A 56,810-nucleotide genomic window follows, 5' to 3' on the forward strand; every position below is an offset into this window, starting at 1 on the left:
GCCTCCGCCGCCGTGCGCAGTACCTCGCGGAGCATGTCGGCGGTGAGCCGGCCGGTGAAGGTGTTGCGCTGGCTGACGTGGAAGCAGCCGAAGAGGTCCAGGCCGTCGAGCGCGACCCGGGTGCCGTGGGCGAAGGCCGGGCGAGGGCGGGGCACGGTCCAGCCCGCCTCCGCGAACGCGGGCAGCGCGGCCTGCCAGCCGAAAGCGCCGAGCACGACCACGGCCCGCAGGGTCGGCCGGAGCAGCCTGAGCTCCTGGACCAGCCAGGGCCGGCAGGTGTCGCGCTCACCCGGCGTCGGCTTGTTGGCGGGCGGCGCGCAGTGCACGGGCGCCGTGATCCGCACGCCGTACAGCTCAAGCCCGTCGTCGGCGCTGACGGATGTGGGCTGCGAGGCGAGCCCCACGTCGTACAGCGCCTGGTACAGCACGTCTCCCGAACGGTCCCCGGTGAACATCCGGCCGGTGCGGTTCCCGCCGTGCGCGGCCGGGGCCAACCCGATGATCGCCAACCGCGCGTCGGCCGGCCCGAACCCGGGCACCGGCCGCCCCCAGTACGTCCAGTCGGCGAACGCGGCCCGCTTCGTACGGGCCACCTCCTCACGCCATTCGACCAGCCGGGGGCATGCCCGGCAGTCCGCGACGCGCCGGTCGAGCCGGGCGAGGGCACTGCTGTCGTCCATACGGCCACGGTATGCCGTGCGGACGGTCCGCTGTGGAGAGGCCGGGCGGGGCGGGACCCGCGACACGGCCGGCGCCCGGTGCGCCACCGCCACCGGCGCCGAGGCACCAGCCGTCCAGGTCCGGCTCCGCTGGCGAGCCGGGACACGGGAGCGGCGAGGGCCTACCGCGGCCACCGCGAAAACGCTTCCGGGTCCGTGGGCCCGGGGCGTTAAGGTCGGTGCATGGCTACCGATGACGCGGACGAGAACGTGGACCGTGGGACCGCCGAGGGAACCGGCGAGCCGGGCGCGACCGCCCCCGCCGCCGACCGATCACTCGATCCCAAGATCGCCGCCGCGGTGGCCGCCGCCGAGGCCGCCGGGCCCGCCGACGGCGAGACCGTCCGCATCGACAGCTGGATCTGGGCCGTCCGCCTGATCAAGACCCGCTCCCTCGGCGCCGCCGCCTGCCGGGGCGGGCATGTGCAGGTGAACGGCGAGCGGGTGAAGCCCGCCTACTCCGTGCGCGTCGGCGACGAGGTGCGGATGCGACACGAGGGCCGCGAACGGATCGTGATCGTCAAGCGCCTGATCCGCAAGCGGGTGGGCGCTCCCGTGGCCGCCCAGTGCTACATCGACAACTCCCCTCCGCCTCCGCCCCGCGAGGCCATCGCCCCCGCCGGTCTCCGCGACCGCGGCACCGGCCGCCCCACCAAGCGGGACCGCCGCGAGCTGGAACGCCTCCGCGGTGTCGCCGGCCCGAGCATCCCCGCGGGCTTCCCCGGCTTGACCGAACTGGGCGGGTCCGGCGCATCCGGCGGGCCCGGCGGCCGTGGCGGGCCGGGCAGCCGTGGCGGGTCCGGCGGACGCGGCGGACGCGGCGGCTCCGGTTCTTCCGGCGGACGCGGTGGCTCCGATGGACGCGGCAGCTCGGGAGGCTCCGGCGGCTCGGGAGGCTCCGGCAGCGCGGGAGGGCGACCGCACGGACGCTGAGCTGCCGAGACCGGGCCCGCGCCAGGCCGTCAGCTGCCGCGTCAACCGGAGCCCCTCACCCGGCCGACCGCACCACTGTCACCGTCGGCCCAGCAGCCGCAGCAGCTTCCCGTTGTGCGCTCGGCGGGTCCAGGCGATCAGGGCGAGGGGGGCGATCAGGATCAGCGGGGTCGCCGCGTTCTGGCCGTCGAATGCGGTGACCTGGACGATGAACGCCCCCACCATGAGCGCACTGAGGGCGATCGCCGCCACGGATTGCAGCACCGGGACCAACAGCGCTATCGCCCCGGCGAGTTCGAGCGCGCCGATGATGTACATGGCCCCGCTGCCCCAGCCGATTCTGTCGAAGGACTCGACGGCCGTGGGGTGCGCCATGAGCTTGGGCAGGGCGCTCGCGATGGCGTAGAACAGCGCGAGCAGCACCTGCACCACGCGCAGGGCGACCCGGGCTCCGCGCGCCCGGCCGGTGAGCGCGCCGGCGGAGACCGCGGCGGGCGTCGTCGTGGAGCTGACGGGGACGGTGGTCTCGGACATGACGGTCTCCTGGTGAAGCGGTCCCGATTACTGTCACCGAGGCAGACCGCCCGGCGGTCCGGAACTCATCGGCCGACACCTCACCGGCCGAGAACGCTCGCCCTCCCGCCCCCAGGATGAACGAACCGGTCGCGGGAGCCGGGGTGACTACGCCGAGGGCACCGCCCGGACCCACATCCCGTCCGGAGTCAGATACGTGTCCACCTCCAGTCCCGCCTCCGCCAGCGCCGACTCGAACTGCTCCTTCGTCAGGGGTCTGGAGAGGAACGTCTGCGTCCAGACCGCGTCCGGGAAGACATACTCCGCGCGGACCGAGTCCACCCCCTCCCCGGCCGGCTCCACCGAGGCGATCCGCACGGTGAAGCCACTCGGGTCGACCCGCTCCCTGGGCACGTCGGTGTGATAGTCCGCGCCCTCGCGCTGGATCAGCACACAGCCGCCGTCCGCCACATGCCGGGCGCAGGTCCTCAGGATGCCCCTGCGCACCTCCTCGTCACCGGCGTGCACCAGGAACGACGCGAGCATCACCACGTCGAACGTCTCGCCCAGGTCGAGGTCCTCGATGGAGCTGCGTATCGTGCGCGCTCCGCGGACCCGGGCCAGCATGTCGGCCGACTCGTCCACCGCCGTCACCGTGAAGCCGCGCTCCAGCAGCGGATGGGTCACCCGGCCCACCCCGCTGCCGAGTTCCAGGATGTGCGCCCCGGCCGGCACCGCCGCGGCGATGACGTCCGGCTCCTCGCCCACCGGCAGTCGCGCGTACAACTCGACCGCGCAGCCGTCCGGGGTGATCGCACCCGGTCCCGTGCCCTCGTAGCCCTCACGCATCTCGATCCTCATGCCCGGACAACGGCCCGCCCCCGCACACCCGTTCCCACCCTCCCCCAGTTCACTCGTTCGAGCTATTCAGCCCGGAACGGGAACCATCCGTGCCCGATGTACCAGTGGCCACCGGCCCGCAGATGGTCCCCGACCGCCCGCTCCACGGACGTCCGGCGGGGCAGCATGGCCACAGGCAGGTCCGGGTCCCCGAAGACGAACTGGACGGGTTCGGTGTCGGCCGGCTCGCTCTCCTCGCGGGCGATGCGGAACCGCTCCTGGAAGCGCAGGATGTTGGAGCCGGCGGGCAGGTACCGCAGCAACTGCGGGTCCAGCAGCCAGGAGTGGCACAGCACCGCCACCGGCCGCTCCTCGGGAAAGCACCGGGCGAAGAACTCCCGGGCCAGCACCAGGGAGCGGTCGCAGGCGGATGGGGACAGCGGGCCGTGGAAGTCGGGGATGTGCAGGTTCAGGCAGGGCGTTCCGGGCGCCGCGTCCAGTCCGGCCGGCGCCGTCGTCACCCACGCGTCGCGGTCCCCGAGCCGTGCGCGCTCGAACTGGAGCCGCCCGAGCTGGTACAGCTCGCCGCGGAAGTGCCGGACCAGCCAGCGCCACGACTGCACCCCGGCCCTGCCGTGCCGTCTGCGGTGCACGGCGAGGTGACGGCCCAGGTCGGCCAGGGTGCGCCGGGAGACCTCGGCCGGGACGCCGCGGGCCCGGTGGTGCGCCTGGGTACGCGGGAGCGCGGCGAGGAGGACGTGCACGGCGAAGGTGTCCCTCAGATCGGCCGGAGCCGAGGCGAGCAGATCGGGCAGCGCGGGCGTACGGCCCGTGTCCTCCGGCTCGCGGAAGATCTCCTCGACGCATTCCGCCAGGAGCCGGAGCGCGCCGGGATCACCGGTCAGCCCGCGCCACTGGGCGACGAGTTCGTTGACGTCCTCGTGCGGCACGGCCAGGTCGAGGAGCAGTGCGGGCAGGTCGTCGGCGTCCGGCAGCACGGGCGGTCCCCCTTCGGCATTCGGCGGACGGCCTCGTCACATCCCCTCATCAAGGGGTCCCGCCGCCTCGTCGCGAGTGTTGATGCACGTCGTCGTCGAAGAGTACGTTGCAGACAGGAGTGGTGATCCGATGCGTACGGGCAGTGAACCGGCGACCGCGCGCAGTGCCCTGCGGGCGCGGTTCTGGCTGAGCCTGTGGGGACTGTGCTGGGCGGTCTTCGGCACGGCGGCGTTCGCGCTGGTCGGCCGCCCGGGCTGGGCGGCGGCCTGCGGGGTGCTGTGGCTGCTGATCGTCGTCGACATGACCGTGATCCTTCGGCACATCCGGCAGGGCCCGCACTACCAGCCGGGCCGGGACGTACCGCCGTACCGGCCGTCGGACGGACCGCCGTATCCGGAGCCACGGAGGCACCGCCACCCGTTGCGAGGGCCATCGAGACACCACCACCCGTAACCGGCCGACACCGGCCACGGCCTCCCGTGACCGCTCGACACCAGTCCCCCCGCTCGGTGCCGGGGCAGTGAAGGGGATGGCCGGCAGCCACCGCGACCGCCCGCCCGGTCGCCCGCCGTCGCGCCGTCACTCCTCGAAGCGTGCCGCCTTCAGGTACTGCGGGTTGGGGTCCAGCGCCGCTGCCAGCCGGAAGTGGCGCTTGGCCTGGTCGGGGCGGCCCTGGCGCTCGTAGGTGCGGGCCAGTGCGAAGTGCGCGTACGCGTTGTCCGGCTCGCGCTCCAGCACGATGGTGAACTCAAGCTCGGCGGGACGCAGTTGCGCCGCGGCGAAGAAGGCGCGGGCGCGCAGCAGCCGGGCGGCGGTGTTCTCGGGGTGCGCGGCGATGACTCCGTCGAGCAGCTTCACCGCGCCCCGCGGGTCCCGCGCGTTGAGCAGTTGCTCGGCGGCACGGAAATCGATGACATGCGTTTCCGGAGTACGTCCGGTGGAACCGCTGGTCTCGGGCACGGCAGAGTCCTTCCCTCACTCCCGCCCTTCAACGCCCCGAGCCGGACCGCTATTCCGTACCGGCATGCCGTACCGGCCGTTCCACACCTTCTATCCCGTACTGTCCGCGCCGCCCGCGTCCTTCGGGGCCGCGCCGGCCTGCCGTGCCCGGCGTGCGAGGTCGTCCCAGACCTCGGCGACGCGCTTCGTCAGCGCGTCCAGGGGTACGTCGTTGTCGATCACGATGTCCGCGATCTCCCGGCGCTGCTCACGGGTCGCCTGCGCGGCCATGCGCGCGCGTGCGTCCTCCTCGGTCATCCCGCGCAGCCGTACCAGCCGGTCGAGCTGGGTCGCGGGGCTCGCGTCCACGACGATCACCACGTCGTAGAGCGGGGCGAGGCCGTTCTCGGTGAGCAGGGGCACGTCGTGGACCACCACGGCGTCCTCGGCCGCGGCTCTCTCCAGCTCGCGGGAACGGGCGCCCACCAAGGGGTGCACGATCGAGTTGAGGAGGGCGAGCTTCTCGGGGTCGGCGAAGACGATCGAACCGAGCCGGGGCCGGTCGAGGCCGCCGTCGGCGGCGAGGACGCCCGCTCCGAAGGCGTCGACCACGGCCGCCAGACCGGGCGTGCCGGGCGCCACGACCTCGCGCGCGATGCGGTCCGCGTCGATCAGCACGGCCCCGTGCCGCACGAGCAGCCGCGACACCTCGCTCTTGCCGGCGCCGATCCCGCCGGTCAGGCCCACTGTCAGCATGAGCGGAAGCTTAGGCCCTGTCCGTGCCGGCGGAACCGGCGGAGGTCAGTTGTCGCCCTCGCGCTCCGCCAGGAAGCGCTCGAACTCGCGCCCGATCTCGTCGGCCGACGGGATCTCCACGGGCTCGGCGAGCATGTTGCCCCTGGTCTCGGCACCCGCCGCGGCGTCGTACTGGTGCTCAAGGCCCTGGACGAGCGCGGTCAGTTCCTCGTCGCCCTCCTGGATCTGCCGGTCGATCTCGGTCTGCGTGCGGTGCGCGTCGGTGCGCAGCGCGTGCGCGACGCCGGGCAGGACCAGGCCGGTGGCGGCCGTGATGGCCTCCAGGACGGTCAGAGCGGCGTCGGGGTACGGCGAACGGGCGATGTAGTGCGGGACGTGCGCGGCGACGCCCAGGACGTCGTGCCCGGCCTCCATGAGGCGGTGTTCGAGCAGCGACTCGGCGCTGCCGGGCACCTGCGCCTCCTCGAAGGGGCTGCGGTGGCCGGGGACGAGGTCGGTGCGGTTGCCGTGCGGGGTCAGGCCCACGGGGCGGGTGTGCGGGACGCCCATGGGGATGCCGTGGAAGTTCACGGACAGGCGGACGCCGAGCCGCTCCACTATCTGCTGCACGGCCGCCGCGAACCGCTCCCACTCCACGTCGGGCTCGGGGCCGGACAGCAGCAGGAACGGGGCGCCGGTGGCGTCCTGGACGAGGCGCACCTCGATGGCCGGGGTCTCGTAGTCGGTCCAGCGGTCCCGCTTGAAGGTCAGCAGAGGCCGGCGGGCGCGGTAGTCCACGAGCCGGTCGTGGTCGAACCGGGCCACGACCTGGTGGGGCAGTGAGTCGAGCAGCCGGTCGACGATCTGGTCGCCGGTCTCGCCCGCGTCGATGTATCCGTCGAAGTGGTAGAGCATGACAAGGCCGGCCGACTCCTGGGCGAGCGCCATGTCCACCACGGCGAGGCCCTTCGGCTCCCATGCGTACAAACCCTGCGGATCAAGCACTGTGACCGCTCCTCCTCGTGTTCCCCATGGACAACGCGCCCCGGAACAGCGGAATTCCCGCGACACGCCGCTGATCAGCGATCTCTTGCGGGACACCTTGACGACCCGTCACCTGGTCCCTACCTTCACGGCAGCCGAGTTCAGCATCCCGGTCGTCGTTCACGTATGAGGAACGGCACGACAGGAAGGCACCCCATGCGCATACGCACGCCGCTCCCCTGCCTGTTCGCCGCAGCCCTCACCGCCGGCGGACTGCTCCTGACCGCCGCCGGCCCGGCCTCGGCCGTCACCACGATCGAGGTGACGACCGCGGCCCAGCTGAAGAGCGCGCTCGGCGCCGCCGGGCCCGGCGACACGATCCACCTGGCGGACGGCACGTACACGGGGAACTTCAAGGCGACGACACCGGCCACGGCGTCCGCCCGCATCACCCTCACCGGCTCCCCCGGGGCCGTGCTCACCGCCGGCGGCGGCTACGGCCTGCATCTGAACGGCGCCTCCTACTGGACGGTCCAGGGCGTGACCGTGACCGGCGGCCAGAAGGGCATCATGATCGACGCGGCCAGGGGGGTCGTGGTCGACGGCGTCACGGTCCACGGCCTGGACATGGAGGGCGTGCACTTCCGCACCTCCAGCACGGACGGCGTGATCAGGAACTCCAGGATCTACGACACCGGGAACGACGGCCGCGGCATGGGCGAGGGCGTCTACGTCGGGACCGCGAACACGCTGTCCGACAAGAGCGACCGCATCCAGATCCTGGGCAACACGATCGGTCCCGGCGTGGGCGGCGAGAACGTCGACATCAAGGAGGGCACGACCGGCGCCCGGATCATCGGCAACACCTTCGACGGCGGCGGCCTGACCGGCGCCAACTACGACGACTCCTGGGTCGACGTGAAGGGCAACGACGTCCTCGTCCAGGACAACACCGGCACCGCGACCAGCAACGACGGCTACCAGACCCACTCCCAGCAGCCCGGCTGGGGCTGCGGCACGATCTTCAAGGGCAACAAGTCAAACTTGACGACCGCCACCGGGACCACCCGGCTGGCGGTCAACGTCACCAACTTCGGCGCCGGCTGCACCACGACGGTCCACAGCAGCAACACGGTGACGGGCGGCAAGGGCCTGACCAACATCGCGGTGACCCCGTGAACGCCTGAGGGGCCGCACCTCGAAAGGTACGGCCCCTCAGCCGACTATCGGCTAAGCCCAGCGGCTAGCGTTCAGCTCTGCCCACCGGCCAGCTTCTCGCGCAGCGCGGCCAGCGCCTCGTCCGAGGCCAGCGCGCCGGAGGTGTCCGCGCCCTCGGAGGAGTACGAACCACCGGTCGCGGCCGGAGCCGCAGCCTCGCCACCCTCGGCCGCGGCAGCGGCGTCGGCCTCGCGGGACTTGATGACCTGCTGCTGGTGCTGCTCGAAGCGGGACTGCGCCTCGGCGTACTGGCGCTCCCACTCCTCGCGCTGCTTCTCGTAGCCCGGCAGCCAGTCGTTGGTCTCCGGGTCGAAGCCCTCGGGGTAGATGTAGTTGCCCTGGTCGTCGTAGGACGCGGCCATGCCGTACAGGGTCGGGTCGAACTCGACCGCCGTCGGGTCGGCACCGAAGGACTCGTTGGCCTGCTTCAGCGAGAGGCTGATCCGACGACGCTCCAGGTCGATGTCGATGACCTTGACGAAGATCTCGTCGTTGACCTGGACGACCTGCTCCGGGATCTCCACGTGGCGCTCGGCCAGCTCGGAGATGTGGACCAGACCCTCGATGCCCTCGTCCACGCGGACGAACGCACCGAACGGCACCAGCTTCGTGACCTTGCCGGGCACGACCTGGCCGATCTGGTGGGTGCGGGCGAACTGCTGCCACGGGTCTTCCTGGGTCGCCTTCAGCGACAGGGAGACGCGCTCGCGGTCCATGTCGACGTCGAGGACCTCGACGGTGACCTCCTGGCCGACCTCGACGACCTCGGACGGGTGGTCGATGTGCTTCCAGGACAGCTCGGAGACGTGGACCAGACCGTCGACGCCACCCAGGTCCACGAAGGCACCGAAGTTGACGATCGAGGAGACCACACCGGAGCGGACCTGACCCTTCTGGAGGGTCGTGAGGAACGTCTGGCGGACCTCGGACTGGGTCTGCTCCAGCCAGGCACGGCGGGACAGGACCACGTTGTTGCGGTTCTTGTCCAGCTCGATGATCTTGGCCTCGAGCTCCTTGCCGACGTACGGCTGGAGGTCGCGGACACGGCGCATCTCGACCAGGGAGGCCGGCAGGAAGCCACGGAGGCCGATGTCGAGGATGAGACCACCCTTGACGACCTCGATGACGGTACCGGTGACGATGCCGTCCTCTTCCTTGATCTTCTCGATGGTGCCCCAGGCACGCTCGTACTGGGCGCGCTTCTTCGAGAGGATCAGGCGGCCTTCCTTGTCCTCCTTCTGGAGGACCAGGGCCTCGATCTCGTCGCCGACGGCGACGACCTCGTTCGGGTCGACGTCGTGCTTGATCGAGAGCTCGCGGCTCGGGATGACACCTTCGGTCTTGTAACCGATGTCGAGCAGGACCTCGTCCCGGTCGACCTTCACGATGACGCCGTCGACGATGTCGCCGTCGTTGAAGTACTTGATCGTCTCGTCGATCGCTGCGAGGAAGGCTTCCTCGTTACCGATGTCGTTGACCGCTACCTGCGGGGTGGTGGCGGTGGTCTCGGTGCTGCTCGTCATGTGGGAAAGGGCTCCGGTACGGACATTGAAGTCGTAGGTACTGCTTACGCCGGGAGCCCGTTTCGCTCTGAAGAAGCCGGACAGCCAAGGAAGCGCCACATTGAACACCGGGTGCCCGGTGGCGCCTCGACAACCGAGGGGACATACAACAGATGCGAGCGCAGCCTGCTACGTCTGAGGTGCGCAGGCCCGCAGCGCAACTTGTAGCATACGGGGGCAGCCGGACATGGTCAATGCGCGAAGGCGCACACCCGGGGCAGATCGCCGCATTTCCGGCAGAAGAAACGTCCCAACAGGCCAGTACGGGCCTGGGGACCCCTTCCGCACGGACCCCCGGCGGACTGGACGGAAGAGTACGACGAGGGAGCCGATCATCCAAGAGCCGGAAGTGCACGAGCCAGAGGGGTCCGACGGGTTCGAGCCGGAAGCCACACGGCGTGACGCGGACGTCACCGAGAGCGCCCGGGCCAACCGGGGCTGGTGGGACCGCAACGCCGACGAGTACCAGATCGAGCACGGCACGTTCCTCGGCGACGACCGCTTCGTGTGGGGCCCGGAGGGCCTGGACGAGGTCGAGGCCGAGCTGCTCGGCCCGTCGGAGGAGCTGAAGGGCAAGGCGGTCCTGGAGATCGGCGCGGGCGCGGCGCAGTGCGCGCGCTGGCTGGCCGCCCAGGGCGCGCGTCCGGTGGCCCTGGACCTCTCGCACCGCCAGTTGCAGCACGCGCTGCGGATCGGCGGATCGTTTCCGCTGGTCTGCGCCGACGCCGGCGCGCTGCCCTTCGCGGACGGCTCCTTCGACCTGGCGTGCTCCGCGTACGGGGCGCTGCCGTTCGTGGCCGATCCGCGGCTGGTGCTGCGCGAGGTGCACCGGGTGCTGCGGCCGGGCGGGCGGTTCGTGTTCTCGGTGACGCATCCGATCCGCTGGGCGTTCCCGGACGAGCCGGGCCCGGAGGGTCTGTCGGTGTCCTCGTCCTATTTCGACCGCACGCCGTACGTGGAGCAGGACGAGCGGGGCCGCGCGGTCTACGTGGAGCACCACCGGACGCTCGGCGACCGGGTGCGGGACATCGCGGCCTCCGGGTTCCGGCTGGTGGACCTGGTGGAGCCGGAGTGGCCGGCCTGGAACACCTCGGAGTGGGGCGGCTGGTCGCCGCTGCGCGGGAACCTGATCCCGGGCACGGCGATCTTCGTGTGCGAGCGGGACTGATCGTCCCGGGCGGCCCGAGCGCCGCCCGGGACCGGCTGTCGCACGCGCGCGTGTCGACCGTTTCGGGCCCCGTACGACACTAGGGGCGTGATCCGTTACGACGCCCTGGACGCCCTTCCCGTGCGTGGCGCCCTTCCTGCCCTGGCCGAGGCCCTGGACGCCCGCGGCACCGCCGTCCTCGTGGCGCCGCCCGGCACCGGCAAGACGACGCTGGTGCCGCTGGTGCTGGCGGGGCTGGTCGGGGGCGGTCCCGCGCGGCGGGTCGTGGTGGCCGAGCCGCGGCGGATCGCGGCGCGGGCGGCGGCCCGGCGCATGGCGTGGCTGCTGGGCGAGAAACCGGGCGGCAGCGTCGGCTTCACGGTGCGCGGCGAGCGGACCGTGGGGCGGCACACGCGCGTGGAGGTCGTGACGACCGGTGTCCTGCTCCAGCGGCTCCAGCGTGACCAGGAGCTGACCGGGGTGGACGTCGTCGTCCTCGACGAGTGCCACGAGCGGCATCTGGACGCGGACACGGTGGCCGCGTTCCTGTGGGACGTGCGGCAGGCGCTGCGGCCGGAACTGCGGCTGGTGGCCGCGTCGGCGACCACGGACGCCGAGGGGTGGGCGCGGCTGCTCGGCGGAGCGCCGGTGGTCGAGGCGGCGGGCGCGGCGCATCCGGTGGAGGTCGTGTGGGCTCCCCCGGCGCGTCCGGTCCGGCCGCCGCACGGGATGCGGGTGGATCCGGCGCTGCTGGCCCATGTGGCGTCGGTGGTACGGCGGGCCCTGGCCGAGCGGGCCGGGGACGTGCTGTGTTTCCTGCCGGGCGTGGGCGAGATCGCGCGGGTGGCGGGCCTGCTGGGGGATCTGGGTGACGTGGACGTGCTCCAGGTGCACGGCCGGGCGCCGGCCGCCGTGCAGGACGCGGTGCTGGTGCCCGGGGGGCGGCGCCGGGTGGTGCTGGCGACGTCCGTGGCCGAGTCGTCGCTGACCGTGCCGGGGGTGCGGGTGGTGGTGGACTCCGGGCTGGCGCGGGAGCCCCGGGTGGATCACGCGCGCGGGCTGAGCGGGCTGACGACCGTACGGGCGTCGCGGGCGGCCGGGCGGCAGCGGGCGGGGCGGGCCGGGCGTGAGGCGCCGGGTGCGGTGTACCGGTGCTGGGCGGAGGCCGAGGACGGCCGTCTGCCGGCCTTCCCGGCGCCGGAGATCAAGGTGGCCGACCTGACCGCGTTCGCCCTTCAGGCGGCCTGCTGGGGCGATCCGGACGCCTCTGGGCTGGCGTTGCTGGATCCGCCGCCGGGCGGGGCGATGGCGGCGGCACGGGAGGTGCTGGCGGCCGTGGGGGCGGTGGACTCCGCCGGGCGGGCCACGGAGGTCGGCGTGCGGATGGCTCGGCTGGGGGTGCACCCCCGGCTGGGGCGGGCGTTGCTCGACACCGCCGGTCACGGGGCGGAGGTTGTCGCCCTGCTTTCCGAGGAGGTGCCCCGGGACTACGGGGATGATCTCGCCGGTGCGTTGCGCCGTGTCCGGCGTGGGGGTGACGCCTACGCCGCGCGGTGGGCCGCGGAGGTACGGCGGCTGCGGGGCGTCTCGGAGGAGTTCGCGCACCCGCCCGCCCTTCACGGTCGGCACGGAGGCGCCGTCCAGGCCGGACCGGGCACCGGCGACGACAAGCTCGCCGGGCTGGTCACCGCCCTGGCCTTTCCCGAGCGTGTCGCCAAGCTCGACGGCGGGTCGTACCTCATGGCCTCCGGGACGCGCGCGGAACCGGCCGAGGGGTCGGCGCTGCGCGGTGCTCCCTGGATCGTCGTGGCCGTCGCCGACCGGCCCTCCGGTACGGGCCACGCGCGCGTGCTGCTCGGGGCGGCCGTGGACGAGGACGTGGCGCGGGCCGCCGCCGGCGCGCTCCTGGCGGAAGGGGACGAGGTGCACTGGGCCGACGGGGACGTCGTGGCCCGGCATGCCGAACGGCTGGGGGCGATCGAGCTGGCCGTACGGCCCCTGAAGGACGCCGATCCGGCTCTCGTACGCGGCGCCCTCCTCGACGGGCTCCGGCACGACGGGCTCGGGCTGCTCCGCTGGTCGCCGGAGGCGGAAGTACTGCGGCAGCGGCTGGCGTTCCTGCGGGCGCACCTGGGTGAGCCGTGGCCGGACGTGTCCGACGCGGCGCTCCACGCGCGCGTGGACGAATGGCTGGAACCCGAGCTGAGCCGGGCCCGGCGGCGGGCCGATCTCGCGCGGATCGATGCCGGACAGGCGCTCGCGCGGCTGCTGCCCTGGGCGGGCGGGGAGGCCGCCCGGCTGGACGAACTCGCGCCCGAGCGGATCGCCGTACCGAGCGGGTCCAGGGTCCGCATCGACTACCGGGATCCCGGGCGGCCGGTCCTCGCCGTCAAGCTCCAGGAGATGTTCGGGCTGCGGGAGACACCGGCCGTCGCGGGTGTGCCGCTGCTCGTGCACCTGCTCTCGCCCGCCGGCCGGCCCGCCGCGGTCACCGCCGACCTCGCCTCCTTCTGGGCGGACGGTTACCGGGCCGTCCGGGCTGAGCTGCGCGGCCGGTACCCCAAGCACCCGTGGCCGGAGGACCCGGCGACCGCCGAGCCCACCCGGCACACCAACGCGCGGCTCAGGCGCTGACCGGTTCGGGCTCCTGCGTCCGCGGGCCGGCGGGGTCCTGCGGGCGGCGGGCGCGGGCCTCCAGCCAGAGGGAGAGGGCGAGGAAGGACAGGCCGAGGCCGAGGGAGCCCCAGGGGACGTACGAGGTGAGGGCCAGGACGAGGGTGCGGTTGTGGCGGACGAGGGCGACCGTGTGGTCGATGTAGTCCTCGCGCATCTTCACGTGCCCGGCGAACGCGGTGACCTTGGCGCGACCGCCGAGCAGGGTGCCGCCGCGCAGTTCCTCCTGGTGGATCTCCTCGCCGTAGACGGGTGCGCCGGTGACGGGTTCGACCCAGAACCTGCGGACCGTGGTGTACCAGCGGGTGGTGCCGGTCCGGGCGACCGATTCCGGGGTGATGCCCCGGACGGGCATGGTCTTCGGCATGGGGACCTTGGTCCAGGGGACGGTCTGCTCGAAGTAGTAGACCGTCAGGCCGCGGAAGGTCCGGGTGTCCCGGTAGTGGATGGGGTTGGTGGTGCGGGTCTGCGCGTCGAAGTACTCGTAGTCCCGTTTCTGGGTCAGGAAGGGCCACTTGAACTCGATGCCCTCGCGTTTCACCGGGTCGCCGTCGACCATCTCGCCGGTGGCGTGCACGGGGTCCTGGCTGTGGGCGTCGAAGATGTACCGTTCGGGCACCTTGGAGACCATGGTGCCGTCGGGGCCCTGGACGTAGGAGAGGCTGTCCCAGACGACGACGGGCCGTCCCGCCGTCCTCCCGATCTTCTTCGCGGCCTCCACATCGCCCTTGAGGGTCTGCACGATGGTGACCTTGGGGACCTTCTTCGCGCGCAGGGTGCCGTAGTCGAGGAGGGTGGCGTTCCGGGCCTCCAGGACCATGTCCTGGTACTGGTTCGCGGGGATCCGGGCCAGGCGGGGGAAGGCGTACCACCGCACCAGGGGGGCCAGCGCCGCGCAGAACACGGCGCAGGCGAGCAGGACCAGGCTTGCCTTGCGGCGCATTGCGGCCTCCCTTCCGGACGGGCGCGGCTACGGGTGCGCGGGCACCGTCGTCAGCAGCGGCTCGGGGGACGTCCGGCCCGACGGTGAGCCCAGCGCGCTGACCGTGAGGACCAGGGCGAGCGCGAGGGCGAGACCGGTCGCGGCGGCGATCAGGGCGCGCATGCGGGGCCTCCCGGCGGACTGTCGGTGTCCTGACGGGTCCCCACCGGATCCTGATGGGGCGTCAGGTCCGGCACCGTAGCAACGGGCGGACGAGATGAGAACAGCGGTGCACGCACGAAGAAGGGCGCCCGCCCGCCGGAGCGGGTCGGGCGCCCTGTGCGCCGTTGTGCGTCAGGAGGCGGACTCGCTCGGGTCCGGGCTCGCCGGGGAGTCGGCGGCGACGACCTTCAGTTCCACCGTGAGCGTGGCGCCGCCCGTGGTGGTGATGCGGAGCAGGAACGTGCCGGTGGTGCCGTCGGCGTACAGCTTCGGCAGCGTGAGCAGGCCCTTGTCGTCCGTCTGAAGGCCGGTGAGGGTGCGGACGGCCTTGCCGTCGGCGTCCTTGAAGTAGGGGCCCTTGTCGTTCTCCGTGGCGTCGTCCGCCGACTTGACCAGTGTGGCGGTGGCCGCGACCTTGTCCGCGACGGCGCCCTTGTACGTCGCCTTCACCTGGACCTGGTCGGCGAACTCGCCGCCCGGCGTGCAGCTCAGCGGGGTGTCGCCGGTGCGGACCAGTGTGTCGGCGGCGCGCGCGGTGACGGTCGCCGCGAAATCGACGCCCTTGACCGTGCGGCCCACGACGGCGGCGGTGACCTTGAAGTCGCCGGTCTTCTCGCCGGCCTGGAGCGCCGGGGCGAGCGCGATGCCCTTGGCGTCGGTGGCGACCGTGGCCACGGTCTCGCCGCCGGCGAAGGTGGCGTCGGTGTCACCGGTGATGGTGAACCGGATCCTGATCTTGGCGACGGACTTGCCGACCTTGGTCTCGGCGCGGACGCTGACCGGCTCGGCGAAGGCGTCACCGGCCATGGCGCTGAGCTTTCCGGTGCCCACGCCCACCAGGTGGTCCACCAGGTCGGTGGGCGTCTGCGGGTCGGTTGGCGGTGCCGGTGGCGTCGGTGGAGCGGGCGGGGTCGGCGGCGCGGGCGGGGTCGGCGGCGCGGGGTCGGGGCTCTCGCTCCCGCCGTGGTCGCTTCCGCCGTCGCCGCCGGGCTTGTGGGGCTTCGGGTCCGGCTTGGCCGGCGGGTCCGAGGGCTTCGGGGAGTGTGTACCGCCGGAGTCGTCGTCGCTGCGGTGCTCGGGGACGCCGCCGGTGCCGTCGGGGACGGAGTGGCTGCCCTTGCGGTAGTACTCCAGCCAGTTCAGGACCACGTTGAGGTAGTCCTGCGAGTTGTTGTAGCTGAGGATCGCGCTGTGCAGGCCGCCCTCGGTGGACATGTCCCAGTCGTTGCGGCACAGGTAGTGGCCTGCGGCGAGGGCGGCGTCGTAGACGTTGTTCGGGTCCTTCTTGCCGTCCCCGTTGCCGTCACGGCCCGCCCAGGCCCAGGTCGACGGGATGAACTGCATGGGGCCGACGGCCTGGTCGTAGGTGCTGTTGCCGTCGTACGCGCCGCCGTCGGTGTCCGGGATGAGCGCGAAGCCGTTGCCGTCGAGCTGCGGGCCCAGGATGCGGCCCACGGTGGTGCCGTCGGCGTCGACCTGGCCGCCGCGGGCGTGCCCCGACTCCACCTTGCCGATGGCGGCGAGCAGTTGCCAGGGCAGGTTGCAGCCGGGCTTGGAGGAGCGCAGTTCCGCCTCGGCCTTCTTGTAGGCGTCGAGGACCGTCGCCGGGATGCCGGCCTCGGCTGCCCCGTGGAAGACGGGGGGGCCGGCACTCGGCGAGGGGCTGGGGTTGGGGCTCTTCAGGGGCGGCAGGTCCGTGTAGTACGGCGAGTTGCCGGTCGCGTTGGCGGTGGCGTTGCCGTCGGCGGCCCCGTCCGTGGCGGGGGCGCTGGCGCCGGCCGCCGCCGGTCTGCCGTCGTCCTCGTTGGTCACTCCCGGTGCCTGGGACGCGGACAGAGCCGCGACCGCCGCCGCGGCCACGGCGGTGGTCGCCGCTCCCTTGCGCAGCCGCCTGCCGAAATGCGCCGCCATTGAGTGAACCCCTCCCATGGACGCCCGCGCGTCCGTCTCCTTCTGTCTGCCTCGCTCTGGTGTGACGGTTGACCCGGTGCTGTGGTTGCGCCTGTTCCGCCCTTCCCTCCGTGCGACGGGTGTACGGCCGTGCGCCCGCACGGCGACGCAGGTGACCCTACGACAACTTGCTTGGAAGCTGCACCGGTTCACACCCGGATTTCACCGTTTGGCCAACTGTCGCTGCCCATGCCTGCCCCGGGTGGCGGTCACGCATACTGGGCCGGCCTGATCACCGGCGCCGCGTTCCGCGCCCGCCGACCGCTCCGGGAGGCCCTGTTGCCGTTCACACTCAGCCATGCGGCGGCCGTGCTGCCCGCGATCCGCCGGGACGGGAGCGGCCGGGGCCCACTGGTGCCGACGGTGCTCGTCGCGGGTTCCTTCGCGCCCGACATGCCCTACTACGCGGCCGGTGTCCTGCCGGGCGGGATGGAGTTCGGCTCGGTCACGCACGCGTTCGCCGGCGTCGTCACGGTCGACGTGCTCATCACCTGGGCCCTGGCGGGGCTGTGGCTGCTGGTCCGGGAGCCGTTGCTCGCGCTGCTGCCACGGGCGCGGCAGGGCCGGCCGGCCGCCCTGCTGCGCTGCGGTGCGCCCCGCGCGCGGGTGCGAAGCGCGTCGGTGGGGCGGTGGTACGCCTCCGCGGTGCTCGGCGCGCTCACCCATGTGGTGGGGGACGCGTTCACGCATCACGACCGGTGGGGCACGCGGCTGGTTCCGGCCATCGGGCGGGACCGTCCGGCCGGCGTACCGCTGTTCACCTGGCTTCAGTACGGCTCGTCGGCGGCGGGTGCCGTGGTGATCGCCGTGTTCGTGGTACGCGCGCTGCGGCGGGCGCCGGACGGGGTGCCGACGGGGGTGCCGGTGCTGTCCGTGCGGGACCGGTGCCGGGCGCTCGCGGTGATCGGCGGCTGCGCGCTGGCCGCGGCGGTGCAGCGGACGGCGCGGTGGCGGGAGCGGCGGGGTACGGCCGCGGGGCCGTGGGAGCTGGTGCCCACCCTGTGCTTCGGAGTGGGCGCCGGGCTGCTCCTGGGGCTGCTGCTGTACGCCGTCGGGGTCAGGGTCTGGCGTCCGGCCGCCGGTCCCGGGGGTCCAGGGGATCCCGGTGGGGTGGTCGGTGCGGGCCGGGGGCGGCCGGTCGCTCGGTGACGGACGCGACGAAGACCGTGAGCGTGGGCCGGGGGCGTGATCTCGGGATCAGGGTGAGGACGAGGGCGGCGTAGCCGCGGGCCAGGTCGGCCCACTGGCGCCAGTCGGGGGTGCGGGCCGCGCGGTCGGCGACCCTGCGCCGGAGGTCCTTGGGGACGTTGCGGACGGTCGTGGCCAGATCGGCCGGGATGCGGGCGGTGCTTGCGTCGGCCGCGAGGGCCGGCACCGGCGCGGCGGGCACGGCCTGCGTCGAGGCGGTGCCCACCCAGACCCCGGCTGATGCCTCGGGCGTCCGGCGGTGAAGCATGCGTATACCCATGCCCGCAGTGTTGCGGCTGCGGGGGGTGGGGGGCGTTTTGGCGGGGTCCGTTCGGGTTGTGACGAATCCCTCCGGGGGACCGGCCGGGCGTTCGAGCTCGGGTGGGTCGTGGCGAGGGGGGCGAGGCGGTCGGGGCGCGGTGTTCCGAACCGCTGGGCTGCGTCGTGGGGGGTGACCGGCGGCCGGGGGCGGCGTGCCCTGAACCGCTGGGCTGGGCTGGGGGGAGACGATCGACGGTCGGGGGCGCGATGCCCCGCACCACCGGGCCACGTCATAGGGAGAGGCGACCGGCGGCCGAGGACGGCGTACCCCGAACCGCCGGGCTGGGCTGGGCTGGGGGGAGACGATCGACGGTCGGGGGCGCGATGCCCCGCACCACCGGGCCGCGTCGTAGGGAGAGGCGACCGGCGGCCGAGGACGGCGTACCCCGAACCGCCGGACCGCATCCGGGGGGGAGATGACCGGCGGTCCAGGGCGCGATGCCGCACACCACCGGGCCACGTCCGTGGGGAGAAGTGATCGGCGGCCGGGGGCACGGCACCCCGCACCGCCGGGCTGCGCCGCAGGGGGGGATCCGCGTTGCGGCGGCGAAGCCGATCACCCTTGGCCGCGATGCCCGCGCCTCCGCTCGGTCGCCCCCCCACGCGCCGCATGCTAGTGGGCCGCCGATTCCCAGTCCGGGCCCACGCCCACCGAGACGTCCAGCGGGGCCCTGAGCTGCACGGCGCCCGCCATTTCGCGGCGGACGATCTCCTCCGCCGCCGCCCGCTCGCCGGGGGCGATCTCCAGCACGATCTCGTCGTGGACCTGGAGGAGCATGCGGGACCTGAGGTCCGCCTCCCGCAGCGCGCTGTCCACCTTGAGCATGGCGATCTTCACGATGTCCGCCGCCGTGCCCTGGATGGGCGCGTTGAGGGCCATGCGCTCGGCCGCCTCGCGGCGCTGGCGGTTGTCGCTGTTGAGGTCGGGCAGGTAGCGGCGGCGCCCGAAGAGCGTCGCGGTGTAGCCCGTCGCCCGGGCCTCGTCGACCGCCCGGCGCAGATAGTCCCGCACCCCGCCGAAGCGCTCGAAGTAGGCGTCCATCAGGGCGCGGGCCTCGGCCGCCTCGATGTTCAGCTGCTGGGAGAGGCCGAACGCGGACAGGCCGTACGCGAGGCCGTACGACATCGCCTTGATCTTGCGGCGCATCTCGGCGTCGACCGCGCCGGGCTCGACGCCGAACACCTGGGACGCGGCGGTGGTGTGCAGGTCCTCACCGGAGGTGAACGCCTGGATCAGGCCCACGTCCTCGGAGAGGTGGGCCATGACGCGCAGTTCGATCTGGCTGTAGTCCGCGGTCATCAGGGACTCGAAGCCCTCGCCGACCACGAATCCCCGGCGGATCGCCCGGCCCTCGTCCGTGCGGACGGGGATGTTCTGGAGGTTGGGGTCGGTGGAGGACAGACGCCCGGTCGCGGCCACCGTCTGGTTGAAGGTGGTGTGGATCCGGCCGTCCCCCGCGATGGTCTTGATCAGGCCCTCGACGGTCACCCGCAGCTTGGCCTGCTCGCGGTGCCGGAGCATGATCACGGGCAGTTCGTTGTCGGTCTGGGTGGCGAGCCAGGCCAGGGCGTCGGCGTCCGTGGTGTAGCCGGTCTTGGTCTTCTTCGTCTTCGGCAGGGCCAGCTCGCCGAAGAGGACCTCCTGGAGCTGCTTGGGCGAGCCCAGGTTGAACTCGTGGCCGGCCGCCGCGTGCGCCTCCTTCACGGCCTGCTGCACGGCGCCCGCGAACATCTGCTCCATCGCTTCGAGGTGCGGCCGGTCCGCCGCGATGCCGTGGCGCTCCATGCGGGCGAGCAGCGCGGAGGTGGGCAGCTCCATGTCGCGGAGCAGGTCGGCGGCGCCGACCTCCTCCAGGCGGTCCTCGAAGGCCGTGCCGAGGTCCAGGACGGCGCGGGCCTGGACCATCAGGGCCTCGGCCTCGGCGCCGTCGTCCGCGCCGAAGGCCAGCTGGCCGTCGGCCGCAGCGGCGGGGGCCAGCTCGCGGTGCAGGTACTCCATCGACAGCGCGTCCAGGTCGAAGGAGCGGCGGCCGGGCTTGACCAGGTAGGCGGCGAGCGCGGTGTCCATGCGCACGCCCTCGACGCTCCAGCCGTGCTCGGCGAAGACCCGCATGGCGCCCTTGGCGTTGTGGAACACCTTGGGGCGGGCCGAGTCGGCCAGCCAGGCGGCGAAGGCGTTCTCGTCGGCCTCGTCCAGCTCCGACGGGTCGAACCAGGCCGCCGCTCCCCCGGCCGCGGCGAGGGCCACCTCGGCGACCGAGCCGGCGCCCAGCGCCCAGGTGTCGACGGTGGCGACGCCCAGGGGTCCGGCGCCGTGCTCGGCGAGCCAGGGGGCCAGCTCGCCGGTGCGCAGGATCGCGCCGTCGATCTCGACGCCGTCGGTGGCGACCGGGGTGGCCTCGGCCTCCTCCGTGCCGGGGTCGACGGCGAAGAGCCGCTCGCGCAGCGACGGGTTGCGGATCTCCAGGGTGTCCAGGACCATCGCGACGGCCTTGCGGTCGTAGGCGGCCCGCTCCAGGTCGGCGACCGCCTTCGGCAGCTCCACCTGGCGTTCCAGCTCGGTGAGGAGGCGGTTGAGCTTGACGGACTCCAGGTGGTCGCGGAGGTTCTGCCCGGCCTTGCCCTTGACCTCCTCGACCCGCTCGACCAGCTCGGCGAAGGAGCCGAACTGGTTGATCCACTTCGCGGCGGTCTTCTCGCCGACGCCGGGGATGCCGGGGAGGTTGTCGGACGGGTCGCCGCGCAGGGCCGCGAAGTCCGGGTACTGGGCGGGCGTCAATCCGTACTTCTCGAAAACCTTCTCCGGGGTGAAGCGGGTCAGCTCCGAGACGCCCTTGGTCGGGTAGAGCACGGTGGTGTTCTCGCTGACCAGCTGGAAGGAGTCGCGGTCGCCGGTGACGATCAGCACCTCGAAGCCCTCGGCCTCGGCCTGGGTGGCGAGGGTGGCGATGATGTCGTCCGCCTCGTAGCCCTCGACGGCGAAGCGGTGCGCGTGCATCGCGTCGAGCAGCTCGCCGATCAGCTCGACCTGGCCCTTGAACTCGTCCGGGGTCTTGGAGCGGTTCGCCTTGTACTCGGTGAACCGCTCGGAGCGCCAGGTCTTGCGGGAGACGTCGAAGGCCACCGCGAAGTGCGTGGGCGCCTCGTCACGCAGGGTGTTGGCCAGCATCGACGCGAAGCCGTAGATCGCGTTCGTCGGCTGGCCGGTCGCGGTCGTGAAGTTCTCCGCGGGCAGCGCGAAGAACGCGCGGTAGGCCAGCGAGTGCCCGTCCATGAGCATCAGCCGGGGACGGGAGCCGCCGGGGGTCTTGTCGGTCTGCTTCGATGCTGTCTCTGCCACGTCCCCGATCCTGCCACGAGCCACTGACAGCGCGGGCCGGGCGGTTCCGGCGGGGGCACAGCCGGTTGCCTCCCGGTCGCTCACGGCGACGAGGATCACGCGCGTCCCACGACGACGAGGATCCCGCGCATCTCACGACGACGAGGATCCCGCGCGTCCCACGACGACGAGCATCCCGCGCGGACGAACGCCGCGGAACCGGCGCAAGCAATGCTGCCGCCTCCCGCCCTGCCCGCCCGGCACCGTTGTCGGCGGACCGTGGGAGGATCGTCGGCGTACTTCTCACACGCAGTCGAAGGGGATCGTGCGATGGCGACGAAGCCGCCCAAGGGTGATCCGGTCCAGGACGCGCCGCAGGTCGCGGAGCCCCGGCACGCGGCGGCGGGGCTGCCGGCCATCGGGCACACGCTGCGCATCGCCCAGCAGCAGATGGGTGTGAAGCGCACCGCGCTGACGCTGCTGCGCGTGAACCAGAAGGACGGCTTCGACTGCCCGGGCTGCGCCTGGCCGGAGCCGGACCACCGGCACACGGCGGAGTTCTGCGAGAACGGCGCCAAGGCGGTGGCCGAGGAGGCCACCCTGCGCCGGGTCACGCCCGAGTTCTTCGCCGCGCACTCCGTCGCGGACCTGTCCGGCCGCAGCGGCTACTGGCTGGGACAGCAGGGCCGGCTCACCCACCCCATGTACCTCCCCGAGGGCGGCACGCACTACGAGCCGGTCTCCTGGGAGCGGGCCTTCGACATCGTCGCCGAGGAGATCGCCGCCCTCGGCTCCCCGGACGAGGCCGTCTTCTACACCTCCGGCCGCACCAGCAACGAGGCCGCGTTCCTGTACCAGCTCTTCGCGCGCGAGCTGGGCACGAACAACCTGCCGGACTGCTCGAACATGTGCCACGAGTCGTCCGGGTCGGCGCTCAGCGAGACCATCGGGATCGGCAAGGGCAGCGTCCTACTGGAGGACCTGTACAAGGCCGACCTGATCATCGTCGCGGGCCAGAACCCGGGCACGAACCACCCGCGCATGCTCTCCGCGCTGGAGAAGGCCAAGGCGAACGGCGCGAAGGTCATCAGCGTCAACCCGCTGCCCGAGGCGGGCCTGGAGCGCTTCAAGAACCCCCAGACCCCGCAGGGCCTCCTCAGGGGCGCCGCCCTCACCGACCTGTTCCTCCAGATCCGCATCGGCGGCGACCAGGCGCTCTTCCGGCTCCTCAACAAGCTGATCCTTCAGACCGAGGGTGCGGTCGACGAGGAGTTCGTCCGCGAACACACCCACGGCTTCGAGGAGTTCGCGAAGGCCGCGCGTGCCGCCGACTGGGACGAGACGCTGACCGCGACCGGCCTCACGCGCGCGGAGATCGAGCAGGCCCTCGGCATGGTCCTCGCCTCACGGCGGACCATCGTCTGCTGGGCCATGGGCCTCACCCAGCACAAGCACGCCGTCCCGACCATCCGCGAGGTGGTCAACTTCCTGCTGCTGCGCGGTGACATCGGCCGCCCGGGGGCGGGCGTGTGCCCGGTGCGCGGGCACAGCAACGTCCAGGGCGACCGCACCATGGGCATCTTCGAACGGCCCGCGCCGGCCTTCCTGGACGCCCTGGAGAAGGAGTTCGGGTTCGCGCCGCCGCGCGAGCACGGCTTCGACGTCGTACGGGCCATCCGCGCGCTGCGCGACGGCGAGGCGAAGGTCTTCTTCGCCATGGGCGGCAACTTCGTCTCCGCCTCGCCCGACACGGAGGTCACCGAGGCCGCGATGCGCCGCGCGCGGCTGACCGTGCACGTGTCGACCAAGCTGAACCGCTCGCACGTGGTCACGGGCGCGCGGGCGCTGATCCTGCCCACGCTGGGCCGGACCGAACGCGACGTGCAGGACGGCGGCGAGCAGTTCGTGACGGTCGAGGACTCCATGGGCATGGTGCACGCCTCGCGCGGGCGCCTGAGGCCCGCGAGCCCCCACCTGCGGTCCGAGCCGGCCATCGTCTGCGGTCTCGCCCGGCGGGTGCTCGGCGAGCGCAGCGTCGTGCCGTGGGAGGAGTTCGCGAAGGACTACGCGACCGTCCGTGACCGCATCGCGCGCGTGATCCCCGGTTTCGAGGACTTCGGCGCGCGCGTGTCCCGGCCCGGCGGCTTCGCGCTGCCGCACGCCCCGCGCGACGAGCGGCGCTTCCCGACCGCCACGGGCAAGGCGAACTTCACGGCCGCGCCGGTGGAGTACCCGGCGCTGCCCGAGGGCCGGCTGCTGTTGCAGACCCTGCGCTCGCACGACCAGTACAACACCACCATCTACGGCCTGGACGACCGCTACCGGGGCATCACGGGCGGGCGCCGGGTGGTGCTGGTGCACCCCGAGGACGCCCGGTCGCTCGGGATCGCCGAGGGGTCGTACGTCGACCTGGTGAGCGAGTGGCGGGACGGGGTGGAGCGGCGGGCGCCCGGTTTCCGGGTCGTGCTGTATCCGACGGCCCGGGGATGCGCGGCGGCGTACTACCCCGAGACGAACGTGCTGGTGCCGTTGGACGCCACCGCCGACACCAGCAACACCCCGGCCAGCAAGTCCGTCGTCGTACGGCTGGAGGACCACACCGGCACCGCCGGGAGCCGTCTGGAACAATCGGCGACCGACTGAGCGTTTGCTCAGCGAGCAGACAGGTGGACGACGAACGGAGCCGGCCCATGGGCGAGCAGCAGCACGTGAAGTTCCCGCAGGAGGTCCTCGACGAGTACACGGCGCTCGGTGTGGACCTGCCCGCCCTGTTCTCGGCCGGGCATCTGGGCACGCGGATGGGCGTGCAGATCCTGGAGGCCTCGGCGGACAAGGTCGTCGGGACCATGCCGGTGGAGGGCAACACCCAGCCGTACGGCCTGCTGCACGGCGGCGCCTCCGCGGTGCTGGCGGAGACCCTGGGCTCGGTCGGCTCCATGCTGCACGGCGGCAGCACGAAGGTCGCGGTCGGCGTGGACCTGAACTGCACGCACCACCGCGGCGTCCGCTCCGGCCTGGTGACGGGCGTGGCCACGCCGGTGCACCGGGGGCGGTCGACGGCGACGTACGAGATCGTGATCAGCGACGAGGAGGGCCGCCGCGTCTGCACCGCCCGGCTGACCTGCCTGCTGCGCGACGTCCGGCCGGGCGACGGAGCGCCCGCGGAGTCCGCCGCGAGCTGAGCGCCGCTCCCACCGGCCCCCGCCGGACCGTTGCCCCTCGCCCTCCCTCCCTCTAGCTTCGGCACATGGGACGGCGAGGAGGCCCCCGGCCGGGGGTGAGGTTCCTGATGCCGGGGCTGGCGTTGCCGGCGCTGCTGTGTACGACGGGCTGCACCGGACCGGACGGCTCCGCTCCCTCCCCCACCACGGCCTCGGCCTCGGCCTCGGCCTCACCGCAGCCCACCTCGGACGCCAGCCTGTGCACCAGGCTCGTCACCTACTGGGCCCGCAGGACGCTCGCCGACGACACCTACGGCGACTACCAGTCGATGGGGCTGTCCCACGGGCAGTACCGGATCCTCCTGGACGTCGTGGCGGCGGGACGCTCCGCGCGGAAGCAGCAAGGCGCGGACGTCACCGGGCGGTTGATGGACCGTCAGGCCCGCACGGCGTGTGCCGCGCGCTACCGCCACGGGACCCCGAGCACAGGTCCCTGGACATGAGCGGCATCGGTCCGCTGGAGCCCGGCGAGGGTACGCGCGCGTGGGACGGCCGGCGGCCGGCGGACACGCGTCCGCCCGGCCGGACACGCGCGGCCCTGACCGCCTGGTACGCCCGCCACCGGCGGGTCACCGTCGCCCTCGCCGCCGCGGCCCTCGCCCTGGCGGGCGGCGGCTGTCTGTACGCCACCCGGCCGCACCGGCCGCCCCCGCGCGAGGACCGGGCGCACGCGCAAGTCCCGTACCCCGCCCAGGTGGTGGACATGACCTACCTGGACGGCCGGACCACTCCCGCGGGCGCCCCGCCGCGCAGCTTCAGCTTCGCCGTGCTGCTGAGCGTGACCTCGGGGCCGCCGGTCACCGTGACCCGGGTGACCCAGCCGTACGCGGGCCTGTCCCTGAATCCGGAGCCACCTGTTCCGTTTCGGACAAGGTCGGGTTCCGCCCGCAAGGTCACGATCACGATGCACGTGACGGAATGCGAAAAAGTCCCCAAGAACGCCGGACTCCCTTTCCTGGACGTAACTCTGCGTAATACGCGCGCAATACAGGTCCAGAGCTACATCCTGGGCCCCCGTTACGCACAGGACCTCTCACACGCCCTGCAAGTAGCTTGCGGCAACAAAGTTCGGTAATCACCAAAACCGCTGAGACGCCTGGATGGATCAAGGCGAGTCCTGCGGGTTCTCACAATGCGGACGGTGCGAATCCACCTGAATTCCACCTTCCACCCCACCAAGTACCGCTCTGCATTACGTCGTGTCATAACAAGAGCGTCACAGCCTCGGCCAGACACTCCTCCACGTTCCCCACACACGCCTAGAGTCACGGCCAGTCACCGCGCCTTCGGATTGCCCAATTCAGCGCGGCGCGCGACTCGGCCGCTTCCACGGGGAGGCGGTTGTGCCTGGGGAAAGGACTGATCGTGCGTCAACGTTCGCTTATCGCCATCACCGCCGCGCTGGCGGCGGGAGCGCTCACCCTCACCGCCTGCGGCTCGCGCGACAGCGGCGACAAGGGCTCCGACTCCGGCAACGGCGGCAGCACCGTCGTCATCGGCGTCGACGCCCCCCTGACCGGCGACCTGTCCGCCATGGGCCTCGGCATCAAGAACTCCGCGGACCTCGCCGTCCGCAACGCCAACAAGCAGAAGCTCGTCAAGGGCATCACCTTCAAGATCGAAGCCCTCGATGACCAGAAGCAGCCGTCCCAGGGTCAGCAGAACGCCACCAAGCTCGTCGCCGACAGCAACGTCCTCGGCGTCGTCGGCCCGCTGAACTCCTCCGTCGCCGAGTCGATGCAGAAGGTCTTCGACGACGCCAAGCTCGTCGAGGTCTCCCCGGCCAACACCGGTCCGGCCCTCACCCAGGGCGCGGACTGGCAGACCAAGAAGGTGCGCCCCTACAAGTCGTACTTCCGCACCGCGACCACGGACGCCATCCAGGGCCCGTTCGCCGCCCAGTACGTCTTCAACACCGCCAAGAAGAAGAAGGTCTTCGTCATCGACGACAAGAAGACCTACGGCGCGGGCCTCGCCGGCACCTTCAGCGAGGAGTTCAAGAAGCTCGGCGGCAAGGTCGTCGGCACCGAGCACATCAACCCCGACACCACGGACTTCTCCGCCGTCGCCACCAAGGTGAAGAACTCGGGAGCGGACGTCGTCTACTACGGCGGCGAATACCCGCAGGCGGGCCCGCTCAGCAAGCAGATCAAGGCCGCCGGAGCCAAGATCCCGCTCGTCGGCGGCGACGGCATCAACGACGCCACCTACGGCAAGCTGGCCGGTCCCGAGGCCACCGGCGACCTCGCCACCTCGGTCGGCGCCCCCGTCGAGTCCCTGCCCTCCGCCAAGCAGTTCGTCTCCGACTACAAGGCAGCCGGCTACAAGGACGAGTACTCCGCCTACGGCGGCTACTCCTACGACTCCGCCTGGGCGATCATCGAGGCCGTGAAGAAGGTCGTCGAGGACAACGGCGGCAAGCTGCCCTCCGACGCCCGCGCCAAGGTCACCGCCGCCATGCAGAACGTCTCCTTCGACGGTGTGACCGGCAAGGTCTCCTTCGACGAGTTCGGTGACGCCACCAACAAGCAGCTCACCGTGTACGCCGTCAAGAACGGTGCCTTCACGGCCGTCAAGTCCGGTACCTTCACCGGCTGACCACGCCCGCACCATCCTCACGAGCCGCGCGGGGCGCTGTTCCACTGGCGCCCCGCGCGGACTCGCATCCGGACACACCCGTCGAGCTTTTCCGAACGTCTCGGAGGACATGCGGTGAACGAACTGCCGCAGCAGCTGGTCAACGGCCTGCTACTCGGATCCATGTACGGGCTGGTCGCCATCGGCTACACGATGGTCTATGGCATCGTCCAGCTCATCAACTTCGCCCACGGCGAGATCTTCATGACCGGAGCGTTCGGCGCCCTCACGGTCTACGCGTACATCCTGCCCGACGGCACCTCCATGTGGGTCGCCCTGCCACTGATGCTCATCGGCGCCGTCCTGGTCGCCGTACTTGTGGCCGTGGGAGCGGAGCGGTTCGCCTACCGGCCTCTGCGCAACGCCCCCCGCCTGGCCCCTCTCATCACGGCCATCGGCCTCTCCCTCGCCCTCCAGCAGGCCGTCTGGGCCTGGTACCCCGAGGCCAAATCCGCCCGCACCTTCCCGCAGATCGACGGAGGCCCCTTCCACCTCGGCAGTGTCACCATCCAGACCGGCGACGTCTTCCTCATCATCGCGGCCCCCATCAGCATGGCCGTCCTCGCCTACTTCGTCATGAGGACCCGCACCGGACGCGGCATGCAGGCCACCGCCCAGGACCCCGACACCGCCAAGCTCATGGGCATCGACACCGACCGCATCATCGTGGTCGCCTTCGCCCTCGGCGCTGCCTTCGCCGCCATCGGCGGCGTCGCCTACGGCCTCAAGTACGGCCAGATCGACTTCCGCATGGGCTTCATACTCGGCCTCAAGGCCTTCACCGCGGCCGTCCTCGGCGGCATCGGCAACATCTACGGAGCCATGATCGGCGGCGTGGTCCTCGGCGTCGCCGAGACCCTGGCCACCGCCTACATCGCCGACATCCCGGGCATGGACAAGTTCGGCAGCCAGTCCTGGGCCGACGTCTGGGCCTTCGTACTCCTCATCCTCGTACTGCTGTTCAGGCCACAGGGCCTGCTCGGCGAGCGCGTCGCGGACAGGGCGTGAGACCGATGACCACACAGACCACCGCACCCGGCACACCCAGCGCCCGCAAGGCCGACACCCCGACCGGCCTGCTGCCCCTGCCCGAGAGGGCCGGCCGCGCCCTCGCCCTCGGCGGCAGCGCGCTGACGATCGTCTCCACCTTCCTCGCCTGGACCTGGACCGCAGACTTCCCCGGCGACCTCACCGTCTACGGCTACCCGGGCGGCCTCCAGGTCCTCGTCCTCATCGGCGCACTCCTCGCCACCCTCTTCGCCCTCGCCTCCTACGGCATCCGCGGCCTCGGATGGCTCGTACCCGCCGGCCCCGACGCGGCCCTGCGGTTCGCCACCCTCGCCACCTTCGCCACCAGCTGGTACACGGTCCTCGCGATCAGCGTCGACCTCGGCGGACTCGTCAACCTGGAACCCGGCGGCTTCCTCGTCGCCCTCGGCAGCCTCGCCGCCCTGGCCGGCGCCCTCGCCCTGCCCTTCCAGCGACCCGAACCCGAGCCGATCGACCCCGACGACACCGGCTGGGAGAAGTTCAAGCACGGTGCCGCGTACAAGTGGGAGACCACCAAGGCGGTCTTCGCCGCCGACGCCCCCCGGCCCGCGGCCACCCTGCCCGCGTACGCCGAGATCCTGATCATCGTCGCGATGCTCGCCCTCGGCCTCGTCGTCTTCACCTACGGCATCGGCACCGAGTACGACGAACTGTTCATCGGCTTCCTGATCACCGCGGGCTTCGGCTTCGCCGCCCTCAACAAGGCCGGCCTCATCGCCCACGCCTCACAGATCGCCTCCCGGCACACCAACATCACCATCTGCGGCGCCTTCGTCGCGGCGGCACTCTTCCCCTTCACCCAGACCAACGACCAGTACGCGACCCTCGGCGTCTACATCCTCATCTTCGCCACCGTCGCCCTCGGCCTGAACATCGTCGTCGGCCTCGCCGGCCTCCTCGACCTCGGATACGTCGCCTTCCTCGGCGTCGGCGCCTACGCCGCGGCCCTGGTCTCCGGCTCCCCCAACTCACCCTTCCACGTCCACTTCCCCTTCTGGGCCGCCGTCCTCATCGGCGCCGCCGCCTCCCTGGTGTTCGGCGTCCTCATCGGCGCCCCCACCCTGCGCCTGCGCGGCGACTACCTCGCCATCGTCACCCTCGGCTTCGGCGAGATCTTCCGCATCACGGCCAACAACCTCGACGGCACCTCGGGACCCGACCTCACCAACGGCTCCAATGGCATCGCCTCCATCCCCAACCTCGACATCCTCGGCTTCGACCTCGGCGCCCAGCACGACATGGGCGGCTTCACCATCGGCCGCTTCGCCAACTACTTCTTCCTGATGCTGATCATCACCGCCGTCGTCGTGCTCGTATTCCGGCGCAGCGGCAACTCCCGCATCGGCCGCGCCTGGGTCGCCATCCGCGAGGACGAGACCGCCGCCCTCGCCATGGGCATCAACGGCTTCCGCGTCAAGCTCATCGCCTTCGCCGTCGGCGCCTCCCTCGCCGGACTCGCCGGCACCGTCCAGGCCCACGTCACCTACACCGTGACGCCCGAGCAGTACCTCTTCGCCGGCCCCATCCCGCCCAACTCCGCCTTCCTGCTCGCCGCGGTCGTCCTCGGCGGCATGGGCACCATCAGCGGCCCGCTGATCGGCGCCGCCCTGCTCTTCCTCATCCCGAACAAACTCCAGTTCCTCGGTGACTACCAGCTCTTCGCCTTCGGCCTCGCACTCATCCTGCTGATGCGGTTCCGCCCCGAGGGCCTCATCCCCAACCGGCGCCGCCAGCTCGAATTCCACGAAGAGGCGGAAGCACCCACCCTCCTGACGAAGGCGGGGGCCTGACCACCATGACCACCCACACCACCACCACGGACACCGCCCCCGGCGCCCCCACTCCCGGAGAGACCGTCCTCGACGCCCGCGGCGTCACCATGCGCTTCGGCGGCCTGACCGCCGTACGCGGCGTCGACCTCACCGTCGGCGCCGGCGAGATCGTCGGCCTCATCGGCCCCAACGGCGCCGGAAAGACCACCTTCTTCAACTGCCTCACCGGCCTGTACGTCCCCACCGAGGGCGAGGTCCGCTACAAGGGCGACGTCCTGCCGCCCAAGTCCTTCAAGGTCACCGCGGCCGGCATCGCACGCACCTTCCAGAACATCCGCCTGTTCGCCAACATGACGGTCCTGGAGAACGTGCTCGTCGGCCGGCACACCCGCACCAAAGAGGGCTTCTGGTCGGCCGTCCTGCGCGGCCCCGGCTTCCACAAGGCCGAGAAGGCCTCCAAGGACCGGGCCATGGAACTGCTCCGGTTCGTCGGCCTCGACCACAAGGCCGAACACCTCGCCCGCAACCTCCCCTACGGCGAACAGCGCAAACTGGAGATCGCCCGCGCCCTGGCCAGCGAGCCCGGCCTGCTCCTCCTCGACGAACCGACCGCCGGCATGAACCCGCAGGAGACCCGCACCACCGAGGAACTGGTCTTCGCCATCCGCGACATGGGCATCGCCGTCCTCGTCATCGAGCACGACATGCGCTTCATCTTCAACCTGTGCGACCGCGTCGCCGTCCTCGTCCAGGGCGAGAAGCTCATCGAGGGCGACAGCGCCACCGTCCAGGGCGACGAACGCGTCGTCGCGGCCTACCTCGGCGAACCCTTCGAGGACGCACCCGGCGCCGAGGAAGTGGCCGAGGTCGAGGCCGCCGAGGCACACGCCGGGACCACGGCCGAGGCCACCGGCGCACGCGCCGACACCACGACCGACGCCGCGCCCGGCAAGGAGAACGACCGATGACCGCACTGCTCGAAGTCGAGGACCTGAGGGTCGCCTACGGCAAGATCGAAGCCGTCAAGGGCATCTCCTTCAAGGTCGAGGCCGGCCAGGTCGTCACCCTCATCGGCACCAACGGCGCCGGCAAGACCACCACCCTGCGCACCCTGTCCGGACTGCTCAAGCCGGTCGGCGGACAGATCAGGTTCAACGGCAGATCGCTGAAGAAGATCCCCGCCCACGAGGTGGTCTCCCTGGGCCTCGCCCACTCCCCCGAGGGCCGGCACATCTTCCCGCGCATGAGCATCGAGGACAACCTGCGCCTCGGCGCGTTCCTGCGCAACGACAAACCCGGCGTCGAGAAGGACATCCAGCGCGCCTACGACCTCTTCCCCATCCTCGGGGAACGGCGCAAGCAGGCCGCGGGCACCCTCTCCGGCGGCGAGCAGCAGATGCTCGCCATGGGCAGGGCACTGATGTCCCAGCCGAAGCTGCTGATGCTGGACGAGCCGTCGATGGGCCTGTCGCCGATCATGATGCAGAAGATCATGGCGACGATCGCCGAGCTGAAGGCCCAGGGCACGACGATCCTGCTCGTCGAGCAGAACGCCCAGGCCGCCCTCTCGCTCGCCGACCAGGGACACGTCATGGAAGTCGGCAACATCGTCCTGTCCGGCACGGGACAGGACCTGCTGCACGACGAGTCGGTCCGGAAGGCCTACCTCGGCGAGGACTGACCGCCCGGGTACGACGAAGGCCCGCGCCCCCTTCTCCGGGGCGCGGGCCTTCGTCGTACAAGACGGGCTCAGTCCTTCTTGGCCGCCTTCTTCTCCTCGTTGTCCGCGATGACCGCCTCCGCGACCTGCTGCATCGACATACGGCGGTCCATGGAAGTCTTCTGGATCCAGCGGAACGCGGCGGGCTCGGTCAGGCCGTACTCGGTCTGGAGGATGGACTTCGCACGGTCGACCAGCTTGCGGGTCTCCAGCCGCTGGGTGAGGTCGGCGACCTCCTGCTCCAGCTGCTTCAGCTCGGTGAACCGGGAGACGGCCATCTCGATCGCCGGGACGACGTCGCTCTTGCTGAACGGCTTGACCAGATAGGCCATGGCACCGGCGTCCCGGGCGCGCTCGACGAGGTCGCGCTGCGAGAAGGCGGTGAGCATCAGCACCGGCGCGATGGACTCACCGGCGATCTTCTCGGCCGCGGAGATGCCGTCCAGCTTGGGCATCTTCACGTCCAGGATGACCAGGTCCGGCTTGTGCTCGCGGGCCAGCTCGACGGCCTGCTCACCGTCCCCGGCCTCGCCGACGACGGTGTACCCCTCCTCCTCCAGCATCTCCTTCAGGTCGAGCCGGATCAGGGCCTCGTCCTCGGCGATGACGACACGGGTCGTCAGCGGAGGAACGTGCGACTTGTCGTCGTCGGGCACGTCTACGGGCTGGGGCGACTCGGGGGTCACGGGGGCTCCTCGTTCAGGGCAGGGGTACTGCTGACAAGAGCCTACCTAGCTACGGTATGGTGGACGCGCGGAGGGTCGAGGGAAACCTTTGATTCCGCGGGCCCCGGTAGCCCAATTGGCAGCAGGCAATGGATTCAAAACCCATACAGTGTCGGTTCGAGTCCGACCCGGGGCACCTTTCCTTGGATTCCAAGGTCAGCAGATGCAAGCGGATGTCCTCGTTCTCGTGAACATCCGCTTTTTGCCGCGTGTCATGCTGGTCGCTCACGCACCGTGTGCACATGTACGACATCAACACACGCGAGCGAGCGGTGGCGCTGGCAGCGCAGGGGCGAAGCCTCAACTCCGTCAGCAGGGAGACGGGGATATCCCGATACGCGATCCGCTCCTGGCAGACACGCATCGAGCCGGTCGAACGCGTAGGCAAGCCCTGTCCTCGCTGCCAGGAACAAGGCTGCGCAGCGGTCACCAGCACCAGCAAGCACTGGCCCTGCCTCTTCCCCCAGCACGGCCCCGGTAAGAAACACGAGCGTCCGATCGTTCTGGAAGCCTGGCAACGAGCCATCGTCGACGCTCATCCATGGGAGTTCATCCGGGGCCTGATCCACTCCGACGGGTGCCTCATCACCAACTGGACGACCCGGCTCGTCGCCGGTGAGCGCAAGCGGTACGAGTATCCGCGTTACTTCTTCACCAACAAGTCGGACGACATCCGGGGCCTGTACACGGACACCCTCGACAAACTCAGCGTCGAGTGGACGCACTGCACCCGCGACGGGAACCCGTACAACATCTCCGTCGCCAAGAAGGCCTCCATAGTCCTGCTGGACGCCCACGTCGGCCCCAAGCACTGAAAGGGGCCCCGCAAGAGGACCCCGCCCGTCACTTCGGGCTGTCGTCCTCGCCGATGTGGTGGACGCGGACCATGTTGGTCGAGCCGGAGACGCCGGGCGGGGAACCGGCCGTGATCACCACGACGTCGCCCTTCTGGCAGCGGCCGTACTTCAGGAGCAGTTCGTCCACCTGGTCGACCATGGCGTCCGTGGAGTCCACGTGCGGGCCGAGGAAGGTCTCCGCGCCCCAGGTGAGGCTGAGCTGGGAGCGGGTGGCCGGCTCCGGCGTGAAGGCCAGGAGGGGGATCGGGGAGCGGTAGCGGGAGAGGCGACGGGCGGTGTCCCCGGACTGGGTGAACGCGACCAGGAACTTCGCGCCGAGGAAGTCGCCCATCTCGGCGGCGGCCCGCGCGACCGCGCCGCCCTGGGTGCGCGGTTTGTTCCGCTCGGTGAGCGGCGGCAGTCCCGCCGCCAGCATGTCCTCCTCGGCCGCTGCGACGATCTTCGCCATGGTGCGTACGGTCTCGACCGGGTACTTGCCGACGCTGGTCTCGCCGGAGAGCATGACCGCGTCCGTGCCGTCGAGGACCGCGTTGGCGACGTCGGAGGCCTCGGCGCGGGTGGGCCGGGAGTTCTCGATCATCGAGTCGAGCATCTGGGTGGCGACGATCACCGGCTTGGCGTTGCGCTTGGCGAGCTTGATGGCGCGCTTCTGGACGATCGGCACCTGCTCCAGCGGCATCTCCACGCCCAGGTCGCCGCGTGCCACCATCAGCCCGTCGAAGGCGGCCACGATGCCGTCGAGGTCGGCCACGGCCTGCGGCTTCTCGATCTTGGCGATCACGGGGAGGCGGCGGCCCTCCTCGGCCATGATCCGGTGCACGTCCACGACGTCGTCGCCGCTGCGGACGAAGGAGAGGGCGATGACGTCGAAGCCGGTGCGCAGCGCCCAGCGCAGGTCGTCCTCGTCCTTCTTGGAGAGGGCGGGGACGGAGACGGCCACGCCGGGGAGGTTCAGGCCCTTGTGGTCGGAGATGACGCCGCCCTCGACCACTCGGGTGCGTACGCGGGGGCCGTCGACGTCGGTGACCTCCAGGCAGACCTTGCCGTCGTCCACGAGGATGCGCTCGCCGGGGGTGACGTCGGTGGCGAGGCCGGCGTGGGTGGTGCCGCACCGGTGGCGGTCGCCGTCGACGCCTTCCTCCACGGTGATGGTGAAGGTGTCGTCGCGTTCAAGGAGTACGGGTCCTTCGGCGAAGCGGCCGAGCCGGATCTTCGGGCCCTGAAGGTCGGCGAGGATTCCGACGCTGCGCCCGGTCTCGTCGGCCGCCTTTCGCACGCGCTGGTACCGCTCCTCGTGATCGGCGTGGGTGCCGTGGCTGAGGTTGAAGCGGGCGACGTCCATTCCGGCCTCGACCAGTGCCTTGATCTGGTCGTACGAGTCGGTGGCGGGCCCCAGTGTACAAACGATCTTTGCTCGGCGCATGAGTCGAGCCTATGACTTACCGACGGGTAGGGAATTGGCGCCGTATGACCACTCAACAGACTTTCGGCAAAGGGTTATTGACAAGTGTTGAATTGTGCGGCTGTCCGCTCCTATGAGCGATGGTCACCAGATCGCAACCTTCCGGACCTGTTGCCGTAAGTCATGACCAGGTCAGAATCTACGCGCGTTGTTGTACTCGCGCGTTGTTGTGCCACCGCCAAGGAGACCGAGACATGCCGTTGAACCGCCGGAAGTTCCTGAAGAAGTCCGCCGCCACCGGAGCGGGAGTGGCGATCGCCGGCGCGGCGGCGGCTCCGGCGGCCGAGGCGGCACCGGCCGGGAAGCCCGGGCACCCCGTGAAGCGGTACTCCCTGACCGTCATGGGCACCACCGACCTGCACGGGCACGTCTTCAACTGGGACTACTTCAAGGACGCCGAGTACGCCGACAACGCGGGCAACGCGACGGGCCTGGCCCGTATCTCCACCCTGGTCGAGCAGGTGCGCAAGGAGAAGGGCCGCGGCAACACGCTGCTCCTGGACGCCGGTGACACCATCCAGGGCACCCCGCTCACCTACTACTACGCCAAGGTCGAACCGATCACCGCCAAGGGCGGCCCGGTGCACCCGATGGCGCAGGCGATGAACGCGATCGGGTACGACGCGGCGGCCCTCGGCAACCACGAGTTCAACTACGGCATCGAGACGCTGCGGAAGTTCGAGGACCAGCTCGACTTCCCGCTGCTCGGTGCCAACGCGGTGGACGCGAAGACGCTGAAGCCCGCCTTTCCGCCGTACTTCATGAAGACGTTCCACGTGCCGGGCGCCAAGCCGGTCAAGGTCGCCGTGCTCGGTCTGACCAACCCGGGCATCGCGATCTGGGACAAGGCCTACGTCCAGGGCAAGCTGGCGTTCCCGGGTCTGGAGGAGCAGGCCGCGAAGTGGGTGCCGAAGCTGAGGTCGATGGGCGCGGACGTGGTCGTCGTCTCGGCGCACTCGGGCACCTCGGGCACCTCGTCGTACGGCGACCAGGTGCCGTACGTGGAGAACGCGGCGGCGAACGTGGCCAGGCAGGTGCCGGGCATCGACGCGATCCTGGTGGGCCACGCGCACCTGGAGATCCCGGAGCTGAAGGTCGTCAACGAGGAGACCGGCAAGACGGTCGTCCTGTCGGAGCCGCTGTGCTTCGCCGAGCGGCTGACCCTCTTCGACATCGAGCTGGTGTTCAGCAAGGGCCGCTGGGAGGTCGAGTCGGTCTCCGCCTCGCTGCGCAACTCCAACGGCGTCGCCGACGACCCGAAGATCACCAAGCTGCTCACCGACGAGCACAAGAAGGTCGTCGCGTACGTCAACCAGGTCGTGGGCCGGGCGACCGAGACCCTGACGACCGTCGAGGCCCGCTACAAGGACGCCCCGATCATCGACCTGATCACCAGGGTCCAGGAGGACGTGGTCAAGGCCGCGCTCGCGGGTACGGCGTACGCCTCGCTGCCGGTGATCGCCCAGGCCTCGCCGTTCTCCCGGACCTCCGAGATCCCGGCCGGCGACGTCACCATCCGGGACCTGTCGAGCCTGTACGTGTACGACAACACGCTGGTCGCCAAGCTGCTGACGGGCGCCCAGGTCCGGGCCTACCTGGAGTACTCGGCGGAGTACTACGTCCAGACGGCCGCCGACGTCACGGTGGACGTGGAGAAGCTGACCAACGCCGGTGGCCGCCCGGACTACAACTACGACTACGTCTCGGGCCTGTCGTACGACATCGACATCGCCCGGCCGGCCGGGTCGCGGATCAGGAACCTGACCTTCGGCGGGGTCGCGCTGGACGACGCCCAGGAGTTCGTGTTCGCCGTGAACAACTACCGGGCCAATGGCGGCGGTGCCTTCCCGCACGTCGCCACGGCCAAGGAACTGTGGTCGGAGTCGACGGAGATCCGCACCCGGATCGCCGAGTGGGTGACCGCGAAGGGTGTCCTGGACCCGAAGGACTTCGCGTCGGCGGACTGGAAGCTGGTGCGCGACGGCAAGCCGGTGTTCTAGGGGTCACCCTCCCGCGGCGGCGTTCACCTGTCCTCGACGAGCGGGGTGAGCCGCTGGGGCTGTCTGCCCTGCGGGACCCGGGCCGCCGGCTCCTGAAGTCCGAAGGAGGTGAAGGCGGTCCGGGACGGGAGCGGGTACGGCTCCTTGCCGGTGAGCGAGTTGAGGATGGTGGCGCTGCGCCAGGCGGCGAGGCCGAGGTCGGGGGCGCCGACGCCGTGTGTGTGCAGTTCGGCGTTCTGGACGTAGACCGAGCCGGTGACCGAGGGGTCCAGCACGAGGCGGTACTCCTCGTCGACGCGCGGGCGTTCGCTGCTGTCGCGGCGGATGTAGGGGTCGAGTCCGGCGAGGACGCGATCGAGGGGGCGGTCGCGGTAGCCGGTGGCGAGGACGACGGCTTCGGTGGTGAGCCGGGAGCGGCTGTCCTGCTGGAGGTGCTCCAGGTGCAGCTCGATCTTGCTGGTGGCGATCCGGCCGGCGGTGCGGACGCGGACGCCGGGGGTGAGGACGGCGTCGGGCCAGCCGCCGTGCAGGGTGCGCCGGTACAGCTCGTCGTGGATGGCGGCGAGGGTGCCGGCGTCGATGCCCTTGTACAGCTGCCACTGGGCGGCGACCAGCCGGTCGCGGACGGGCTCGGCGAGGGCGTGGAAGTAGCGCGTGTAGTCGGGTGTGAAGTGTTCCAGGCCGAGCTTGGAGTACTCCATGGGCGCGAACGCCTCGGTACGGCCGATCCAGTGCAGTTTCTCCCGGCCGGCCGGGCGGTGCCGGAGCAGGTCCAGGAAGACCTCGGCGCCGGACTGTCCGGAGCCGACGACGGTGACATGCCCGGCGGCGAGGATGCTGTCGCGGTGGTCGAGGTAGTCGGCGGCGTGGACGACGGGCACGCCGGGCGCGTCCACGAGGGGCCTGAGGGGGTCGGGCACGTAGGGGGCGGTGCCGATGCCGAGGACGACGTTGCGGGCGTAGGTACGGCCGAGGGCCTCGGTCTCGCCGTCGGCGTCGAGCTGGCTGAAATCGACTTCGAACACGTCCTGTTCGGGGTTCCAGCGGACGCCGTCGACCTGGTGGCCAAAGCGCAGTCCGGGCAGTTGCCCGGCGACCCAGCGGCCGTAGGCGTCGTACTCGGCGCGCTGGATGTGGAGGTGCTCGGAGAAGTAGAAGGGGAAGAGCCGCTCGCGGGTCTTGAGGTAGTTGAGGAAGCTCCAGGGGCTGGTGGGGTCGGCGAGGGTCACCAGGTCGGCGAGGAACGGCACTTGGACGGTGGCGCCGTCGACGAGCAGGCCGGGGTGCCAGTCGAAGTCGGGGCGCTGTTCGTAGAAGACGGCGTCGAGTTCGGCGAGCGGCTGGGCGAGCGCGGCGAGGGAGAGGTTGCAGGGGCCGATGCCGACGCCGACCAGGTCGCGTGGGGAGGCGGGTTCGTGGCGTGGGGGGTGGGTCATCCGGGGAGGCTTCTTTCGGCGAGTTCTACGAGTTTGAGCAGGTGGGTCAGGTCGTCCGGCCGGGTGTGGGGGTTGAGGACGGTGGCCTTGAGCCAGAGCCTGCCGTCGAGTCGGGCGCGGCCGAGGACGGCCCGGCCCTCGTGCAGCAGTCGTCGGCGGACGGTGGCCACGGCGTCGTCGTCGGCTTCGGCCGGCCGGAACAGGACGGTGCTGATGACGGGGCGGTCGTACAGCTCGAAGCCGGGGTGCTCGCGGATCTGTCCGGCGAACTCGCGGGCCCGGGCGCAGACCTGGTCGACCAGGGTGCCGAGTCCGCTGCGGCCCAGGGCCTTCAGGGTGACGGCGGTCTTCAGGATGTCGGGGCGGCGGCTGGTGCGCGGGGAGCGGCCGAGCAGGTCGGGGAGTCCGGCTTCGGTGTCGTCGTCGGCGTTCAGGTAGTCGGCGCGCTGGTGGAGTGCGGTGAGTTCGTGGGGGCGGGCGACGGCGAGGAGTCCGGCGGCGACCGGTTGCCAGCCGAGTTTGTGCAGGTCGAGGGTGACGGTGTGGGCGGTTTCGAGTCCGGCGAGTTTGTCGCGGTGCCGGTCGCTGAACAGCAGGCCGCCGCCGTAGGCCGCGTCGATGTGCAGCCGGGCGCCGTGGGCGGTGCACAGGCCGGCGATCTCGGGCAGCGGGTCGATGAGGCCGGCGTCGGTGGTGCCGGCGGTGGCGGTGACGAGCAGCGGGCCGGGGAGCGCGGTGAGGGTCTCGTGGAGGGCGGCCGGGTCGAGGGTGCCGCCCGGTGCCGGGATGACGACCGGGTCGGGCAGGCCGAGCAGCCAGGCGGCGCGCGGCAGCGAGTGGTGGGCGTTCGCGCCGCACACGAGGCGCACGCCGCCGTGTGCCTCGCGGGCGAGCAGTAGGGCGAGCTGGTTGGACTCGGTGCCGCCGGTGGTGACGAGGGCGTCGGCGAGCCCGGCCGTGCGGGCGAGGGTGCGGGTGACGACGGCCTCCAGGGCGGAGGCGGCCGGGGCCTGGTCCCAGGAGTCCAGGGAGGGGTTGAGGGCACTGGCGGCGAGGTCGGCGGCGGTGGCCACGGCGAGCGGCGGGCAGTGCAGGTGGGCCGCGCACAGCGGGTCGGCGGGGTCGGCGGAGCCCGCGGCGAGCGCGTGCACGAGGGTGCGCAGGGCGTCCGGGTCGCCGGTGTCGGGCAGGACGTCCCCGAGGGCGTCGGCGACGCGCGCGGCGACGGCGTCCGGTCCGCCGGCGGGCAGTGGTCCGCCGCGCTCGTCGCGGCCGGCCGCGAGGGCGTCGAGCACGGTGTCGAGGAGGGGCCGCAGGGCGTCGGGGCCGCCGGGGCCGGAGGCGAGGGGCGGCAGGCTCATGGGCTCTCCTGCGCTCATGGGCTCTCCTCCGGGCAGGGGAACGTCCGGCGGGCGTCCAGGGCCCGGGGCTTCCGGCGTGTGGGTGGAGTTCCAGCTTGTACCGGAAGGGGGCCCTGTGTCCCGGAAGCCGGGCGAACGAAACCCGAAAGTGTGTACTGCCGTACCCCTGCGAGGTGTTGGGGCGGGCGGGCTCCTCGCGTCCGGCCCGGAAACCGGCGGCGTGGTCCCGGGCCCGTCGGGCGGGGGGTGCGGGCCGGGGTTCCGGTGAGCCGGCACATGCGGCGGTACGTGCGGGAAGGGCTCCGGGGCCGTCTCGGCCGGGGCGGTCTCCACGGACGTCGGCCGGGGCGACGAGGCTGTTCCCGTACGCGCGGGCGACCGTCTGGGGCGGCGCCCTGACGGACTCCGCCCCGGCGAGGTGACCGTGGACGGGGGCTCGGCCGGTGTCGCCGGTCGCGCCGGTCACCACGATCGCGGCACCGGCTTCCGTGGCTTCGCCGGTCCCCGGCCGTCCGGGCCCGGGGACGGCGGCCGGTCCGCCGCGTCATCGGCAGGGACCGGCCGCGTCCTGCGTCGTCGGACCTGTGCCGGTGCACGCCGGCGCCGGACGTGTGCCGCCTACGCCGGCGCTGTGCGGCCCACGCCCGCCCGCTCCTACTCCGCCCGCTCCTCGCCGCGCACCTTCAGGGCGCGGGAGAGGTCGTCCAGCCGGTCGGCGAGGGTGCGGCGCAGGGCCGGGGTGAGGTCCGCGTCGCGCAGGCATGCCTCGCCCAGGCGGAGGTTCTCGGCGTCGACGGCGTGGGCCGGGAAGCACCAGCGGCCGGCGGCGACGGCGATGGCGGGGCCGCGGCGGGCGGCCACGGCGACCGCGTCCGCGTAGAAGCGCGGCACGTACTCCCGTACCAGGTCGGCCTGTTCGGGCTGCCAGAAGCCCCGGGCGGTGGCCGTGAAGAGGTAGTTGGACAGGTCGTCGCCGGCGAACATCGCCTCCCAGGCGGCGCGCTTGGCCTCCGGGTCGGGCAGGGCGGCACGGCAGCGGGCGGCGCCCTCCTGGCCGGTGGCGCTCGGGTCGCGCGCCAGCTCGGCGGCGATGGCGTCCTCGTCGGTGGCGCCGAGCACGGCGAGCCGGGCGAGGATGCGCCAGCGCAGTTCGGGGTCGAGTTCCGGTCCGCCGGGCACCGTGCCGTCGGCGAGCCAGGCGGCGACGGTCTCCGGGTGGGCGGCGACGTCGATCAGGTGCCGTACGGCGATCAGACGCAGGCCGGGGTGGTCTCCGTCCTCGGTGCGTCGCAGCAGGTCGCGGCAGAGCGAGGTGAGGGTGGCCAGGGCGGCCGGGCGGTCCTCCGAGGTCAGGTACTGGTCGGCGAGCTGGCCGGCGGCGAAGGCGAGGACGCCCTCGGTGACGGCCAGGTCGGTCTCGCGCGGCAGGTGGGCGCGGGCCGTCTCCAGGTAGGCGGCGGGCGCGAGTTCGCCGTCGCGGACGGCGTCCCTGAGGGCGTTCCAGACGACCGCGCGGGTGAGCGGGTCGGGCAGGCCGGACAGGCTGGTGCGGAGCGTGTCGAAGGAGGCGGTGTCGAAGCGGATCTTGGCGTAGGTGAGGTCGCCGTCGTTGAGGAGGACGAGTGCGGGGCGCTTGCCGATGGGCTGCGGGGCGGTCTGCGGCACGTCGAGGCCGATGCGCTCGCGCAGCAGCAGCCGGCCCTCCTCGGCGACGTCGTGGTCGTACAGTCCGGCGCTGAGGCGGTGCGGGCGGCTGCCCGCGCGGTCGGCGGTCAGCGCGCAGGTGCCGCCGGTGGCGGCGATCCGCGGGGTGAGCGTGTCGACGCCGGTGGTGCGCAGCCAGCTGTCGGCCCAGGCGTGTACGTCGCGGTCGGTGGCGGAGGCGAGGGAGTCGATGAAGTCGGCGAGGGTGGCGTTGCCGAACTTGTGCCGCGTGAAGTGGGCGTTGATGCCGGCGAGGAAGTCCTTCTCGCCGAGCCAGGCGGCCAGCTGGCGCAGTGCGGAGGCGCCCTTGGCGTAGGAGATGCCGTCGAAGTTGAGCAGGGCGGAGGCCGTGTCGTCGACGTTCTCGGGGGCGACCGGGTGGGTGGTGGGCCGCTGGTCGGCGTCGTAGCCCCAGGACTTGCGGGTGACGCCGAACTCGGTCCAGGGGTCGGTGAAGCGGGTGGCCTCGGCGGTGGTCTGGTAGCCCATGTACTCGGCGAAGGACTCGTTCAGCCAGATGTCGTCCCACCACTTGAGGGTGACGAGGTCGCCGAACCACATGTGGGCCATCTCGTGGGCGATGACCATGGCGCGGGTCTGCCGCTCGGTGTCGGTGACGGCGGAGCGGTAGACGAATTCGTCGCGGAAGGTGACCAGGCCCGGGTTCTCCATGGCGCCCGCGTTGAACTCGGGGACGAAAGCCTGGTCGTAGGAGTCGAAGGGGTAGGGCTCCTCGAACTTCTCGTGGTAGCGGTCGAAGCACGCGCGCGTGATGTCGAGGATCTCGTCGGCGTCGGTGTCGAGGTGGGGTGCGAGGGAGCGGCGGCAGTGGATGCCGAAGGGCAGTCCGCGGTGCTCGGTGCGCACGGAGTGCCAGGGGCCGGCGGCGACGGCGACGAGGTAGGTGGAGACGGGCGGGGTGGGCGCGGCCTGCCAGAGGCCGTCGCCGCGGTGCTCGGTGACGCCGTTGGCGAGGACGCTCCAGCCCTCGGGCGCCTTGACGGAGACCTCGAAGACGGCCTTCAGGTCGGGCTGGTCGAAGGCGGCGAAGATGCGCTGGATGTCGTCCAGGAACATCTGGGTGTAGACGTACGTCTCGCCGTCGCTGGGGTCGGTGAAGCGGTGCATGCCCTCGCCGGTGCGGGAGTAGCGCATGACCGCGTCGACGCGCAGCTCGTGCTCGCCTGCGGTGAGGTTCTTCAGCGGCAGCCGGTCCTCGCACAGGGACTCCGGGTCGAGCGGCTGTCCGTCGAGCGTGACACCGCGCAGCTCGGCGGGCTTCAGCTCGACGAACGTGTCCCCGTCGGACCGCGCCGTGAACCGGATCGCGGTACGGGAGTCGAAGGTCTCGTCACCGGTCGTGAGGTCCAGTTCGACCGTGTACCGGTGGACGTCGAGGAACTGTGCTCGGAGCTGCGCTTCGTCGCGCGTGAGTACGGACATGCAGGCCATGCTGCCTGATGGGGCCGACAGCGCACAGGGGCGGATCGGTACATGGCTTTTGTCCCCTGCGCGCCCCCTTGCCCACGCGCCTGGCCGGGCGCCTCCGGGCCCCGGTCAGGGCCGTGCCGGGTCCTCGTGCGCCGGCTGTGCGTTGTGGGTGTCCTCGGCGATGCGTTCGTGGTGCCGGATCACCTCGGCGATGATGAAATTGAGGAACTTCTCGGCGAACGCGGGGTCGAGCTTGGCGTTCTCGGCGAGGCGGCGCAGGCGTTCGATCTGCCGGGCCTCGCGGGCCGGGTCGGCGGGCGGCAGCTGGTGCAGCGCCTTGAGCCGGCCGACCTGCTGGGTGCACTTGAAGCGCTCGGCGAGCATGTGGACGACGGCCGCGTCGATGTTGTCGATGCTGTCGCGCAGCCGCTCCAGTTCCTGGCGGACCTCGGGGTCGTCGGCACCGGTGCCGGTGTTGCTGGTGGTCATGGGGGCTCACCCTATGCGCTTCACGGGCCGGGCCCTATGGGGTGTCCGGAGAGTGGATCACCGGCGGATCGCCGGGGTCGGGGACGCGGTCGCTCCAGCCGCCGGGGACGGTGAGGCCCTGCTGGGCGCGGAAACGGACGGGGGCGAGGCCCACGCGCCGGGTGAACAGCCGGGAGAAGTAGGCGGGGTCGTCGTAGCCGACCCGGCGGGCGACGGCCGCGACGGGCAGCTCGGTGCCGGCGAGGAGGTCCTTGGCCCGGCCGAGCCGGATGCCGAGCAGGTAGTCCTTCGGGGTGCAGCCGGCCGCCCGGCGGACCGCGCCGCGCAGCTCGGCGGTGGTCATCCCGTGCCGGGCGGCGTGGTCGGCGACGCTCAGCGGTGCGCAGGCGTCCCGGGCCAGGGCCGCCAGCACCTGGTCGCCGCCGGGGGCGAGGCCGGCGCGGGCGCGGCGCAGCGCGACGAGGAGCTCGTGGACGGCGGCGCCGGTCTCCACCTCCAGCAGGGGGTTGTCGCGGCGGGCGGCCCGGGCGACGCGGGTGATGACCGCGCGGGGGCCGGCGGCGTCGGAGAGCGGGACGACGGGCCGGTCGGGTTCGATGTAGCCGAGGTCGCGGTAGGCGGTCGTGGCGGGTCCGGTGAAGTCGACGAAGCCCTCGTCCCAGCCGCTGTCCGGGTCGGGCGCGTAGTGGTGGGGGACGCCGGGGGTGAGCCACAGCAGCGCGGGCGCGGTGACGGTCGTACGGCGGCCGTCGGCGCCGCGGTACCAGCCGCCGCCCGCGCTGATCACCACGGCGACGTGGTGGTCGAGGGTGCGCGGGCCGACGGGGGGCAGCGCGCCGTGCTGGAGGCCGACGCCGAGGCAGACCAGGCCGAGGCGGTGGTGGGCGGGGCCGGGGCTGAGGAACCGCATCCAGGTCCGGTACATCGGCGTTCCTCCCGCCGTGCCGCGCGGCGCGTGGCCGTCCGGGCGGCGCCGCTCTTCCTTTTGTCCAAGCAGTGGCGATCTTCGTCCATGGCGCCGGTCGCCGGTAGGGGTGAGGCTGAAGCCCATGGACGGGATCAGGGTGGGGGGCGGCGCATGAGCGCGTTCGCGGTCGGGGAGTCCGGGTTCCTGCTGGACGGGCGGCCGGTGCGGCTGCTGTCCGGGGCGCTGCACTACTTCCGGGTGCACGAGGACCAGTGGGGACACCGGTTGGAGATGCTGCGGGCGATGGGCCTGAACTGCGTGGAGACGTACGTCCCGTGGAACCTGCACGAGCCGCGTCCGGGCGCCTTCCGGGACGTGGCGGCGGTCGGCCGGTTCCTGGACGCGGTCCGCGGGGCGGGCCTGTGGGCGATCGTGCGGCCGGGGCCCTACATCTGCGCCGAGTGGGAGAACGGCGGGCTGCCGGCGTGGCTGACGGGCGAGCCGGGCACGCGCGCGCGTACGCGTGACGAGCGGTACATGCGCCATGTCCGGAACTGGTTCCAGCGGCTGCTGCCCGAGATCGTGCCCCGCCAGACCGACCGCGGCGGTCCGGTGGTCATGGTCCAGGTGGAGAACGAGTACGGCAGCTACGGCAGTGACACCGGCCATCTGGAGGAGCTGGCCGGTGTGCTGCGCGCCGAGGGGGTCACCGCCGCGCTGTGCACCTCGGACGGCCCCGAGGACCACATGCTGACCGGGGGTTCGCTGCCCGGGGTGCTCGCCACGGTGAACTTCGGCTCCCACGCGCGCGTGGCCTTCGAGACGCTGCGCCGCCACCGCCCCGGGGGCCCGCTGATGTGCATGGAGTTCTGGTGCGGCTGGTTCGACCACTGGTCCGGTGAGCACGCCGTACGGGATCCGGCCGAGGCCGCCGAGGCGCTGCGGGAGATCCTGGAGTGCGGGGCGTCGGTGAACCTGTACATGGCGCACGGCGGCACGAGCTTCGGAGGCTGGGCGGGCGCCAACCGGGGCGGCGGCGAGCTGCACGAGGGCCCGCTGGAGCCGGACGTGACCTCGTACGACTACGACGCGCCGGTGGACGAGTACGGTCGCCCCACGGAGAAGTTCTGGCGCTTCCGCGAGGTGCTGGCCGCGTACCGGCCCGGCCCGCTGCCCGACCCGCCCTCGCGGCCCGCCGCGCTGGCGGCCCCGGCCGGGGTGGCGCTCACCGGCTGGGCGTCGCCGGCCGACGTCCTGGAGGCGCTGGGCGGTCCGGAGACGGCCGGCCCCGTGCCGCCCACGTTCGAGGAGCTGGGGATCACCCGGGGCCTCGTGCGCTACACGGTGGACGTGCCCGGCCCCCGGCAGCCGTACCCGCTGACCGTGCGCGGGCTGCGCGATCTCGCGGTGGTGTACGTCGACGGGGAGCGGGCCGGGGTGCTCACCGAGGCGGAGCCGCGGCTGGAGGAGCCGGTCGCGGGCCCCGCGCGCGTGGAGCTGTGGGTGGAGTCCCTGGGGCGGGTGAACTACGGGCCCCGGCTCGGTGAGGCGAAGGGCGTCACGGGCGGCGTCCTGCACGAGCGGCAGTATCTGCACGGGGTACGCGCGCGCGGGCTGGACCTGGACGCGTTCGCCGACGGGGTGGACGCGGTGCCCTTCGGCCCGGTGCCCGGGGACGGGGCGCCGGGTCTGTACCGGGGCACGGTCACGGTCCGCGGGGCCGGGGACGCGCGGCTGGAGCTGCCGGGCGGGACGCGGGGCTTCGTCTGGGTCAACGGTTTCAACCTGGGGCGTTACTGGGCGGTGGGCCCGCAGCGGTCGCTGTACGTGCCCGGGCCGGTGCTGCGGGAGGGCGAGAACGTGGTGTGGCTGCTGGAACTGGACGGCGGCACACCGGACGGACCGGCGCCGCGGCTGGTGCCGGTGTGACGGGCGGTTCGGGGGTGTGACGGGCTGTTGGGGCCCCTTCCCGCCTGGGACCCGGGTGCCGGATGTCATCGGGGCCTCTCCGACCACTGCCCGGGTGCTGCCGAGGTGCTGCCCGGAGGCCGGACGTCACCGGGGCCCCTTCCCGACCGCTGTCCGGGTGACTGCCGCCCGAAGGGCCCTTCCCGTGCTGCCGTCCCGCCTACAGTGGTAGGGAGTTCCGGCGGCTTCAGGGGGTGCCGACGTGGGGAACGGCGGACCGGTCCAGCACGGCTACCCGCACCTGGAGACGGTGCGGGCCGCCATCACCGCGCTGTACCGGCGGCTGTCCCGCGACACCATCGAGACGTTCTCGGTCAGCGTGGCCCCGGCCGACGTGGCCTTCTGCGACACCGACGACCTGCATCTGGGCGCGCAGCGGGTGGCCCGGGAGATCGTGCGGCACTTCCGGCTGCCGGACGCGCGGCTGATCGTCGGCTTCCGGGAGATGACCCACGCGGCGAACGTCGAACTCGCGGCGGGCCCCGAGTACTTCGTCGAGCTGAACGACCGGTTCCGCACCCACCGCAGGGACATCGGCGCCGCGCTCGCCCACGAGGTGGCGCACGTCTACCTGCACCGCCTGGATCTCGCCTTCCCCACCACGGCGGAGAACGAGATCCTCACGGACACGGCGACGACCTACCTGGGCGCGGGCTGGCTGCTGCTGGACGCCTTCCGGGAGGACGGGGTCTCGTCGCAGAAACTCGGCTATCTCACCCCGGAGGAGTTCGGTTACGTCCTGGCCAAGCGGGCCCTGCTCTTCCAGGAGGACCCCTCGGTGTGGTTCACCAGCCCGCAGGCCTACACCGCCTACGTCAAGGGGATGGCCCGGGCCCGCCAGGACGAGCAGCAGCCGCCGCTGACGGCGGCCGGATGGGCGGGCCGCCGCCGCTACGCCCACGACCGCCGGCACGCCTCAGGCGCCCCGCCGGCCGCCCCGTACGCCTTCACCCCCGACAGCGGCGGCCACCTCGGGGTGACCTTCCCGTGCCCCACCTGCCACCAGCGGATCAGGGTGCCGGTGCGGGGGCGGGTACGGGCGCGGTGCGGGTTGTGCCGGACGGTGCTGGAGTGCGACACGTAGCCCTCGCCGCAAGGGGACACCGGCGCTCCCCTCGCCCAGCGCACCCCCGAACTGCCGAGCCGTGGAGAGGATCCCGGACGCTGCTCCGGCCGGCTTCCCCGGCACCGCCGACAGCACCACGTTCACCAACGGCACGTTGACCAGGATCTACGCCCCGTACACCTTCCCCGGCGGCTCCGCCTGCGCCAGCAGCTTCCGGGCCGCCTCCCCCGCCTCCGCCGGTGTCCACCGCGCGCCCTTGTCGGCGGTGGGGCCGGGGCGCCAGCCCTCCATGACGGTGATCCGGCCACCTTCCGTCTCGAACACGCGGCCGGTCACGCCCGTGCTCCCGGCCGAGCCGAGCCAGACGACGAGCGGGGAGACGTTCTCGGGTGCCATGGCGTCGAAACCGGCGGCCGGGGCCGCCATGGTCGTGGCGAAGGTACGTTCCGTCATGCGGGTGCGGGCGGCCGGTGCCACGGCGTTGACCTGGACGCCGTAGCGGGCCATTTCGGCCGCCGCGACCAGGGTGAGCCCGACGATCCCGGCCTTGGCGGCGCTGTAGTTGCCCTGCCCGACCGAGCCCAGCAGGCCGGCTCCGCTGCTGGTGTGCACGACCCGGGCCACCGGGGTCCGCCCGGCCCTGGCCTCGGCCCGCCAGTGAGCGGCGGCGTGCCTCAGCGGCAGGAAGTGGCCCCTGAGGTGGACGCGGATCACGGCGTCCCAGTCGTCCTCGCCGAGGTTGACCAGCATGCGGTCGCGCAGGAACCCGGCGTTGCTGACGAGCGTGTCGAGCCGGCCGTACGTCTCGACGGCCGTGCGGATCAGGTCGGCCGCCCCCTCGCCGGTGGCGATGTCGGCGCCGTGGGCGACCGCGTCACCGCCCGCCGCCCGGATCTCGGCCACGACGGCGTCCGCCGGTCGCCCGGCGTCCGGGGCGCCGTCGAGGGCGACGCCCAGGTCGTTGACGACGACCCGGGCGCCCTCGGCGGCGAAGGCCAGGGCGTGCGCACGGCCGAGCCCCCGGCCGGCACCGGTGACGACGACGACCCGGTCCGCACAGATTCCGTTCATCTCAGCTCTCTTTCCCTCGGGGCGACGCGTCGGGGACGGGGGATTCGGCGGTACGGGATTCGGCGGAACGGGCTTCAGCGGTACGGGGATCGGCGCCGTGGGGTTCGACGGCGGTGCGGGGGTCGGCGGCGCGAGGCTCGGCGGCGCGACGTTCGTTGGCGCGAGGCTCGGCGGCGTCCAGGAAGGCCGGCCGTTCCCCGCCGCCGTGCACGTGCAGGCTCGCCCCGCTGATGTAGGCGGCGGCGTCGGAGGCGAGGAACACGGCGGCGGCGCCGACGTCGGCGGGGAGGGCCAGCCGGCCCAGCGGGACGGTGCGGGAGACGGCGGCGATGCCGTCGGGGCCGCCGTAGTGCAGCGGCGCCAGGTCGGTGTGGACCATGCCGACGACGAGGGTGTTGACGCGGATCTCCGGCGCCCACTCCACGGCCATGGAGGCGGCCAGGTTCGCGAGCCCGGCCTTGGCCGCGCCGTAGGCGGCGGAGCCGGGCGACGGGCGGCTCCCGCTGACGCTGCCCACCATCACGATGGAGCCCCTGGCACGCCTGAGGTGGTCGTAGGCGGCGAGGGACGCGGTCAGCGGGGTGACCAGGTTCAACTCGATGACCTTGGCGTGCCGTTCGGCGTCGGCGTCGGCCAGGTGCCGGTACGGGGTGCCGCCGGCGTTGTTGACCAGCACGTCCAGCCGGGGCAGTCCGGCGAAGAAGGCCCGGACGGCGGGCGGGTCGCGCAGGTCGAGGGGCGCGAACTCGACGCCCTCGCAGAGCTGTTCGGGCGGTCTGCGGGCGCAGGCCAGGACTCGGGCGCCCGCCTCGGCGAAGGCCCGGGCGACCCCCGCGCCCACCCCCCGGGTGCCGCCGGTGACGACCACCGTGCTGCCGCGCAGTGAGTTGTCCACAGGGCCGCTGCCCGCGGGGCCGTTGTCCACAGGGCGGTTGTCCACAGGGCCTCCCGCTTGTCCGCGCCGACTGCTAGCTTCGAAGCCTCGCACCTAACAAATGTTTGGTGGAAAGGTAGCTGATGCGCCCATGGGTGTCTCCCGTTCGTCCCCGGAAACGGGGATTTCCGTAGTCACCGTCGACTACCCGCCGGTCAACGCGCTGCCGGTCCGTGGCTGGTTCGACCTGGCCGACGCCGTGCGCGCGGCCGGCCGGGACCAGGAGATCCGCTGCGTGGTCCTGGCCGCCGAGGGACGCGGGTTCAACGCGGGCGTGGACATCAAGGAGATACAGGCGGCGGGGCAGGAGGCGCTGATCGGCGCGAACCAGGGCTGCGCGGAGGCCTTCGCGGCGGTCTACGAGTGCGAGACCCCGGTCGTCGCGGCGGTGCAGGGCTTCTGTCTGGGGGGCGGGATCGGCCTGGTGGGCACCGCGGACGCGGTGGTGGCGAGCGAGGACGCCGTCTTCGGGCTGCCCGAGCTGGACCGGGGTGCGCTGGGCGCGGCGACCCATCTGGCCCGGCTGGTCCCGCAGCACCTGATGCGCGCGCTGTACTACACCGGGCGCACGGCGAGCGCGGCCGAGCTGCACGGGCACGGCTCGGTCTGGCGGGTGGTGCCGCGCGCGGAGCTGGCGGGGGCGGCGCTGGAGCTGGCCCGGGAGATCGCCGCCAAGGACGGACGGCTGCTGCGCATGGCCAAGTCGGCCATCAACGGCATCGATCCGGTCGACGTGCGCCGCAGCTACCGCTTCGAGCAGGGCTTCACGTTCGAGGCCAACCTCAGCGGCCTGGCCGACCGGGTCCGCGCCACGTTCGGGACGTCCGGGGGCTCGGGCACGCGTCGCGACGCCCGGGACTCCGTGAGGAAGGGGGTGTAGATGGGCGACAAGACGATGACCGCCGAGGAGGTGGTCTCCCGGCTGGCGAGCGGCATGACCCTCGGCATCGGCGGCTGGGGCTCCCGTCGCAAGCCGATGGCGCTGGTCCGGGCATTGCTGCGGTCGGACATCGGCGATCTGACGGTCGTCTCGTACGGCGGCCCGGACGTCGGCATGCTGGCCGCCGCCGGCCGGATCCGCAGGCTGGTCACCGCTTTCGTCACCCTGGACTCCATCCCGCTGGAACCGCACTACCGGGCGGCGCGTGAGCGCGGCGGCTTCGCGCTGACGGAGGTCGACGAGGGGATGTTCCAGTGCGGGCTGCGGGCCGCGGCGCAGCGCCTGCCCTTCCTTCCGGTGCGGGCGGGGCTCGGCTCGGACGTCATGCGGGTCAACCCGGACCTCAGGACGGTGACGTCGCCGTACGCGGACGGGGAGACGCTGGTGGCCATGCCCGCGCTGCGGCTGGACGCGGCCCTGGTGCACGTCAACCGCGCCGACCGGCTGGGCAACGGACAGTACCTCGGCCCGGACCCGTACTTCGACGACCTGTTCTGCGAGGCGGCGGACGCGGCCTACGTCTCCTGCGAACAGATCGTGGACACGGCCGGGTTGACCAAGGGGGCCGCCCCGCAGTCGCTGCTGCTCAAGCGGCTCTCGGTGACGGGTGTGGTGGAGGCACCGAACGGCGCGCACTTCACGTCCTGCGCGCCGGAGTACGGCAGGGACGAGGAGTTCCAGCGGTGGTACGCGACCACGCCCTGGCCGGAGTTCGCCGCACGGTTCCTCGGCTCGGACGAGGCCGCCTACCGGGCGGCGGTCCGGGACTGGCGGAAGGAGGAGGAGCGGAAGGAGGAGGAGCGGTGAGGTTCACCCGCGCCGAGTACTGCGTGATCGCGTGCGCCGAGGCCTGGCGGGGCGCCGGGGAGGTCCTGGCCAGTCCGATGGGGCTGATCCCGTCGCTGGGCGCGCGGCTGGCCCGGCTCACGTTCGCGCCGGACCTGCTGCTGACCGACGGCGAGGCCCTGCTGGTCCGCCCGGACGGCACACCGGAGGGCTGGCTGCCCTACCGGCAGCACCTGGAACTGGTGGCGGGCGGCCGGCGGCACGTGATGATGGGCGCGAGCCAGCTCGACCGGTACGGCAACCAGAACATCTCCTGCGTAGGCGACTGGGCGCTGCCCCGCAGACAGCTGCTCGGAGTGCGTGGCGCACCGCTCAACACGCTGAACAATCCGACGAGTTACTGGGTCCCCAGGCACTCCCGGCGGGTGTTCGTGGAGCGGGTGGACATGGTGTGCGGGGTGGGGTACGACCGGGTGGCGGGGCTGGGCGGCGCGGCCCGCTTCCATCGTCTGGCGCGGGTCGTCACCGACCTCGGCGTCTTCGACTTCGCCACGGCCGACCACTCGATGCGGCTGGTCTCGGTGCATCCGGGGGTGAGCGTGGAGCAGGTGCGGGAGGCGACGGGGTTCCCGCTGGCCGTGCCGGACGACGTGCCGTTCACCCGGGAGCCCGGGGCGCAGGAGGTGCGGCTGATCCGTGAGGTGCTGGACCCGGCGGGGGCACGGGCGCGCGAGGTGCCGGAAGGGACGGGGAGCTGATGGAGACCGAGCTCACCCGGCTGGTCGGGGTCCGCCATCCGATCGTGCAGACCGGGATGGGGTGGGTGGCCGGGCCGCGCCTGGTCTCGGCGGCGGCGAACGCCGGCGCCCTCGGCATCCTGGCCTCCGCCACGATGCCGCTCGACCGGCTGCGGGAGGCGATACGGGATGTGCGGTCCCGTACGGACGCGCCGTTCGGGGTGAACCTCCGGGCCGACGCGGGCGACGCGCCGGACCGGGTGCGGGTCCTGTTGGAGGAGGGCGTCCGGGTGGCCTCCTTCGCGCTGGCCCCGTCCGCCGAGCTGATCGCCGAGCTGAAGGCGGCGGATGTGGTGGTGATCCCGTCCGTCGGCGCCCGGCGGCACGCCGAGAAAGTGGCGGCCTGGGGCGCGGACGCGGTGCTCGTCCAGGGCGGCGAGGGCGGCGGGCACACCGGGGAGGTGGCGACGAGCGTGCTGCTGCCGCAGGTGGTGGACGCGGTGCGGATACCGGTCGTGGCGGCGGGCGGCTTCTTCGACGGGCGGGGGCTGGTGGCGGCGCTGGCGTACGGGGCGGCCGGGGTGGCGATGGGCACGCGGTTCCTGCTGACCTCCGACTCGACGGTGCCGGACGCGGTGAAGGCCAGGTACCTGGCGGCGACGGTCCGGGACGTCACGGTGACCCGGGCGGTGGACGGACTGCCGCACCGGATGCTGCGCACCGACCTGGTGGCGGCGCTGGAGCGGTCGGGCCGGATACGCGGCTTCGCGCACGCAACGCGGCGGGCGGCGGGTTTCCGGCGGCTGTCGGGGCTCACCTGGCGGCAGCTGGTCCGCGACGGCCTCGCCCTCCGGCACGGCAAGGAGTTGTCCTGGAGTCAGGTGCTGCTGGCCGCGAACACGCCGATGCTGTTGAAGTCGGCGATGGTGGACGGCCGTACGGATCTGGGGGTGATGGCGGCGGGGCAGGTCGCCGGGGTGATCGACGACCTGCCGTCGTGCGCGGAGCTGGTGGAGCGGATCATGAAGGAGGCGGAGGAGGTGCTCGCCGGACTGACGGGGCTGAGAGCGGACCGGTGACGGTCACAAGGAGGCGGGAGGTGCTCGCCGGGCCGACGGCACTGAAAGCGGACCGGTGACGGTCATGCGGCCGGCGGTGCGCCGTCGCCCCACCGCACGGTCGCAGCGGTTCGGCGATCGTCGGCCGGCCGCTGTTGCGCCGCCGTCCCGGCACTCGGTCACGCCCCTTCGCCGGGCGTCACCCGCCCACCGTCCCACCATGGCCTCACAGCCGTTCGATGATCGTCGGCCGGCCGCTGTTGCGCCGCCGTCCCGGCACTCGGTCACGCCCCTTCGCCGGGCGTCACCCGCCCACCGTCCCACCATGGCCTCACAGCCGTTCGATGATCGTCGGCCGGCCGCTGTTGCGCCGCCGTCCCGGCACTCGGTCACGCCCCTTCGCCGGGCGTCACCCACCCGCCGTCCCACCGTGGCCTCACAGCCGTTCGATGATCGTCACGTTGGCCTGGCCGCCGCCCTCGCACATGGTCTGGAGGCCGTAGCGGCCACCGGTGCGCTCCAGTTCGTGCAGGAGGGTCGTCATCAGCCGGGCGCCGGTCGCGCCGAGGGGGTGGCCGAGGGCGATGGCGCCGCCGTTGACGTTGACCTTGCCGGGGTCGGCACCGGTCTCCTTCAGCCAGGCGAGGACGACCGGCGCGAAGGCCTCGTTGATCTCCACGAGGTCGATGGCGTCGAGGGTCAGGCCGGTCTTCTTCAGGGCGTGCGCGGTGGCCGGGATGGGCGCGGTGAGCATGCGGATGGGGTCCTCGCCGCGCGCGGAGAGGTGGTGGACGCGGGCGCGCGGGCGCAACCCGTGGTCGCGTACGGCCTGTTCGGAGGCGAGCAGCAGGGCCGCGGCCCCGTCGGAGACCTGGGAGGAGCAGGCCGCGGTGACGGTGCCGCCGTCGAGGACCGGGCGCAGGGCGGCCATCTTCTCCAGGGAGGTGTCCCGGCGCGGGCCCTCGTCCACGGTGACCGGGCCGCACGGGACGGTCTCGCGGGAGAAGCGCCCGGTGTCGATCGCCCAGATCGCGTGCCGGTGCGAGCGCAGGGCGAACTCCTCCTGTTCCTCGCGGCCGATCCCCCACTGGGCGGCGATCGTCTCGGCGCCGGCGAACTGGTTGACGGGCCGGTCGCCGTAGCGGGCGCGCCAGCCGGTGCTGCCGAGGAAGGGGCCCTCGGTCAGGCCGAGGGGGACGGCGGCCTGCCGGGAGGCGAAGGCGATGGGGACCTGGGACATGTTCTGCACCCCGCCGGCGACCACCAGGTCCTGGGTGCCGGAGAGCACGGCCTGCGCGGCGAAGTGCACGGCCTGCTGGGAGGAGCCGCACTGCCGGTCGACGGTGACGCCGGGCACCTCCTCGGGGAGGCCCGCGGCCAGCCAGCAGGTGCGGGCAATGTCACCGGCCTGCGGTCCGACCGTGTCCAGGCAGCCGAAGACCACGTCGTCCACGGCGGCCGGGTCGATCCCGGAGCGCTCCACCAGCGCGGTGAGCACCCGCGCGCCCAGGTCGGCCGGGTGGACCGCGGCGAGTCCTCCTCCGCGCCGCCCGACCGGTGTGCGGACCGCTTCGACGATGTACGCCTCGGCCATGGCAACTCCCACTGTAGGAAAGGGGTTATTCGCGTACGGCGATCCCGTCCAGGACCATCGACAGGTACTGGCGGGCGATCTCCTCGGGGCTGTGCTTGCCGCCGGGCCGGTACCAGGAGGCGGCGACCCACACGGTGTCGCGGACGAACCGGTAGGTGAGCCGGACGTCCAGGTCCGCGCGGAAGACCCGTTCGGCGACCCCGCGTTCCAGCGTGCTGAGCCATGTCTTCTCGAACCGGCGCTGGGACTCGGCGAGGAAGGCGAACCGGTCCTGGGCGACGAGCTGTCTGCTCTCCTTCTGGTAGATCGCGACGGCCGCGCGGTGCCGGTCGATCTCCCGGAAGGACTCGGTGACCAGCGCCTCCAGCGTCTCGCGGGGCCCGAGTCCGGAGGCGAGGACGGTGTCGTAGCCGTCCCAGAGCTCGTCGAGGAAGGTCCGCAGGATCTCCTCAAGCATCGACTCCTTGGAGTCGAAGTGGTAGTAGAGACTGCCCGCGAGCATCCCGGCGTGGTCGGCGATCCTGCGGACGGTGGTGGCGTTGTAGCCGTGCTCGGCGAAGACCTCGGCGGCGGTGTTCAGGAGCTCTCCGCGCCGGGCCGCTGCCGCGGTCACCTGGGGCTTCTTCTTGGTCGGCACGCACCCATTGTGGTCTGCCCGCCCGTCAGGGGTGCTGGCTGCTGACGGCGACGACCTCGCCGGTCAGGTAGGAGGAGTAGCCGGAGGCGAGGAAGACGATCACGTTGGCCACCTCCCAGGGCTGTGCGTACCGCCCGAAGGCCTCCCGTCGGGTCAGCTCGGCAAGCAGTTCGGCCGAGGTGACCTTCTCCAGGTGGGGGTGCATGGCGAGGCTGGGGGCGACCGCGTTGACCCGCACGCCGTACGCGGCGGCCTCGATCGCCGCGCAGCGGGTCAGCGCCATCACACCGGCCTTGGCGGCGGCGTAGTGGGCCTGTCCGGCCTGGGCGCGCCAGCCGACGACGGAGGCGTTGTTGACGATCACCCCGCCGCCGCTCTCGCGCATGGCGCGCAGGGCGGCCCGGGTGCAGCGGAAGGTGCCGTTCAGGGTGACGTCCAGGACTCGGGACCACTGGTCGTCGGTCATGTCGACGAGGGCCGAAGTGCCGCCGAGCCCGGCGTTGTTGACGACGACGTCCAGCCGTCCGTGGGCGGCGACGGCCGCGTCGAACATGGCCCGCACCTGGGCCTCGTCGGTGACGTCGCACGGCACCGCGGCGACCGCGCCGGGGAACTGACGGCCCAGCGCGGCCTCGTGCTCCTTCAGCCGGCGCGGGTGGGCGTCGCTGATCAGGACCCGGGCGCCCTCCTCCAGGAAGCGGCGCGCGGTGGCTCCGCCGATGCCGGTGCCGGCCGCCGCGGTGACGACGGCGGTGCGCCCGTGCAGCAGTCCGTGCCCGGGTGTGTAGGCCGGGCTCTCGACGCCTGTCATAGGGTCACGCTAACCTACCAAACACTTGTTAGGGAAGATGGGCGGCACCGGAAGGAAGGCGGCGACCGTGGACCTGACCCACTCTCCGGGGGACGAGGAGTTCCGCGCCGCGGCCCGGTCCTGGCTGGCCGCGCACGTGCCGCGTACGCCGCTGCCGTCCCTGGAGACGGAGGAGGGCTTCGCGGCCCACCGCGCGTGGGAGGCCGAACTGGCCGCGGACCGCTGGTCGGTGGTGTCGTGGCCGGAGCGGTTCGGCGGACGGGACGCCGGGCTGCTGCGCTGGCTGGTGTTCGAGGAGGAGTACTGGGCGGCGGGCGCGCCCGGCCGGGTCGGCCAGAACGGCGTCAGCCTGCTCGCGCCGACCCTCTTCGCGTACGGCACGGAGGAGCAACGCGCGCGCGTGCTGCCGCCGATGGCCACCGGTGAGGTGGTCTGGGCACAGGCCTGGTCGGAGCCGGAGGCGGGCTCGGACCTCGCCGCGCTCGCCTCACGGGCGGTGCGCGCGGACGGCGGCTGGCGACTGCGCGGGCAGAAGACCTGGTCCTCGCGCGCCGCGTTCGCGGACCGGGCCTTCGGCCTGTTCCGCAGTGATCCCGACGCTCCCAGGCGGCACGAGGGGCTCACGTACCTGATGTTCGACCTGCGGGCGCCCGGCGTCACCGTCCGCCCGATCGGCCGGCTGGACGGCAAGCCGGCCTTCGCGGAGCTGTTCCTGGACGACGTGTTCGTCCCGGACGAGGACGTGATCGGCGAGCCGGGCCAGGGCTGGCGGATCGCGATGTCCACGGCGGGCGACGAACGCGGGCTCACCCTGCGCTCCCCGGGCCGTTTCCTCGCCTCCGCCGCCCGGCTGCGCGAGCTGTGGCGGGCCCGGGGTGCGCCGGAGCACGCCCGCGCCCGGGTGGCCGATGCCCTGATCGCGGCCCGTGCCTACCAGTTGTTCACCTACGCCGCCGCCTCCCGGGTCCTGGACGGCGCCCGGCTCGGCCCGGAGTCCAGCATGAACAAGGTGTTCTGGTCCGAGCTGGACCTCGCCCTGCACGAGACGGCGCTCGATCTGCTGGGCGCGGACGGCGAACTGGCGGACGGCGCCTGGTCGGAGGGGTACGTCTTCTCCCTGGCGGGGCCGGTCTACGCGGGCACGAACGAGATCCAGCGGGACATCGTCGCCGAGCGGCTGCTCGGCCTGCCGAAGGGACGCCGCTGATGCGCTTCCTCCTCGACGCCGGCCAGCGCGCCCTCGCCGACGCGC

At 72.3% G+C, this 56,810-nt stretch carries 50 protein-coding genes and 1 tRNA gene (2 of these 51 only partly in view); 26 read left to right on the plus strand and 25 right to left on the minus strand.

Going from position 1 to position 56,810, the window contains the following annotated elements:
• Positions 1-680: the 5' portion of a uracil-DNA glycosylase gene (locus IE294_RS07995; protein ID WP_189815550.1), read on the minus strand. It extends 16 nt beyond the left edge of the window; only the first 680 of its 696 coding nucleotides appear in the window; its start codon is at positions 678-680; the stop codon falls past the left edge of the window.
• Positions 681-902: 222 nt separating this feature from the next.
• Here IE294_RS07995 and IE294_RS08000 point away from each other — a divergent pair, with 222 nt between their 5' ends.
• Positions 903-1,652 (plus strand): RNA-binding S4 domain-containing protein, encoded by a 750-nt coding sequence (locus tag IE294_RS08000; RefSeq protein ID WP_189883782.1) that lies wholly within the window; start codon positions 903-905, stop codon positions 1,650-1,652.
• A gap of 78 nt (positions 1,653-1,730) precedes the next feature.
• Here the strand turns inward: IE294_RS08000 and IE294_RS08005 are convergent, their stop codons facing one another.
• The 3 genes from IE294_RS08005 to IE294_RS08015 form a co-directional block, all read right to left on the minus strand.
• Complete coding sequence (locus IE294_RS08005; RefSeq protein ID WP_189883783.1) at positions 1,731-2,186, minus strand: DoxX family protein; 456 nt, start codon at positions 2,184-2,186, stop codon at positions 1,731-1,733.
• Positions 2,187-2,333: 147 nt separating this feature from the next.
• Positions 2,334-3,014: a class I SAM-dependent methyltransferase gene (locus IE294_RS08010; RefSeq protein WP_189884094.1), complete on the minus strand. Its 681-nt coding sequence runs from the start codon at positions 3,012-3,014 to the stop codon at positions 2,334-2,336.
• Between the two features lie 74 nt (positions 3,015-3,088).
• Complete coding sequence (locus IE294_RS08015) at positions 3,089-4,003, minus strand: acyltransferase domain-containing protein (RefSeq protein WP_189883785.1); 915 nt, start codon at positions 4,001-4,003, stop codon at positions 3,089-3,091.
• Between the two features lie 130 nt (positions 4,004-4,133).
• Between IE294_RS08015 and IE294_RS08020 the strand changes: the two genes are divergently transcribed.
• The gene (locus tag IE294_RS08020; RefSeq protein ID WP_189883787.1) at positions 4,134-4,457 is read left to right on the plus strand and encodes a DUF6343 family protein; all 324 of its coding nucleotides are present in this window, start codon (positions 4,134-4,136) and stop codon (positions 4,455-4,457) included.
• 126 nt (positions 4,458-4,583) lie between these two features.
• Here IE294_RS08020 and IE294_RS08025 read toward each other — a convergent pair whose 3' ends face one another.
• The 3 genes from IE294_RS08025 to IE294_RS08035 form a co-directional block, all read right to left on the minus strand.
• Entirely contained in the window at positions 4,584-4,964 is a 381-nt protein-coding gene (locus IE294_RS08025; protein WP_014672069.1) for a tetratricopeptide repeat protein, read from the minus strand.
• A 90-nt stretch (positions 4,965-5,054) separates the two neighbouring features.
• Positions 5,055-5,699: a dephospho-CoA kinase gene (coaE, locus tag IE294_RS08030; RefSeq protein WP_189883789.1), complete on the minus strand. Its 645-nt coding sequence runs from the start codon at positions 5,697-5,699 to the stop codon at positions 5,055-5,057.
• Between the two features lie 45 nt (positions 5,700-5,744).
• Positions 5,745-6,683 (minus strand): PAC2 family protein, encoded by a 939-nt coding sequence (locus IE294_RS08035; protein ID WP_189883791.1) that lies wholly within the window; start codon positions 6,681-6,683, stop codon positions 5,745-5,747.
• Positions 6,684-6,878: 195 nt separating this feature from the next.
• On the opposite strand from IE294_RS08035, the gene IE294_RS08040 reads away from it, so the two are divergent.
• Positions 6,879-7,841 (plus strand): right-handed parallel beta-helix repeat-containing protein, encoded by a 963-nt coding sequence (locus IE294_RS08040; RefSeq protein WP_189883793.1) that lies wholly within the window; start codon positions 6,879-6,881, stop codon positions 7,839-7,841.
• A 71-nt stretch (positions 7,842-7,912) separates the two neighbouring features.
• On the opposite strand, the gene rpsA is transcribed toward IE294_RS08040, so the two are convergent.
• Complete coding sequence (gene rpsA, locus IE294_RS08045) at positions 7,913-9,403, minus strand: 30S ribosomal protein S1 (protein ID WP_014672073.1); 1,491 nt, start codon at positions 9,401-9,403, stop codon at positions 7,913-7,915.
• A gap of 388 nt (positions 9,404-9,791) precedes the next feature.
• Here rpsA and IE294_RS08050 point away from each other — a divergent pair, with 388 nt between their 5' ends.
• Both IE294_RS08050 and hrpB read left to right on the plus strand, forming a co-directional pair.
• Positions 9,792-10,610 carry a class I SAM-dependent methyltransferase gene (locus IE294_RS08050; protein WP_229917055.1) on the plus strand — a complete coding sequence of 273 codons (819 nt, stop codon included), beginning with the start codon at positions 9,792-9,794 and terminating at the stop codon, positions 10,608-10,610.
• An 87-nt stretch (positions 10,611-10,697) separates the two neighbouring features.
• A complete protein-coding gene (gene hrpB / locus IE294_RS08055) occupies positions 10,698-13,223 on the plus strand; it encodes an ATP-dependent helicase HrpB (protein ID WP_189883795.1) in 2,526 nt (841 codons plus the stop codon).
• On the opposite strand, the gene pgfA is transcribed toward hrpB, so the two are convergent.
• The 3 genes from pgfA to IE294_RS08070 all read right to left on the minus strand — a co-directional run bounded on the left by pgfA (position 13,213) and on the right by IE294_RS08070 (position 16,317).
• Positions 13,213-14,205 carry a cell envelope lipid trafficking protein PgfA gene (pgfA, locus tag IE294_RS08060; protein ID WP_189883797.1) on the minus strand — a complete coding sequence of 331 codons (993 nt, stop codon included), beginning with the start codon at positions 14,203-14,205 and terminating at the stop codon, positions 13,213-13,215. The genes hrpB and pgfA overlap by 11 nt on opposite strands.
• 27 nt (positions 14,206-14,232) lie before the next feature.
• Entirely contained in the window at positions 14,233-14,367 is a 135-nt protein-coding gene (locus IE294_RS08065) for an SPW_0924 family protein (protein WP_189815561.1), read from the minus strand.
• Positions 14,368-14,538: 171 nt separating this feature from the next.
• Positions 14,539-16,317, minus strand: a complete 1,779-nt coding sequence (locus tag IE294_RS08070; RefSeq protein ID WP_189883799.1) for a lytic transglycosylase domain-containing protein — start codon at positions 16,315-16,317, stop codon at positions 14,539-14,541.
• Between the two features lie 318 nt (positions 16,318-16,635).
• On the opposite strand from IE294_RS08070, the gene IE294_RS08075 reads away from it, so the two are divergent.
• On the plus strand, positions 16,636-17,505 hold the full coding sequence (locus IE294_RS08075; protein ID WP_189884098.1) for a DUF4184 family protein: 870 nt from the start codon (positions 16,636-16,638) through the stop codon (positions 17,503-17,505).
• Here IE294_RS08075 and IE294_RS08080 read toward each other — a convergent pair.
• Together IE294_RS08080 and polA are read right to left on the minus strand one after the other, a co-directional pair.
• Complete coding sequence (locus IE294_RS08080) at positions 17,414-17,824, minus strand: hypothetical protein (protein ID WP_189883801.1); 411 nt, start codon at positions 17,822-17,824, stop codon at positions 17,414-17,416. The genes IE294_RS08075 and IE294_RS08080 overlap by 92 nt on opposite strands.
• 654 nt (positions 17,825-18,478) lie before the next feature.
• A complete protein-coding gene (polA, locus tag IE294_RS08085; protein ID WP_189883803.1) occupies positions 18,479-21,205 on the minus strand; it encodes a DNA polymerase I in 2,727 nt (908 codons plus the stop codon).
• A 309-nt stretch (positions 21,206-21,514) separates the two neighbouring features.
• On the opposite strand from polA, the gene IE294_RS08090 reads away from it, so the two are divergent.
• The 9 genes from IE294_RS08090 (at position 21,515) to IE294_RS08130 (ending at position 31,545) form a co-directional block, all read left to right on the plus strand.
• A complete protein-coding gene (locus IE294_RS08090) occupies positions 21,515-23,827 on the plus strand; it encodes an FdhF/YdeP family oxidoreductase (RefSeq protein WP_189883806.1) in 2,313 nt (770 codons plus the stop codon).
• A gap of 47 nt (positions 23,828-23,874) precedes the next feature.
• Entirely contained in the window at positions 23,875-24,366 is a 492-nt protein-coding gene (locus IE294_RS08095; RefSeq protein ID WP_189815567.1) for a hotdog fold thioesterase, read from the plus strand.
• A 65-nt stretch (positions 24,367-24,431) separates the two neighbouring features.
• Entirely contained in the window at positions 24,432-24,848 is a 417-nt protein-coding gene (locus tag IE294_RS08100) for a hypothetical protein (RefSeq protein ID WP_189883807.1), read from the plus strand.
• Complete coding sequence (locus IE294_RS08105) at positions 24,845-25,480, plus strand: Tat pathway signal sequence domain protein (RefSeq protein WP_189883809.1); 636 nt, start codon at positions 24,845-24,847, stop codon at positions 25,478-25,480. Before IE294_RS08100 ends, IE294_RS08105 begins: the two co-directional genes overlap by 4 nt.
• Before the next feature lie 290 nt (positions 25,481-25,770).
• Positions 25,771-27,003, plus strand: coding sequence for a branched-chain amino acid ABC transporter substrate-binding protein (locus IE294_RS08110; RefSeq protein ID WP_189883811.1), 1,233 nt, complete (start codon positions 25,771-25,773; stop codon positions 27,001-27,003).
• 114 nt (positions 27,004-27,117) lie between these two features.
• Positions 27,118-28,050 carry a branched-chain amino acid ABC transporter permease gene (locus tag IE294_RS08115; RefSeq protein ID WP_058080162.1) on the plus strand — a complete coding sequence of 311 codons (933 nt, stop codon included), beginning with the start codon at positions 27,118-27,120 and terminating at the stop codon, positions 28,048-28,050.
• Positions 28,051-28,055: 5 nt separating this feature from the next.
• Positions 28,056-29,882 carry a branched-chain amino acid ABC transporter permease gene (locus tag IE294_RS08120; protein ID WP_189883813.1) on the plus strand — a complete coding sequence of 609 codons (1,827 nt, stop codon included), beginning with the start codon at positions 28,056-28,058 and terminating at the stop codon, positions 29,880-29,882.
• A 5-nt stretch (positions 29,883-29,887) separates the two neighbouring features.
• The gene (locus tag IE294_RS08125; protein ID WP_189883815.1) at positions 29,888-30,832 is read left to right on the plus strand and encodes an ABC transporter ATP-binding protein; all 945 of its coding nucleotides are present in this window, start codon (positions 29,888-29,890) and stop codon (positions 30,830-30,832) included.
• Complete coding sequence (locus IE294_RS08130; protein ID WP_189883817.1) at positions 30,829-31,545, plus strand: ABC transporter ATP-binding protein; 717 nt, start codon at positions 30,829-30,831, stop codon at positions 31,543-31,545. The genes IE294_RS08125 and IE294_RS08130 overlap by 4 nt, the downstream gene beginning before the upstream one ends.
• A gap of 68 nt (positions 31,546-31,613) precedes the next feature.
• Here IE294_RS08130 and IE294_RS08135 read toward each other — a convergent pair whose 3' ends face one another.
• Positions 31,614-32,270 carry an ANTAR domain-containing response regulator gene (locus tag IE294_RS08135; protein ID WP_189815574.1) on the minus strand — a complete coding sequence of 219 codons (657 nt, stop codon included), beginning with the start codon at positions 32,268-32,270 and terminating at the stop codon, positions 31,614-31,616.
• Positions 32,271-32,370: 100 nt separating this feature from the next.
• Between IE294_RS08135 and IE294_RS08140 the strand changes: the two genes are divergently transcribed.
• A tRNA-Leu gene (locus IE294_RS08140) sits at positions 32,371-32,445 on the plus strand.
• Between the two features lie 106 nt (positions 32,446-32,551).
• Positions 32,552-33,124 (plus strand): helix-turn-helix domain-containing protein, encoded by a 573-nt coding sequence (locus tag IE294_RS08145; RefSeq protein WP_189883819.1) that lies wholly within the window; start codon positions 32,552-32,554, stop codon positions 33,122-33,124.
• 28 nt (positions 33,125-33,152) lie between these two features.
• Here the strand turns inward: IE294_RS08145 and pyk are convergent, their stop codons facing one another.
• On the minus strand, positions 33,153-34,589 hold the full coding sequence (pyk, locus tag IE294_RS08150; protein ID WP_189883821.1) for a pyruvate kinase: 1,437 nt from the start codon (positions 34,587-34,589) through the stop codon (positions 33,153-33,155).
• A 233-nt stretch (positions 34,590-34,822) separates the two neighbouring features.
• Between pyk and IE294_RS08155 the strand changes: the two genes are divergently transcribed.
• On the plus strand, positions 34,823-36,628 hold the full coding sequence (locus IE294_RS08155; RefSeq protein ID WP_189883823.1) for a bifunctional metallophosphatase/5'-nucleotidase: 1,806 nt from the start codon (positions 34,823-34,825) through the stop codon (positions 36,626-36,628).
• 23 nt (positions 36,629-36,651) lie between these two features.
• On the opposite strand, the gene IE294_RS08160 is transcribed toward IE294_RS08155, so the two are convergent.
• The 5 genes from IE294_RS08160 to IE294_RS08180 all read right to left on the minus strand — a co-directional run bounded on the left by IE294_RS08160 (position 36,652) and on the right by IE294_RS08180 (position 43,974).
• Positions 36,652-38,064, minus strand: a complete 1,413-nt coding sequence (locus tag IE294_RS08160) for a lysine N(6)-hydroxylase/L-ornithine N(5)-oxygenase family protein (RefSeq protein ID WP_189883825.1) — start codon at positions 38,062-38,064, stop codon at positions 36,652-36,654.
• The gene (locus tag IE294_RS08165; protein ID WP_189884102.1) at positions 38,061-39,425 is read right to left on the minus strand and encodes a pyridoxal phosphate-dependent decarboxylase family protein; all 1,365 of its coding nucleotides are present in this window, start codon (positions 39,423-39,425) and stop codon (positions 38,061-38,063) included. The genes IE294_RS08160 and IE294_RS08165 overlap by 4 nt, the downstream gene beginning before the upstream one ends.
• Positions 39,426-40,079: 654 nt before the next feature.
• Entirely contained in the window at positions 40,080-42,572 is a 2,493-nt protein-coding gene (gene pepN / locus IE294_RS08170) for an aminopeptidase N (protein WP_189883827.1), read from the minus strand.
• A gap of 114 nt (positions 42,573-42,686) precedes the next feature.
• Complete coding sequence (locus tag IE294_RS08175) at positions 42,687-43,049, minus strand: chorismate mutase (RefSeq protein ID WP_189883829.1); 363 nt, start codon at positions 43,047-43,049, stop codon at positions 42,687-42,689.
• A gap of 34 nt (positions 43,050-43,083) precedes the next feature.
• Entirely contained in the window at positions 43,084-43,974 is an 891-nt protein-coding gene (locus IE294_RS08180; RefSeq protein ID WP_189883832.1) for a helix-turn-helix domain-containing protein, read from the minus strand.
• 153 nt (positions 43,975-44,127) lie between these two features.
• Between IE294_RS08180 and IE294_RS08185 the strand changes: the two genes are divergently transcribed.
• Both IE294_RS08185 and IE294_RS08190 read left to right on the plus strand, forming a co-directional pair.
• Positions 44,128-45,885, plus strand: coding sequence for a glycoside hydrolase family 35 protein (locus IE294_RS08185; protein WP_189883834.1), 1,758 nt, complete (start codon positions 44,128-44,130; stop codon positions 45,883-45,885).
• A 241-nt stretch (positions 45,886-46,126) separates the two neighbouring features.
• Positions 46,127-47,008 carry a hypothetical protein gene (locus IE294_RS08190; RefSeq protein WP_189883836.1) on the plus strand — a complete coding sequence of 294 codons (882 nt, stop codon included), beginning with the start codon at positions 46,127-46,129 and terminating at the stop codon, positions 47,006-47,008.
• A 147-nt stretch (positions 47,009-47,155) separates the two neighbouring features.
• Here IE294_RS08190 and IE294_RS08195 read toward each other — a convergent pair whose 3' ends face one another.
• Entirely contained in the window at positions 47,156-48,061 is a 906-nt protein-coding gene (locus IE294_RS08195; protein WP_189883838.1) for an SDR family oxidoreductase, read from the minus strand.
• A gap of 1 nt (position 48,062) precedes the next feature.
• Complete coding sequence (locus IE294_RS08200; protein WP_189884104.1) at positions 48,063-48,944, minus strand: SDR family oxidoreductase; 882 nt, start codon at positions 48,942-48,944, stop codon at positions 48,063-48,065.
• A gap of 142 nt (positions 48,945-49,086) precedes the next feature.
• On the opposite strand from IE294_RS08200, the gene IE294_RS08205 reads away from it, so the two are divergent.
• The 4 genes from IE294_RS08205 to IE294_RS08220 are packed head-to-tail and all read left to right on the plus strand — an operon-like array spanning position 49,087 to position 52,537.
• On the plus strand, positions 49,087-49,875 hold the full coding sequence (locus IE294_RS08205; RefSeq protein ID WP_189883840.1) for an enoyl-CoA hydratase family protein: 789 nt from the start codon (positions 49,087-49,089) through the stop codon (positions 49,873-49,875).
• On the plus strand, positions 49,876-50,742 hold the full coding sequence (locus IE294_RS08210) for a CoA transferase subunit A (RefSeq protein ID WP_189883842.1): 867 nt from the start codon (positions 49,876-49,878) through the stop codon (positions 50,740-50,742).
• Positions 50,739-51,479, plus strand: a complete 741-nt coding sequence (locus IE294_RS08215; RefSeq protein WP_189883844.1) for a CoA-transferase subunit beta — start codon at positions 50,739-50,741, stop codon at positions 51,477-51,479. The genes IE294_RS08210 and IE294_RS08215 overlap by 4 nt, the downstream gene beginning before the upstream one ends.
• Entirely contained in the window at positions 51,479-52,537 is a 1,059-nt protein-coding gene (locus IE294_RS08220; RefSeq protein ID WP_189883846.1) for an NAD(P)H-dependent flavin oxidoreductase, read from the plus strand. Before IE294_RS08215 ends, IE294_RS08220 begins: the two co-directional genes overlap by 1 nt.
• A 415-nt stretch (positions 52,538-52,952) precedes the next feature.
• Here IE294_RS08220 and IE294_RS08225 read toward each other — a convergent pair whose 3' ends face one another.
• The 3 genes from IE294_RS08225 to IE294_RS08235 are packed head-to-tail and all read right to left on the minus strand — an operon-like array spanning position 52,953 to position 55,558.
• Positions 52,953-54,110, minus strand: coding sequence for an acetyl-CoA C-acetyltransferase (locus tag IE294_RS08225; RefSeq protein ID WP_189883848.1), 1,158 nt, complete (start codon positions 54,108-54,110; stop codon positions 52,953-52,955).
• 25 nt (positions 54,111-54,135) lie between these two features.
• Positions 54,136-54,747: a TetR/AcrR family transcriptional regulator gene (locus IE294_RS08230; RefSeq protein ID WP_189883850.1), complete on the minus strand. Its 612-nt coding sequence runs from the start codon at positions 54,745-54,747 to the stop codon at positions 54,136-54,138.
• Positions 54,748-54,772: 25 nt separating this feature from the next.
• The gene (locus IE294_RS08235; RefSeq protein ID WP_189883852.1) at positions 54,773-55,558 is read right to left on the minus strand and encodes an SDR family oxidoreductase; all 786 of its coding nucleotides are present in this window, start codon (positions 55,556-55,558) and stop codon (positions 54,773-54,775) included.
• 37 nt (positions 55,559-55,595) lie between these two features.
• Between IE294_RS08235 and IE294_RS08240 the strand changes: the two genes are divergently transcribed.
• Positions 55,596-56,765: an acyl-CoA dehydrogenase family protein gene (locus IE294_RS08240; protein ID WP_373315791.1), complete on the plus strand. Its 1,170-nt coding sequence runs from the start codon at positions 55,596-55,598 to the stop codon at positions 56,763-56,765.
• On the plus strand, positions 56,765-56,810 hold the 5' end (the start) of the coding sequence (locus IE294_RS08245; protein ID WP_189883856.1) for an acyl-CoA dehydrogenase family protein. The gene runs 908 nt beyond the window's last position; only the first 46 of its 954 coding nucleotides appear in the window; it begins with the start codon at positions 56,765-56,767; its stop codon lies beyond the right edge, outside the window. Before IE294_RS08240 ends, IE294_RS08245 begins: the two co-directional genes overlap by 1 nt.

The organism is Streptomyces canarius, from assembly GCF_014650735.1.
GTDB lineage: Bacteria > Actinomycetota > Actinomycetes > Streptomycetales > Streptomycetaceae > Streptomyces > Streptomyces olivaceoviridis.

Coding starts and splice junctions, on each gene's coding strand:
- IE294_RS08000 (WP_189883782.1), top strand. CDS start 903: ATGGCTACCGATGACGCGGACGAGAACGTGGACCGTGGGACCGCCGAG.
- IE294_RS08005 (WP_189883783.1), bottom strand. CDS start 2,186: ATGTCCGAGACCACCGTCCCCGTCAGCTCCACGACGACGCCCGCCGCG.
- IE294_RS08010 (WP_189884094.1), bottom strand. CDS start 3,014: ATGCGTGAGGGCTACGAGGGCACGGGACCGGGTGCGATCACCCCGGAC.
- IE294_RS08020 (WP_189883787.1), top strand. CDS start 4,134: ATGCGTACGGGCAGTGAACCGGCGACCGCGCGCAGTGCCCTGCGGGCG.
- coaE (WP_189883789.1), bottom strand. CDS start 5,699: ATGCTGACAGTGGGCCTGACCGGCGGGATCGGCGCCGGCAAGAGCGAG.
- IE294_RS08040 (WP_189883793.1), top strand. CDS start 6,879: ATGCGCATACGCACGCCGCTCCCCTGCCTGTTCGCCGCAGCCCTCACC.
- rpsA (WP_014672073.1), bottom strand. CDS start 9,403: ATGACGAGCAGCACCGAGACCACCGCCACCACCCCGCAGGTAGCGGTC.
- pgfA (WP_189883797.1), bottom strand. CDS start 14,205: ATGCGCCGCAAGGCAAGCCTGGTCCTGCTCGCCTGCGCCGTGTTCTGC.
- IE294_RS08065 (WP_189815561.1), bottom strand. CDS start 14,367: ATGCGCGCCCTGATCGCCGCCGCGACCGGTCTCGCCCTCGCGCTCGCC.
- IE294_RS08070 (WP_189883799.1), bottom strand. CDS start 16,317: ATGGCGGCGCATTTCGGCAGGCGGCTGCGCAAGGGAGCGGCGACCACC.
- IE294_RS08080 (WP_189883801.1), bottom strand. CDS start 17,824: ATGGGTATACGCATGCTTCACCGCCGGACGCCCGAGGCATCAGCCGGG.
- IE294_RS08090 (WP_189883806.1), top strand. CDS start 21,515: ATGGCGACGAAGCCGCCCAAGGGTGATCCGGTCCAGGACGCGCCGCAG.
- IE294_RS08095 (WP_189815567.1), top strand. CDS start 23,875: ATGGGCGAGCAGCAGCACGTGAAGTTCCCGCAGGAGGTCCTCGACGAG.
- IE294_RS08100 (WP_189883807.1), top strand. CDS start 24,432: ATGGGACGGCGAGGAGGCCCCCGGCCGGGGGTGAGGTTCCTGATGCCG.
- IE294_RS08105 (WP_189883809.1), top strand. CDS start 24,845: ATGAGCGGCATCGGTCCGCTGGAGCCCGGCGAGGGTACGCGCGCGTGG.
- IE294_RS08120 (WP_189883813.1), top strand. CDS start 28,056: ATGACCACACAGACCACCGCACCCGGCACACCCAGCGCCCGCAAGGCC.
- IE294_RS08125 (WP_189883815.1), top strand. CDS start 29,888: ATGACCACCCACACCACCACCACGGACACCGCCCCCGGCGCCCCCACT.
- IE294_RS08130 (WP_189883817.1), top strand. CDS start 30,829: ATGACCGCACTGCTCGAAGTCGAGGACCTGAGGGTCGCCTACGGCAAG.
- IE294_RS08145 (WP_189883819.1), top strand. CDS start 32,552: ATGTACGACATCAACACACGCGAGCGAGCGGTGGCGCTGGCAGCGCAG.
- pyk (WP_189883821.1), bottom strand. CDS start 34,589: ATGCGCCGAGCAAAGATCGTTTGTACACTGGGGCCCGCCACCGACTCG.
- IE294_RS08155 (WP_189883823.1), top strand. CDS start 34,823: ATGCCGTTGAACCGCCGGAAGTTCCTGAAGAAGTCCGCCGCCACCGGA.
- IE294_RS08160 (WP_189883825.1), bottom strand. CDS start 38,064: ATGACCCACCCCCCACGCCACGAACCCGCCTCCCCACGCGACCTGGTC.
- IE294_RS08165 (WP_189884102.1), bottom strand. CDS start 39,425: ATGAGCCTGCCGCCCCTCGCCTCCGGCCCCGGCGGCCCCGACGCCCTG.
- pepN (WP_189883827.1), bottom strand. CDS start 42,572: ATGTCCGTACTCACGCGCGACGAAGCGCAGCTCCGAGCACAGTTCCTC.
- IE294_RS08175 (WP_189883829.1), bottom strand. CDS start 43,049: ATGACCACCAGCAACACCGGCACCGGTGCCGACGACCCCGAGGTCCGC.
- IE294_RS08180 (WP_189883832.1), bottom strand. CDS start 43,974: ATGTACCGGACCTGGATGCGGTTCCTCAGCCCCGGCCCCGCCCACCAC.
- IE294_RS08185 (WP_189883834.1), top strand. CDS start 44,128: ATGAGCGCGTTCGCGGTCGGGGAGTCCGGGTTCCTGCTGGACGGGCGG.
- IE294_RS08195 (WP_189883838.1), bottom strand. CDS start 48,061: ATGAACGGAATCTGTGCGGACCGGGTCGTCGTCGTCACCGGTGCCGGC.
- IE294_RS08205 (WP_189883840.1), top strand. CDS start 49,087: ATGGGTGTCTCCCGTTCGTCCCCGGAAACGGGGATTTCCGTAGTCACC.
- IE294_RS08210 (WP_189883842.1), top strand. CDS start 49,876: ATGGGCGACAAGACGATGACCGCCGAGGAGGTGGTCTCCCGGCTGGCG.
- IE294_RS08220 (WP_189883846.1), top strand. CDS start 51,479: ATGGAGACCGAGCTCACCCGGCTGGTCGGGGTCCGCCATCCGATCGTG.
- IE294_RS08225 (WP_189883848.1), bottom strand. CDS start 54,110: ATGGCCGAGGCGTACATCGTCGAAGCGGTCCGCACACCGGTCGGGCGG.
- IE294_RS08235 (WP_189883852.1), bottom strand. CDS start 55,558: ATGACAGGCGTCGAGAGCCCGGCCTACACACCCGGGCACGGACTGCTG.
- IE294_RS08240 (WP_373315791.1), top strand. CDS start 55,596: ATGGGCGGCACCGGAAGGAAGGCGGCGACCGTGGACCTGACCCACTCT.